General features: G+C 63.2%; 54 protein-coding genes and 5 tRNA genes (2 of these 59 running past the window's edge). 34 read left to right on the top strand and 25 right to left on the bottom strand.

Annotated elements, in window-relative coordinates; genetic code table 11:
- A protein-coding gene (tyrS, locus tag I6L45_RS09355) for a tyrosine--tRNA ligase (RefSeq protein WP_216984044.1) crosses the window boundary here: on the bottom strand, positions 1–462 show its 5' end (the start). Its footprint begins 804 nt before the window's first position; only the first 462 of its 1,266 coding nucleotides appear in the window; it begins with the start codon at positions 460–462; its stop codon lies off the left edge, out of view.
- 158 nt (positions 463–620) lie between these two features.
- Between tyrS and I6L45_RS09350 the strand changes: the two genes are divergently transcribed.
- Positions 621–1,436: a helix-turn-helix transcriptional regulator gene (locus tag I6L45_RS09350; protein ID WP_216984043.1), complete on the top strand. Its 816-nt coding sequence runs from the start codon at positions 621–623 to the stop codon at positions 1,434–1,436.
- Between the two features lie 60 nt (positions 1,437–1,496).
- On the opposite strand, the gene exeN is transcribed toward I6L45_RS09350, so the two are convergent.
- The 12 genes from exeN to exeC form a co-directional block, all read right to left on the bottom strand.
- The gene (gene exeN / locus I6L45_RS09345) at positions 1,497–2,255 is read right to left on the bottom strand and encodes a GspN family type II secretion system protein ExeN (protein ID WP_216984042.1); all 759 of its coding nucleotides are present in this window, start codon (positions 2,253–2,255) and stop codon (positions 1,497–1,499) included.
- 88 nt (positions 2,256–2,343) lie between these two features.
- Positions 2,344–2,835, bottom strand: coding sequence for a GspM family type II secretion system protein ExeM (gene exeM / locus I6L45_RS09340; RefSeq protein ID WP_043763051.1), 492 nt, complete (start codon positions 2,833–2,835; stop codon positions 2,344–2,346).
- The gene (gene exeL, locus I6L45_RS09335; RefSeq protein WP_216984041.1) at positions 2,832–4,016 is read right to left on the bottom strand and encodes a GspL family type II secretion system protein ExeL; all 1,185 of its coding nucleotides are present in this window, start codon (positions 4,014–4,016) and stop codon (positions 2,832–2,834) included. Before exeL ends, exeM begins: the two co-directional genes overlap by 4 nt.
- A 115-nt stretch (positions 4,017–4,131) precedes the next feature.
- Positions 4,132–5,157: a GspK family T2SS minor pseudopilin variant ExeK gene (gene exeK, locus I6L45_RS09330; RefSeq protein WP_216984040.1), complete on the bottom strand. Its 1,026-nt coding sequence runs from the start codon at positions 5,155–5,157 to the stop codon at positions 4,132–4,134.
- On the bottom strand, positions 5,147–5,821 hold the full coding sequence (gene exeJ, locus I6L45_RS09325) for a GspJ family T2SS minor pseudopilin variant ExeJ (protein ID WP_216984193.1): 675 nt from the start codon (positions 5,819–5,821) through the stop codon (positions 5,147–5,149). Before exeJ ends, exeK begins: the two co-directional genes overlap by 11 nt.
- Positions 5,822–5,841: 20 nt before the next feature.
- Entirely contained in the window at positions 5,842–6,186 is a 345-nt protein-coding gene (gene exeI / locus I6L45_RS09320) for a GspI family T2SS minor pseudopilin variant ExeI (RefSeq protein ID WP_216984039.1), read from the bottom strand.
- A 74-nt stretch (positions 6,187–6,260) separates the two neighbouring features.
- A complete protein-coding gene (exeH, locus tag I6L45_RS09315) occupies positions 6,261–6,812 on the bottom strand; it encodes a GspH family T2SS minor pseudopilin variant ExeH (RefSeq protein ID WP_043763045.1) in 552 nt (183 codons plus the stop codon).
- Positions 6,813–6,897: 85 nt separating this feature from the next.
- Entirely contained in the window at positions 6,898–7,329 is a 432-nt protein-coding gene (exeG, locus tag I6L45_RS09310; RefSeq protein WP_043763043.1) for a GspG family T2SS major pseudopilin variant ExeG, read from the bottom strand.
- Positions 7,330–7,425: 96 nt separating this feature from the next.
- The gene (gene exeF / locus I6L45_RS09305) at positions 7,426–8,646 is read right to left on the bottom strand and encodes a GspF family T2SS innner membrane protein variant ExeF (protein ID WP_043763040.1); all 1,221 of its coding nucleotides are present in this window, start codon (positions 8,644–8,646) and stop codon (positions 7,426–7,428) included.
- A 1-nt stretch (position 8,647) separates the two neighbouring features.
- Positions 8,648–10,153, bottom strand: a complete 1,506-nt coding sequence (exeE, locus tag I6L45_RS09300; protein ID WP_216984038.1) for a GspE family T2SS ATPase variant ExeE — start codon at positions 10,151–10,153, stop codon at positions 8,648–8,650.
- Positions 10,153–12,201, bottom strand: coding sequence for a GspD family T2SS secretin variant ExeD (gene exeD / locus I6L45_RS09295; protein ID WP_216984037.1), 2,049 nt, complete (start codon positions 12,199–12,201; stop codon positions 10,153–10,155). Before exeD ends, exeE begins: the two co-directional genes overlap by 1 nt.
- Before the next feature lie 21 nt (positions 12,202–12,222).
- On the bottom strand, positions 12,223–13,077 hold the full coding sequence (gene exeC / locus I6L45_RS09290; RefSeq protein WP_289711742.1) for a GspC family type II secretion system variant ExeC: 855 nt from the start codon (positions 13,075–13,077) through the stop codon (positions 12,223–12,225).
- Between the two features lie 209 nt (positions 13,078–13,286).
- Here exeC and hslR point away from each other — a divergent pair, with 209 nt between their 5' ends.
- From hslR to I6L45_RS09255, 7 genes are all read left to right on the top strand, one after another.
- Positions 13,287–13,685, top strand: coding sequence for a ribosome-associated heat shock protein Hsp15 (gene hslR / locus I6L45_RS09285; protein ID WP_043763034.1), 399 nt, complete (start codon positions 13,287–13,289; stop codon positions 13,683–13,685).
- Between the two features lie 102 nt (positions 13,686–13,787).
- Entirely contained in the window at positions 13,788–14,672 is an 885-nt protein-coding gene (gene hslO, locus I6L45_RS09280) for an Hsp33 family molecular chaperone HslO (protein WP_216984035.1), read from the top strand.
- 149 nt (positions 14,673–14,821) lie between these two features.
- The gene (gene pckA / locus I6L45_RS09275) at positions 14,822–16,447 is read left to right on the top strand and encodes a phosphoenolpyruvate carboxykinase (ATP) (protein ID WP_216984034.1); all 1,626 of its coding nucleotides are present in this window, start codon (positions 14,822–14,824) and stop codon (positions 16,445–16,447) included.
- Positions 16,448–16,619: 172 nt separating this feature from the next.
- Positions 16,620–17,285 (top strand): GntR family transcriptional regulator, encoded by a 666-nt coding sequence (locus tag I6L45_RS09270; protein WP_043763026.1) that lies wholly within the window; start codon positions 16,620–16,622, stop codon positions 17,283–17,285.
- A gap of 33 nt (positions 17,286–17,318) precedes the next feature.
- On the top strand, positions 17,319–19,121 hold the full coding sequence (locus tag I6L45_RS09265; protein WP_216984033.1) for an aminopeptidase P family protein: 1,803 nt from the start codon (positions 17,319–17,321) through the stop codon (positions 19,119–19,121).
- 156 nt (positions 19,122–19,277) lie between these two features.
- The gene (locus I6L45_RS09260) at positions 19,278–19,730 is read left to right on the top strand and encodes an N-acetyltransferase (RefSeq protein ID WP_216984032.1); all 453 of its coding nucleotides are present in this window, start codon (positions 19,278–19,280) and stop codon (positions 19,728–19,730) included.
- A 131-nt stretch (positions 19,731–19,861) separates the two neighbouring features.
- The gene (locus I6L45_RS09255; protein ID WP_043807879.1) at positions 19,862–20,332 is read left to right on the top strand and encodes a glycine zipper 2TM domain-containing protein; all 471 of its coding nucleotides are present in this window, start codon (positions 19,862–19,864) and stop codon (positions 20,330–20,332) included.
- A 103-nt stretch (positions 20,333–20,435) separates the two neighbouring features.
- Here the strand turns inward: I6L45_RS09255 and I6L45_RS09250 are convergent, their stop codons facing one another.
- Positions 20,436–21,380: an inorganic triphosphatase gene (locus tag I6L45_RS09250; RefSeq protein ID WP_216984031.1), complete on the bottom strand. Its 945-nt coding sequence runs from the start codon at positions 21,378–21,380 to the stop codon at positions 20,436–20,438.
- A 169-nt stretch (positions 21,381–21,549) separates the two neighbouring features.
- Between I6L45_RS09250 and I6L45_RS09245 the strand changes: the two genes are divergently transcribed.
- Both I6L45_RS09245 and I6L45_RS09240 read left to right on the top strand, forming a co-directional pair.
- A complete protein-coding gene (locus I6L45_RS09245) occupies positions 21,550–22,230 on the top strand; it encodes a TIGR00153 family protein (RefSeq protein WP_216984030.1) in 681 nt (226 codons plus the stop codon).
- Between the two features lie 25 nt (positions 22,231–22,255).
- The gene (locus tag I6L45_RS09240) at positions 22,256–23,521 is read left to right on the top strand and encodes an inorganic phosphate transporter (protein ID WP_043763010.1); all 1,266 of its coding nucleotides are present in this window, start codon (positions 22,256–22,258) and stop codon (positions 23,519–23,521) included.
- A 112-nt stretch (positions 23,522–23,633) separates the two neighbouring features.
- Here I6L45_RS09240 and I6L45_RS09235 read toward each other — a convergent pair whose 3' ends face one another.
- A complete protein-coding gene (locus tag I6L45_RS09235; RefSeq protein ID WP_216984029.1) occupies positions 23,634–24,872 on the bottom strand; it encodes a multifunctional CCA addition/repair protein in 1,239 nt (412 codons plus the stop codon).
- A 220-nt stretch (positions 24,873–25,092) separates the two neighbouring features.
- Between I6L45_RS09235 and I6L45_RS09230 the strand changes: the two genes are divergently transcribed.
- The 5 genes from I6L45_RS09230 (at position 25,093) to mltC (ending at position 30,041) form a co-directional block, all read left to right on the top strand.
- On the top strand, positions 25,093–26,736 hold the full coding sequence (locus I6L45_RS09230; protein ID WP_216984028.1) for an ExeA family protein: 1,644 nt from the start codon (positions 25,093–25,095) through the stop codon (positions 26,734–26,736).
- Positions 26,736–27,410, top strand: a complete 675-nt coding sequence (exeB, locus tag I6L45_RS09225) for a GspB family T2SS assembly factor variant ExeB (protein WP_043763000.1) — start codon at positions 26,736–26,738, stop codon at positions 27,408–27,410. Before I6L45_RS09230 ends, exeB begins: the two co-directional genes overlap by 1 nt.
- A gap of 86 nt (positions 27,411–27,496) precedes the next feature.
- Positions 27,497–28,558 carry an A/G-specific adenine glycosylase gene (gene mutY, locus I6L45_RS09220; protein ID WP_216984027.1) on the top strand — a complete coding sequence of 354 codons (1,062 nt, stop codon included), beginning with the start codon at positions 27,497–27,499 and terminating at the stop codon, positions 28,556–28,558.
- Between the two features lie 21 nt (positions 28,559–28,579).
- Positions 28,580–28,852, top strand: a complete 273-nt coding sequence (locus I6L45_RS09215; protein ID WP_043762993.1) for an oxidative damage protection protein — start codon at positions 28,580–28,582, stop codon at positions 28,850–28,852.
- A gap of 85 nt (positions 28,853–28,937) precedes the next feature.
- A complete protein-coding gene (gene mltC, locus I6L45_RS09210) occupies positions 28,938–30,041 on the top strand; it encodes a membrane-bound lytic murein transglycosylase MltC (RefSeq protein ID WP_216984026.1) in 1,104 nt (367 codons plus the stop codon).
- Between the two features lie 53 nt (positions 30,042–30,094).
- Here mltC and I6L45_RS09205 read toward each other — a convergent pair whose 3' ends face one another.
- The gene (locus I6L45_RS09205) at positions 30,095–30,475 is read right to left on the bottom strand and encodes a YgiW/YdeI family stress tolerance OB fold protein (RefSeq protein WP_216984025.1); all 381 of its coding nucleotides are present in this window, start codon (positions 30,473–30,475) and stop codon (positions 30,095–30,097) included.
- Between the two features lie 235 nt (positions 30,476–30,710).
- On the opposite strand from I6L45_RS09205, the gene I6L45_RS09200 reads away from it, so the two are divergent.
- Both I6L45_RS09200 and ompA read left to right on the top strand, forming a co-directional pair.
- Positions 30,711–31,715, top strand: coding sequence for an SGNH/GDSL hydrolase family protein (locus I6L45_RS09200; protein ID WP_216984024.1), 1,005 nt, complete (start codon positions 30,711–30,713; stop codon positions 31,713–31,715).
- Between the two features lie 283 nt (positions 31,716–31,998).
- Complete coding sequence (gene ompA / locus I6L45_RS09195) at positions 31,999–33,030, top strand: porin OmpA (RefSeq protein WP_210547928.1); 1,032 nt, start codon at positions 31,999–32,001, stop codon at positions 33,028–33,030.
- A gap of 70 nt (positions 33,031–33,100) precedes the next feature.
- Here ompA and I6L45_RS09190 read toward each other — a convergent pair whose 3' ends face one another.
- The 3 genes from I6L45_RS09190 to I6L45_RS09180 are packed head-to-tail and all read right to left on the bottom strand — an operon-like array spanning position 33,101 to position 36,580.
- Positions 33,101–33,670: a membrane integrity-associated transporter subunit PqiC gene (locus tag I6L45_RS09190; protein ID WP_216984023.1), complete on the bottom strand. Its 570-nt coding sequence runs from the start codon at positions 33,668–33,670 to the stop codon at positions 33,101–33,103.
- Positions 33,667–35,316 (bottom strand): intermembrane transport protein PqiB, encoded by a 1,650-nt coding sequence (pqiB, locus tag I6L45_RS09185; RefSeq protein WP_043762975.1) that lies wholly within the window; start codon positions 35,314–35,316, stop codon positions 33,667–33,669. The genes I6L45_RS09190 and pqiB overlap by 4 nt, the downstream gene beginning before the upstream one ends.
- Entirely contained in the window at positions 35,309–36,580 is a 1,272-nt protein-coding gene (locus tag I6L45_RS09180) for a paraquat-inducible protein A (RefSeq protein WP_216984022.1), read from the bottom strand. The genes pqiB and I6L45_RS09180 overlap by 8 nt, the downstream gene beginning before the upstream one ends.
- A gap of 177 nt (positions 36,581–36,757) precedes the next feature.
- Here I6L45_RS09180 and hfq point away from each other — a divergent pair, with 177 nt between their 5' ends.
- Complete coding sequence (hfq, locus tag I6L45_RS09175) at positions 36,758–37,117, top strand: RNA chaperone Hfq (protein WP_010675750.1); 360 nt, start codon at positions 36,758–36,760, stop codon at positions 37,115–37,117.
- Positions 37,118–37,253: 136 nt separating this feature from the next.
- Here hfq and I6L45_RS09170 read toward each other — a convergent pair whose 3' ends face one another.
- The 3 genes from I6L45_RS09170 to dapA all read right to left on the bottom strand — a co-directional run bounded on the left by I6L45_RS09170 (position 37,254) and on the right by dapA (position 40,593).
- Entirely contained in the window at positions 37,254–37,844 is a 591-nt protein-coding gene (locus I6L45_RS09170; protein WP_043762971.1) for an HAD family phosphatase, read from the bottom strand.
- A gap of 134 nt (positions 37,845–37,978) precedes the next feature.
- Positions 37,979–39,625 carry a GGDEF domain-containing protein gene (locus I6L45_RS09165; protein ID WP_216984021.1) on the bottom strand — a complete coding sequence of 549 codons (1,647 nt, stop codon included), beginning with the start codon at positions 39,623–39,625 and terminating at the stop codon, positions 37,979–37,981.
- 95 nt (positions 39,626–39,720) lie between these two features.
- Positions 39,721–40,593: a 4-hydroxy-tetrahydrodipicolinate synthase gene (dapA, locus tag I6L45_RS09160; protein ID WP_043762966.1), complete on the bottom strand. Its 873-nt coding sequence runs from the start codon at positions 40,591–40,593 to the stop codon at positions 39,721–39,723.
- Between the two features lie 278 nt (positions 40,594–40,871).
- Here dapA and rsmC point away from each other — a divergent pair, with 278 nt between their 5' ends.
- The 9 genes from rsmC to I6L45_RS09115 all read left to right on the top strand — a co-directional run bounded on the left by rsmC (position 40,872) and on the right by I6L45_RS09115 (position 45,855).
- Positions 40,872–41,900, top strand: a complete 1,029-nt coding sequence (gene rsmC, locus I6L45_RS09155; RefSeq protein WP_216984020.1) for a 16S rRNA (guanine(1207)-N(2))-methyltransferase RsmC — start codon at positions 40,872–40,874, stop codon at positions 41,898–41,900.
- A gap of 149 nt (positions 41,901–42,049) precedes the next feature.
- Entirely contained in the window at positions 42,050–43,267 is a 1,218-nt protein-coding gene (gene glgC, locus I6L45_RS09150; protein WP_043762961.1) for a glucose-1-phosphate adenylyltransferase, read from the top strand.
- Complete coding sequence (gene glgA / locus I6L45_RS09145; RefSeq protein ID WP_134694518.1) at positions 43,257–44,717, top strand: glycogen synthase GlgA; 1,461 nt, start codon at positions 43,257–43,259, stop codon at positions 44,715–44,717. Before glgC ends, glgA begins: the two co-directional genes overlap by 11 nt.
- A gap of 116 nt (positions 44,718–44,833) precedes the next feature.
- Positions 44,834–44,919 (top strand) — tRNA-Leu (locus I6L45_RS09140).
- A gap of 55 nt (positions 44,920–44,974) precedes the next feature.
- Positions 44,975–45,060 (top strand) — tRNA-Leu (locus I6L45_RS09135).
- A gap of 45 nt (positions 45,061–45,105) precedes the next feature.
- Positions 45,106–45,191 (top strand) — tRNA-Leu (locus I6L45_RS09130).
- 45 nt (positions 45,192–45,236) lie between these two features.
- Positions 45,237–45,322, top strand: a tRNA-Leu gene (locus I6L45_RS09125).
- Positions 45,323–45,393: 71 nt separating this feature from the next.
- A tRNA-Leu gene (locus tag I6L45_RS09120) sits at positions 45,394–45,479 on the top strand.
- A 109-nt stretch (positions 45,480–45,588) separates the two neighbouring features.
- The gene (locus I6L45_RS09115) at positions 45,589–45,855 is read left to right on the top strand and encodes a late competence development ComFB family protein (RefSeq protein WP_043762951.1); all 267 of its coding nucleotides are present in this window, start codon (positions 45,589–45,591) and stop codon (positions 45,853–45,855) included.
- Here I6L45_RS09115 and I6L45_RS09110 read toward each other — a convergent pair whose 3' ends face one another.
- Positions 45,856–46,065, bottom strand: coding sequence for a hypothetical protein (locus tag I6L45_RS09110; protein ID WP_043763164.1), 210 nt, complete (start codon positions 46,063–46,065; stop codon positions 45,856–45,858).
- Positions 46,066–46,367: 302 nt separating this feature from the next.
- Here I6L45_RS09110 and nhaC point away from each other — a divergent pair, with 302 nt between their 5' ends.
- The 7 genes from nhaC (at position 46,368) to I6L45_RS09075 (ending at position 54,438) form a co-directional block, all read left to right on the top strand.
- The gene (nhaC, locus tag I6L45_RS09105; protein WP_216984019.1) at positions 46,368–47,777 is read left to right on the top strand and encodes a Na+/H+ antiporter NhaC; all 1,410 of its coding nucleotides are present in this window, start codon (positions 46,368–46,370) and stop codon (positions 47,775–47,777) included.
- Between the two features lie 105 nt (positions 47,778–47,882).
- Entirely contained in the window at positions 47,883–48,806 is a 924-nt protein-coding gene (locus tag I6L45_RS09100; RefSeq protein WP_043762946.1) for a LysR family transcriptional regulator, read from the top strand.
- Between the two features lie 201 nt (positions 48,807–49,007).
- Positions 49,008–50,153, top strand: coding sequence for an ABC transporter substrate-binding protein (locus I6L45_RS09095; RefSeq protein WP_216984018.1), 1,146 nt, complete (start codon positions 49,008–49,010; stop codon positions 50,151–50,153).
- Positions 50,154–50,221: 68 nt separating this feature from the next.
- A complete protein-coding gene (locus tag I6L45_RS09090) occupies positions 50,222–51,235 on the top strand; it encodes an ABC transporter ATP-binding protein (RefSeq protein WP_216984017.1) in 1,014 nt (337 codons plus the stop codon).
- Complete coding sequence (locus I6L45_RS09085; protein WP_216984016.1) at positions 51,232–52,170, top strand: ABC transporter permease; 939 nt, start codon at positions 51,232–51,234, stop codon at positions 52,168–52,170. The genes I6L45_RS09090 and I6L45_RS09085 overlap by 4 nt, the downstream gene beginning before the upstream one ends.
- A complete protein-coding gene (locus I6L45_RS09080; protein WP_017779087.1) occupies positions 52,160–52,978 on the top strand; it encodes an ABC transporter permease in 819 nt (272 codons plus the stop codon). Before I6L45_RS09085 ends, I6L45_RS09080 begins: the two co-directional genes overlap by 11 nt.
- Positions 52,979–53,007: 29 nt before the next feature.
- The gene (locus I6L45_RS09075) at positions 53,008–54,438 is read left to right on the top strand and encodes a gamma-aminobutyraldehyde dehydrogenase (protein ID WP_005305495.1); all 1,431 of its coding nucleotides are present in this window, start codon (positions 53,008–53,010) and stop codon (positions 54,436–54,438) included.
- 112 nt (positions 54,439–54,550) lie between these two features.
- On the opposite strand, the gene cyoE is transcribed toward I6L45_RS09075, so the two are convergent.
- A complete protein-coding gene (gene cyoE, locus I6L45_RS09070) occupies positions 54,551–55,456 on the bottom strand; it encodes a heme o synthase (protein WP_216984015.1) in 906 nt (301 codons plus the stop codon).
- Positions 55,453–56,124: the 3' portion of a heme A synthase gene (locus tag I6L45_RS09065; protein WP_254204384.1), read on the bottom strand. Its footprint extends 330 nt past the window's final position; the window shows 672 of its 1,002 coding nt (coding positions 331–1,002); its start codon lies beyond the right edge, outside the window — the gene reads right to left on this strand; it ends in the stop codon at positions 55,453–55,455. The genes cyoE and I6L45_RS09065 overlap by 4 nt, the downstream gene beginning before the upstream one ends.

Below are 56,124 nucleotides of genomic sequence, written 5' to 3'. Positions count from 1 at the left end.
TTCGCGGGCCAGCATGGCGTTGACCGAGAAGTGCTTGCCGATATCCCGCAGGAAGTCGAGGGCCGACATCTGCCCCATCCAGTCGGCGTTGTTGACCAGCAGCGGCGCCGCCAGCCCGTCGCTCGCCGGCAGCAGGGCGCTTATCTGGGCCGACAGGCTGGCCACCCAGCCCTGCACCGTCTCGGCGCTGTTGAGGCTGCGCTCGCTTGCCTTGAAGCTGGGATCGCCGATAAGGCCGGTGGCACCGCCCACCAGGGCCACCGGGGTGTGGCCCGCCAGCTGGAAGCGGCGCAGCATCAAGAGCGGCACCAGATGGCCGATGTGCAGGCTGCCGGCGGTGGGATCGAAGCCGCAGTAGACGGTGCGCGGGGTGGCAAGATGGTTGGCCAGCGCCGCCGGGTCGGAATTCTGGGCCACCAGGCCGCGTCGGGTCAGCTCATCGAGCAGGTGGGGGTTGATCATGGGTGCTCCAACAGCAGGGGAAAAGCCCACATCCTCGCCGCTCCGGTTCGCGCCGAATATGTCCCCCAGGGGACAGTTTTGCCATTCCCGTGCTAGCATCCTGCCATAGTGGGTAGCCAGCCCAGCCACCCGGAACTTATCGCCATGACCCAACGCCCATGATCCAGCCCCTTGCCACAGACGCTCTGACCCGCAGCATGACCGAGGTAATCGATGCCCTGCATGGCAGCGGCTTCCCGGCAGCCCTGGTGCGCCTTATCCAGCAGCAGGTGGCGTTCGACTGCGCCCTGCTGCTCGGGGTGGGGCAGCGCCCCGTCTACCTCTACGACAACCTGCACCACCAGCGGGCCCTGTTGTTCGACCACTACCTCACCCGCCACTTCAGCCAGGATCCCTTTATGCAGGCGCTGGAACAGGGGCTGGGGGCCGGGGTCTGGACCCTGGCGCAGGTGTCGCACGGGCGACTCGACCCCGAGTATCGCCACCACTTCTATCAGGCCACCGGCTGGCAGGAGGAGGTGGGGCTGATCCTGCCGGTGCGGGGCGGCCTCACCCTGATGCTGTTTCTGGGGCGGCTCGACAAACGCAGCTCCCTCAGTCGTGACGAGCTGGCCCGGCTGGAGGCCCTGTTCCCGCTGGTACACGCCCTGTGCCGCCAACACTGGCGGGAGGGAGCCGCGCTGCTGGCCCAGAGCCCGGCGCTGCCGGGTGGCGCCGATCTCAAGGCGACCGTGGAGCAGGCCATCGCCAGCGTGGGGGGGGCAAGCCTCACCCGCCGCGAACGCCAGGTGGCGGGATTGCTGCTGCAAGGGCTGGATACCGAGGCCATTGCCGGAGCGCTCGGCATCGGCAGCGGCACGGTGAAGAATCATCGCAAACACCTCTACGCCAAGCTGCACCTGCGCTCCCGGGCCGAGCTGTTCCGCTTCTTCCTCAATCACCTCATCACGGCACCATTCGGCACACCCTCATAACGACACCACCCCGCCGGGGCGGGGTGGTGTACATAGTTGCCAAATCAGACAGCAAGGCCGTCAGATGCGGCCCTGGTAGCGCAGCGGGAAGCGCCCCTGACCGTCGGGCTGTCCGAGGAAGGGCAGCCCCTGCTTCATCTGCTCCGGCAGCTCGGGCCCGGGTTTCAGGGTCCCCTGGAACAGGTACTGGCGATTGGCTTGCAGCTCCAGCTTGCCCAGCACCTGCACCGCCTCCGAGCCCTGCTTGATCTCGGCCACCAGCCGGGAGTCGAGGCAGGTCAGCTTGATCTCGGGATCCCCCAGCGCCAGCTTGCCCGCCGGGGTATCCGCCTCGGCGTCATACCAGTGGAGGTCGCCATAGAGGTTGTCACACCAGGGAGTGCCCTGGGCAAACTGATCGATCTTGAGCAGCAGCTGGCCCGCCGCCATCAGGGGGAAGGGAGGTCTCATCGGCACCCGCTCCAGCACCCAGGGGGCCGGCGCATTCAGGGTGATGTCGCGACCGAAGGCCGCGCCGTTCCAGCCGACTACCCCCTGGCCATTGAGGCCGCCGCGCTCGCCAAAGCGCAGGGAGACTTCAGGGGCAAAGCGCAGCAGGGACCAGCCGTTGAGCTCCCAGCGCAGCTGGGTCAGCGACTCGCTGGCGTATTGCAGGCGGGCCACCTGGCCGCTCCAGAGGGTACCGCTCACTCCCTCCATCCTCACCAGGTTGGGGGGCAGCGGCAGGTGGCGCACCACCAGGCTGGCCGGCAGCTGGGCCAGCAGGAAAACCAGATAGGCCGCCAGAAACAGCACGGCAATCAGCACTCTTTGCTTCATAGAAAACGACTCGACTGCAAGCGCCCGATCAGGTGCGAGGCGAAGGCCGGATGACCGGCGGCCAAGGCCCTGATCGGGGCGGGTTGTTTCATTGGGGGCGACTCAGCTGCAAACGTCTGACCTTGACCAGGCCCGGTGCCAGCCCCTCGCGGGCCACCTCGATGATCTGCACCTGCACCCCGTACTGATCGGAGAGGGTCGCCAGCCAGATCAAGAGGTCATCGAACGGCACAGTGTCTATCCAGACCTGCAGCTCCTGGCCCTGGGGCTGCAGCCGGGCAATCTTGATCTTCTGGTTGAAGGCGGTGCGGTTCACCACCCCGTCCAGGGTGCCGCTGGTATCGATCTGGCGACCCTGACCACCCTGCATCGCCAGCACCTCCTGCCCCTTCTCCTTGAGCCAGGCCAGGGTCTGCTGCTGATTGACCACCTGGCGCTCGCGCTCGGCGATGCGATTGCTGATGGGCTGCCAGATGGCCCAGTAACAGATCCCGATCAGCAGGACGCTGCCCCCGACCGCGACCAGACGCTGCTCGCGAGCACTGATGCTCCGCCACCAGCCTTGCAGTTTGTCCATCATGACGACCTCCCCTTGAGCACCAGCGCCCCTTCGACCTTGCCCTCGGTGCTGCGCACCTCACCCTGCTGCACCTCGAAGCGCTTGCCCGCCAGCTCGCGAAAACGCTCTATCTCGGTGAACCCGGGGGCGGTCACCTGCAACCTGAGCTCGCCCCGGGCCGCGTCGAACCGCATCACCTCGGGCTTGAGGCCGGGCACTTCGGCAAACACGGGGGCCAGCTCGGTCAGCAGCAGCAGGACCCCATCCTGCGGGGCCTGTCCCAGGTTCTTGAGGTGCTGGGTCATCTGGCTGCGCACGTTGACGATGCGCGTCTCCCCCGGGAAGATCCGCGTGTAGACCTGCCGGATCTCTGCCTTGAGGGCCTTGTCCTGTTCCGCCAGCTGGTGCAGATGCACGCCGCGCTGGACCAGGGTCACCAGCAGCAGAATGCCCGCCAGCACGGCCACCTTGCGCCACAGCAACCAGTAGCGGGCGTATTCCGTCTGGGGACGATAGGGCCCCTGCAGCAGGTTGGCCTGGCTGGTGAGCGCGCCCTTGGCGAGCAGCAGCATGGGGAGCTCGGGATCCGCCCCCCGCCAGTTGCCCGCCGCCATGGCGGGGATGGGGGTATGGCTGTTGAGGATGACGGGCTCGGGCTGGGCCGCCAGCAGCATGGCCAGCAGGGACTCCTCCGCCACTATGCCCTGATGGGGCCCCTGGCGGACCAGCCACTCCTCCCCCAGTTGCAGGGCGGACCATCCCTCGGCGGCCAGCGGCAGCGCCAGCACGTCCGGGAGCAGTTGCAGGGTCTTGAGCCCCGCCTGCTGCAACCAGCCGAGCCAGGTCTGCATCTTCTCCTTGTCCACCGCCATCAGATCCACGTCGCGCCCCTGATGAGCGAGCACCACCAGGTGCAGCTCGTCCACGTCGGAGGCGATCTGCTCCTCCAGCAGATAGGGCAGCGCGGCCGCACTCTGGCGGCTGTATTTGCCCGGCAGGCTCACCCGCCGGAAGATCAGATCGCTGCCCGGCACCAGGGTCACCACGGGGCGACCGCCTGCACGCGCCTGCAGCTCGCCGAGGGCATCGGCCGAGGCCAGGATGCCGGAGGCGATGATCTCCTGCTCCTGCGCCGACCACACCAGCCAGTGCACCGGCTGCTGCGCATGGGTCCCCAGACGGATGACCAGACTCTCGCTCACAAATAATTCTCCTGCCATGCCCGCCAGCATATCGTCGATGGGCGGGGTCGCAGCCCTCGGCTGCAATCCGGATGAGGGGCGGGGCGGGCTGAACCCGGCCCCCGCCTTCTCCCTGTCATTCGGCACCGCCATTGAGGCGGCGCAACATCACCAGCTTGTTGTCCTTGCCACGCTGGAAGAAGGTCTCCAGTCTGGCCCGGGTATCCCCTACCTCCGCCAGCAGATGGGCCTCGAAGAAGCTGCTCTTGATATCCAGAGCGCCGTCGAGCCCGCTGACGGCTCCCGGCTGGACCGGCATCTGCTCCGTCATCTCCTGTTTGTTCTTCCACCCCTTGTTGGGGCGACTGGTCAGCACCTGCCTGGCGTCGTCCAGCCCAATCTTGCCAAGATAGAGGCCGACCAGCAGGGCCGCCTGTTCCGGCTTGATGGTGTTGATGTTCACCACCAGCTTGTCGTTGGGCAAAGCGCACACATAGGGGGCGAGCCGGGCGTAGAGCTCGCCGCTCATCCCGCGCACCGCCCTGAGCTCGTCCGTGCCCAGCAGCCACTGGTTGCCCACCAGGTAGGGGGGAGTGAGGCCCTCGTAGTAGGCATCCTCCGCGCCGTTGCTGGAAACCAGCTGGGTATCCTTGTCGGTCCAGTCGCGGATGGCGTCGGTGAGCTGCACCGCCTCGTAGTCGTCCACCTCGAGCTCGGCGAGCAGAGCCCGGAACACCTTGAACTGGTAGGGCTGGGCTTCGAGATCGTCGCCGCTCTCCCCCTCCTTGAGCGCCACACTCAGGCTGTTGAGGTTGAAACAGGACTGCAGATCCCGCACCCGGCCGGACAGGGTGCCATCCTCCACCGGGAAGACGCCATCCTCCCGCGCCCAGTTCTGCCCCAGGCTCACCCGGTCGGGATCATCCTTGAAGTCCTGGTTCAGTACCTTGATCACCAGGGCCTCCGCCGACATGGCGTACCACCAGGCCTGTTTACCCAAGGTGAGGTTGGCGGTGCGGCGCAATTCCAGTTGCAACCTGCCGCTCATGTTGCTGGCGATGATCACCATGACCGACAGGATGAGCAGCACCACCAGCAGGGCCATGCCACCCTGGCGGCCCGATCCGGTGAGAGGTCGGCCCCGGCTGTGCTTAATTGCCATTTGCCGCCCTCTGGCCACCGGCTCCAATCAGGAACTGGCGACGTATGGTCCCGTAATCCTCCAGATCCAGCTCCACCGCCAGCCCGCTCGGCAACAGGTCGCGCTGGGTCCACTCCTCCTTCCACTGCTTGTCGTAGAAATAGAGTCGCAGGGCCGTCACTCCGGTCAGCACCGGCTGAATGCGCGGCTCGGTGCCGATCGCGGGATCCGGGTAGAGATAGCTCAACCGCTCCAGTGTCTGCCCCTTGAGCCGCCACCCCACCCGCTGCAAGCCGGAGCGCGGCAGCATGCCGTCCGGGTTGAGCCAGCCGCCACGCATGAAGGCCATGCCCCAGTCGTCGCTCTGCTGGCCAAAGCGGGACGCCGCCAGCAGCACCTTGTTGTTTTCGCCGTCGATGCGGCCGCTGCGCGGCACCATCTGGGTGACATCCCGCTCCAGCAGGCTGAAGGCGAGCTGCAGTTCGGAGAGGCGTACCTCCTTCTTCTTGGCCACCTCGTCGCTGTTGAGCACCCCCTGAAGCACCTGATAGGCCCCCAGGCTGAGCGTGGCGAAGATGGCGATGGCCACCAGCATCTCCAGCAGGGTAAACCCCGCCTGATGCTGGTTGCGGTGCGTGGGCAAAAGCGGATTCAGCGTCCTCGGCTGATGCCGGCTCCGGATCATGGAGACACGTGGATGCAGGTTCATCGGCTGAGATAGGTCCGGATCATGGCCACCGGGCTCTCGGCCTTGGGGGCGGTGCGCACCTCCATGTCCATCGCCCTGAAGTTGCTGTCGGCGGTGGCGACACCGCGATAGCGCCAGTACCAGGTCTGCCCGGCCATCTCTTCATCCCCTTCCACCCAGCTGTCTCCCGGCCACTTGGCCTCGAGCTTCTGCTGCACCAGCTGGTTTTCCACCACCCAGGTCGCCAGCGTCTTCTGCTCCAGATAGTTGAGGCCGGAGAGGTGCTCGCTGGCGGTCTTCATCACCGCCAGGCCCGCGATGGCGAACACCGCCAGGGCCACCATGACCTCCAGCAGCGTCATGCCCCGCGCCCTGGCAGGCCCGCCGGCCAAGCGGGTGACACTTCCCTCCCCGGCCCCTGCTCCCCTGGTGCCCGTCACTCTTCTTCCTCTTCGTCTTCTTGCAGGGATAGGCGACCGAATTCATCCCCCCTGACGGTACGCAGATACTGCTGATCCTCGTCCTGCTGGCGCAGGGTCAACACGAAGGGGGACTGCTCGCCCCCCGGGAAGATGAGGATCTGGGGCGTGCGCTCCTCCTCGTCCCGGGTCTGCTCACGCCGCTCGTCCGACTCCATATTCCAGCCAAAGCCCTCCAGCTCCACGGCCAGAGTCATGGCCTCCGGCAGGGTCACCGGCCCCAGCAGCTTGTCGCCGGTCAGGGCCTGCCATTTTCTGTCCTTGGCCGAGCGGGACATAAACTGCCAGCCGTTGTCCTCGATCCTGAGCCCCAGCAGCCGGCCATCCATCACCGAATACTCCTGGGCCTGTTGCAGGGTCGCCATGAAGCGGCGCGCCTGCTTGTCGAGTTCCCTGTCTCCCCTGGCCCCCCCCATGCTGAGGGTGACGGCGGTGGCCACCAGCCCCATCAGCATGGCGACCAGCAACACCTCCAGCAGGGTAAAGCCCGACTGGCGACAACGGCTCACAGCTCGGGCCCCATCGGCACGGCAGGGATCAACAGCGCCGCCCTCATGCAGGCAGCATCCTCGGGGCGAGACGGCCAGAGATCACTTATTGAAAGTCCTTCAGGTTCCAGTTGCCGATGTCGTCATCGGTCCCGGCTTCGCCGTCCATCCCCGAGCTGAAGATGTCGATCTTGCCAAACTGGCCCGGGCTCAGCAGCTGATAGGGGTTGCCCCAGGGATCCTGCGGCAGACGCTTGATGTAGCCCCCTTCACGGTAGCTGCGCGGCTCCGGGGATGCGGTCGGCTTGTTGACCAGGGCGTCCAGACCCTGCTCCGTGGTTGGATAGCGGTTGTTGTCCAGCTTGTACATGTCCAGGGCATTTTCCAGCGCCACTATGTCGGAGACGGCCTTCTGCTGATCCGCTTTCTCCTTGTTGCCCATCAGGTTGGGCACCACCAGACTGGCCAGGATCCCGAGGATCACGATGACCACCATGACTTCCAGCAGGGTGAAACCGGCTTGACGACGCTTCTGCATTACTATGACTCCCTAACGAAATGAGATGGCGCAGGCCATCAGAAAGTGATCTGTGGGTCGACGGGCCGCCGGGCGGCACCATCGAACACCGGAAACTTACAAATTCACCATGTTGTTGAGCTCCAGGATCGGCTGCAGGATCGACATCACGATAAACAGCACGACCCCGGCCATGGAGACCACCAGCATGGGTTCAAACACCCCGAGGGCGATGTTGACCTGGGTCTCGAACTCCCTGTCCTGGTTGTCCGCCGCCCGCTCCAGCATGCTGTCGAGCTCGCCGCTCTGCTCGCCGGAGGCGATCATGTGCAGCATCATGGGCGGGAAAATTTTGGTTTCGTCCAGCGCCTTGCGCAGACTGGTTCCCTCGCGCACCCGCTCGGTGGCCTCGCCGATGCGCAGGCGAGCGAAGTCGTTGGAGAGCACCTCCCCCGAGATCCGCATCCCCTCCAGCAGGGGTACGGCGCTGGCGTTGAGGATGCTCAGGGTGCGGGCGAAGCGGGCGGTGTTGAGGCCCCGGCTGACCCGGCCGATGACCGGCAGACGCAAGATGACCTGATGCCAGTGACGGCGACGCTTGTCGTCGGTCAGCCACCAGCGCCACACCAGGCCACCGATGGCGAGCAGCAGCAGGAACCAGAGGCCGTAGTGCTGCAGCAGCTCGCTCGTCCCGATGAGGAAGCGGGTGGTCCCCGGCAGCTGCTGCCCCATGTGTTCGAACTGGGCCACCACCTTGGGCACCACAGCAGTCAGCAGTATAGAGATGACGCCGACGGCCACCAGGGTGAGGACGATGGGATAGATCATCGCCTGCAGCAACTTGGTGCGCATGTGCTGGCGCTGTTCGGTGTAGTCGGCCAGGCGGTTCAGCACCTTCTCCAGGTGGCCCGACTTCTCGCCGGCCGCCACCATGGAGCGAAACAGCTGGTCGAACACGTGGGGGAAAGCCCCGAGCGAATCGGCCAATGAATAACCCTCCACCACCTTGCTGCGCACCGTGGCCACCAGGCTGCGCAGGTGAGCCTTCTCGCACTGCTCGGCGACGGCCTTGAGCGCCTCTTCGATGGTGAGACCGGCCCCCACCAGGGTTGCCAGCTGACGGGTGATGAGGGCCAGCTCCGCCGTGCTGGCGCCGCGACGAAACAGCACGAAGCGGTTCGCCTCCCGCTTCGCCTTCTCGGTGGTCTCGTTCACCTCGAGAGGAGTGAGCCCCTGCTCGCGCAGCAGCTGGCGTACCTGGCGGGCGGAATCGCCCTCCATCACCCCGGATTTCTGTCTGCCCCTGGGATCGAGCGCCTTGTATTCGAACGCCGCCATCTCAATCTTCCCGGGTCACGCGCAGCACCTCTTCGAGGCTGGTCTGCCCCTGGAGGACCTTGTCGATGCCGTCACGGCGGATGCTGGGGGTATGGCCCCGGATCAACCGCTCGATGACGAGCTCGCCGCTGGCACTGTGGATCGCCTCGCGCACCGCCTCGTCCACCACCACCAGTTCGTGGATGCCGGTCCGGCCGCGGTAGCCGGTGTAGTTGCACTGCTCGCATCCCACAGGACGCCAGATCTGCTGATCCGGTGCGAGCTCTATGCCCATGGCGAGGCGCTCCTGCTCGGTGACGGGGTGCGAGGTGCGGCAATCCGGACAGAGGGTGCGCACCAGCCGCTGGGCCAGCACCGCCAGGAGCGACGAGGAGAGCAGGAAGGGCTCTATCCCCATGTCCCGCATCCGGGTGATGGCGCCGATGGCGGTGTTGGTGTGCAGGGTCGACATCACCAGGTGGCCGGTGAGGGACGCCTGCACCGCGATCTGGGCGGTCTCGAGGTCGCGGATCTCCCCCACCATCACCACGTCCGGATCCTGACGCAGGATGGCGCGCAGACCGCGGGCGAAGGTCATGTCCACCTTGCTGTTGACCTGGGTCTGGCCCACCCCTTCGAGGTCATATTCGATAGGGTCTTCCACCGTGAGGATGTTGCGATCCCGCGAGTTGATCTCGGAGAGCGCCGCATACAGGGTGGTGGACTTGCCCGAACCAGTCGGGCCGGTCACCAGAATGATGCCATGGGGCTTGCGGATGAGATCGCTGATGATGTTGCGATTAGCGAGCGTCATGCCGAGCTGCTTGAGCTCGAGGCGCACGTTGTTCTTGTCCAAGAGACGCAGCACCACCCGCTCGCCGTAGCTGGAAGGCATGGTGGAGACGCGCACGTCGACGGCGCGGCCGCCGATGCGCAATGAGATGCGGCCATCCTGGGGCACCCGCTTCTCGGCGATGTCCATGCGCGACATCACCTTGATGCGCGACACCAGGAGCGACGCCAGCTTGCGATGGGGGCGCAGGATCTCCCGCAGCACACCGTCGATGCGAAAACGAATGACCAGGGCCCGCTCGAAGGTCTCGATGTGGATGTCGGACGCCTCCTCCTTGATCGCCTCGCTCAGCATGGCGTTGATGAGGCGGATGATGGGGGCGTCGTCGTCGGCGTCCAGCAGATCCTCGCTCTGGGGCAGCTCCTCGGCCAGGGCGAAGAAGTCCATCTCGTTGCCGAGATCCTCCATCAGCTGGCGCGCCTCGGAGGAGTCGCGCTGGTAGTGGGCCATCAGCAGTGTCTCGAACTCGTCGTTGCCAAACTGTTCCACCGCGAAGGCGCAGCCCGCCACCCGCCGCACTTCCAGCAGGGTCTGCGGGGTCACCCCCTGGCGACAGAGCAGCACGGGGGCTCCCTGGCGCTCGGTCAGGATGGCCCCGAAGTTGCGGGCGAAGGCGAACGGCAGCTCCGGCAAGGAGGCCGGCAGCTCGCTGCCATCGAGCTGATACGCGGCCATCAGGGCTTGCTCTGCACGAAGGGTTGCTGCACCTGGGTGCGAACACCGGTGGCGGTGGCCTGCTGCTGCGCCTTCATCCGCTCGATCTGCTGCTGCACCTCGGGGGACATCATCACGTCCTGGCCGTAGGCGGGCAGCACCTGGCGGGGGGGCGAGGTGGCATAACCCTCATCCGCGGCCCGGTTCAGCTGTTCGGCCCTGAACAGGGTGTACTTGTTGCTGGAGACCCCGGTGTAGACGTTGGCGTCACGCAAGATGGTCGGCCGGATGAACACCATGAGGTTGCGCTTGGAGGTGGTGTTGGACGTCGAGCGGAACAGATAGCCCAGCACAGGGATGTCGCCGAGCAGGGGCACCTTGGAGACCTGCTCCTTGGTCTGCTCGTCCATCAGGCCGCCCAGCACCACGGTCTCGCCGCTCTTCACCAGCACGGCGTTCTTCACGGTGCGGGTGTCGAAGGTCGGGCCCAGGTTCGCGGTCCCGGTCGCCTGGGTCTGCGCCACGCTGGAGACCTCCTGCTCGATGTTGAGCAGCACCGAGTCTCCCTCGTTGATCTGGGGCGTCACCACCAGCTTGGTGCCCACCGTCTTGCGCTCTATGGTGTTGAACACCTGATCGCTGGTGGTGGAACTCTGAGAGCCGCTCTGCACCGGCACTTCCTGGCCGACGTTGAAGGAGGCTTCCTTGTTGTCCATGGTGACGATGCTCGGGGTCGAGAGGATATCGTTCTTGGTGTTGGTGGAGAGCGCCGTCACCAGGGCGGCCCAGTCTCCCTTGTAGAAGCCCGCCGCCATGCCGCTGAAATCGCTGAGCAGGCTCTCCAGCCCGTCGGTGTTGCCGTTGTCGTCGTAATCCTTGCCCGCGATGATGGCGGGACCGATGGGCAGGCCGGTGTTGGTGAACTGGGTGCCACCGCCGTTGGCGTTGGCCCACTGCACCCCGAGGTTCAGGCCGTCACCGTCCGACACCTCGACGATGATCGCCTCCACCAGCACCTGGGCGCGGCGAATGTCGAGCTTGGCGATGACCTGCTCCAGTTCGGCCATGACGTCCGGCTGGGCGGTGATGACCAGGGCATTGGTGGTCTCGTCCGCGGAGATGGCGAGCTGGCCACCACCTATGCTGGCACCGGCGGCCGTGGCGGCTGCGCCACCCTTCTTGTCGGCCGCGATGCTGGAGCTCACGCCCTTGAGCACGTCCACCAGATCCTTGGCCTTGCCATATTTCAGGTAGAAGACCCGGGTGTTGCCCTGGCTCTGCAGGTCACGGTCGAGCTGGCGCACCATCTGGATGATGCGGGCACGGGCCTTGGGCTCGCCGCTGATCACCACGGAGTTGGTGCGCTCGTCCGCCACCACCTTGGGAGAGAGCAGCAGGGAAGCGTTGGCCCCCTGGTTGCTGCCATCCTTGTTGAGGTTGGTCACCAGCCGCACCATCTCACCGGCGGAGGCGTACTTCAGCTTGATGACGTCCATCTCCTGATCGCCCGCCTTGTCCACCCGGCGCACCACTTCCACCAGACGATTCACCACGGCGGCACGGCCGGTGATGAGCAGCACGTTGGAGGGCTCGTAATGGACCACGTTGCCGCCGCCGGCGTTGTCGTTGAGCTGGCGCAACAGGGGGGCCAGCTCGCGCACGGAGACGTTGCGCACCGGGACTACCCGGGTCACCATCTCGTCACCCACGCCGGGGTTGCGATCGTCCACCACGGGAATGGCCGAGGTCTTGGCATCCTTGGAACGCACCACCTTGAGCACGCCATTGTTCATGGGCACCACGGCGAAGCCGTAGACGTCGAGCACGCTCAGGAAGAACTGGTAGTACTGCTCCTCGTTGAGCAGGTCGTAGCTGCGCACGTTGATCTTGCCGCGCACCGAGGGCTCGATGATGATGGTCTTGTTGAGGTTCTTGCCGACAGTGTTGATGAACTCTTCGATGTCGGCATTCTTGAAGCTCGCGGAATACTCGGTGGCCCAGGCAGAACCGGCCATCATCAAGGCCGCCGCCATAGTGGCAAGACCCCACCCCTTCCCTTTATTTATCATTCTTGGTGTTACTCCGATTCATTATTCTGACAAGCCGACATACACGTCGTAGAGCTGTCCTTGCCGCTCGACGGTGACGGTCATTTCCGTGGCGCCCGCTACCTGCTGCATCGCCTGCATGGCCTGTGCGTTATCCCGCAGATCCAGGCCATTGATGCTGACCGCCAGATCGTTGGCGACCAGTCCGAGTTGATTGAACAGTTCCGGATTGCGGCCCGGGTTGAGGCGATAGCCGACCATGCGGCCGTCCACCCGGACCGGGGAGATATTAAGATAATCGGTGATCTTGCCAGGATTGCTCAGCAGCTCGCTGCGCACCGCGGTGAGCCCCTCCCCCTGGCGGGCCGCCTTGGGCAGGGGTTTGCCGTACTCTTCCCCGTCCAGCATCAGGGTCTCGTCACGGCCGTCGCGGGCAATGATGACCCGGTCGGCGAACACCTGGCGGATCTTCGCCTGGGTGCCGTCGATGTAATCTCCGATGCCGTAAGAATTCTGTACCCCGTTATGGGAGATGATGGCGATGGATTTGGCCGGATCCGAGCTGGCCAGCACGCCGTTGAGCTGGGCGTTGAGCTGGGTCTTGGGGGCATCGGCTGCGACAGCCTCCGCCATTTTGTCGGCCTGAGGCTGCTGCGCCTTGCCAAACAGCGAGAGGCGGCTGAGGTTGGCAAGATCGAGGCGATCGCCGCCGCGGCCCTGAGCCGAGGTGACGGATGGCTGCCAGGGTGCGCTGCCGGATGGCTGGGCCAGCTCGAACAGGCGCCAGGTGAGCACGGCGCACTGCTGCGCCAGCAACAAGAGCAGCAGCCAGAACAGGGGTTGGCTGAAACGGGAGAGTGGCACTGCCTTGCAGCGAGCCAGAAGGGAGTTCAACAAATCATCCCTGAACGGTAGCGTCATCTTTATCAAAATTGTCTGGCATCCTAGTCGGTTAGCTATTGTGTACGGCAATGGACCCAGAGACAACCGACCGGATGGGACCAAGGGGAGAAAATTCAGATTCCGTCACACCCGCCCCCAGTTTCTATCCCGGGGGTTGCCTCTGGTATAATCATGCACCTTTTCAGTCATCCCGGAGCCGAACCATGCCAAATACAGCACAGAGCAGCCCTCAGGTCCGTCTCGACAAGTGGCTGTGGGCCGCCCGCTTCTACAAGACCCGCAGTCTGGCACGGGATCAGATCGATGGCGGCAAGGTGCATTACAACGGCCAGCGCAGCAAACCGGGCAAGACCGTCGAGGTCGGCGCCCTCGTCCGTTTCTGGCAGGGCCAGGATGAGCGGGAGGTTCGGGTGCTCGAGGTGAGCGAACAGCGCAAGTCCGCCCCCCTGGCCCAGCAGCTCTATGAAGAGACCGAGGCCAGCCTGAAGAGGCGGGCAGAAAACAGCGAGGCCAGACGCTTCAACAGCCAGTTTGCCCCGAGTCCCGAACGCCGCCCCGACAAGCAGGAGCGACGCCAGCTGATCAAGGTCAAGCAATCCTAATCTGCCTGCGTGACCCCTTTATGACGGCAGGTGGAGGAAATAGTTCCTAACCACCTGTTTAACAATGTAATTATTCCCCCAAGCACATCCTAGGAAAACATGATGAGTAACCAAGACCTCCTGTATCGCTATCTGTTCGAAGAGTACGAAGTGCGGGGTGAGCTGGTCCAGCTGGATCATACCTATCGCCACATCATCGACGCCCAGAACTACCCGGTACAGGTGCAGCAACTGCTGGGTGAACTGCTGGTCGCCACCAGCCTGCTGACCGCCACCCTCAAGTTCGAAGGCTCCATCACGGTGCAGCTGCAGGGGGACGGCCCGGTGCGCCTGGCGGTGATCAACGGCGACAACAACCAGCAACTGCGCGGCGTGGCCCGCTACGAGGGTGAGCTGCCGAGCGATGGCAAGCTGCAGAGCCTGATCGGCAACGGCCAGCTGGTGATCACCATCACCCCGGAGCAGGGCGAGCGCTATCAGGGCATCATCGCCCTGGAGGCCGACACCCTGGCGGCCTGCCTCGAGCAGTATTTCGCCCAGTCCGAGCAGCTCGCCACCCGCCTCTGGATCCGCACCGGCCATCACGAGGGCCAGCCCCGCGCCGCCGGCATCCTGCTGCAGGAACTGCCAGCCCAGAGCGAGGATCACAGCGAGGACTTCGATCACCTGGTCCAGCTCACTACCACCATCAAGGATGAGGAGCTGTTCGGTCTGGAAGCGGAAGAGATCCTCTACCGCCTCTACCACCAGGACAAGGTGCGGGTGTTCGATCCCCAGGCCATCGAGTTCCGCTGCACCTGTTCCCGCGCCCGCTGCGAAGGGGCTCTGCTGCAGATAGAGAAGCAGGAGGCGGTGGCCATGGTGCAGGAGCTCGGCAAGATCGACATGCACTGCGATTACTGCGGCGCTCACTATGAATTTGATGGGATCGACATCGAAACCCTGTTCAGCAGGGCTCCCGGTAATGATGCAAACAAGTTACACTAATCAAAGGCGGGCAAAACCCGCCTTTAACTTAAATAACAAAAAAATACCCTATTTTATAAAGTTTGATGGCGATCGCTAAAAACTACCACCTAGGTGGTAGCATGAACGTCAGATAGAACCCTACACACCTCTGAACCCAGGAGAATACAATGACAATCGTGGTAGAACCCACCCTGGCCCAACAACTGAAGCTGGACCAGTACGGTATCAAAAATAGCCAGGAAATCGTTCGCAACCCCTCCTATGAGCAGCTTTTTGCAGAAGAGACTCGCCCTGACCTGGAAGGTTTCGAACGGGGCGTCGTCACCGAGCTCGGCGCCGTCAATGTCAACACCGGCATCTTCACCGGCCGCTCCCCGAAAGATAAATATATCGTCAAAGACGCCACCACCCAGGATACCGTGTGGTGGTCTGACCAGGGCAAGAACGATAACAAGGCGATCACACCCGAAGTGTGGTCACATCTGAAATCCCTGGTGACCAAACAGCTCTCCGGCAAGCGCCTGTTCGTGGTGGACGGCTTCTGCGGCGCCAACCCTGACACCCGCCTGGCCGTACGTATCATCACCGAGGTGGCCTGGCAGGCGCACTTCGTGAAGAACATGTTCATCCGCCCGAGCGAGGAAGAGCTCAAGACCTTCACACCGGACTTCGTGGTGATGAACGGCGCCAAGTGCACCAACCCGAACTGGAAGGAGCAGGGTCTCAACTCCGAGAACTTCGTCGCCTTCAACATGACCGAGAAGATGCAGCTCATCGGCGGCACCTGGTACGGTGGCGAGATGAAGAAGGGCATGTTCTCCATGATGAACTACTTCCTGCCCCTGCGCGGCATCGCCTCCATGCACTGCTCCGCCAACGTGGGCAAGGATGGGGACGTGGCCATCTTCTTCGGCCTCTCCGGCACCGGCAAGACCACCCTCTCCACCGATCCCAAGCGTCAGCTGATCGGTGACGACGAGCACGGCTGGGACGACCACGGCGTGTTCAACTTCGAAGGGGGCTGCTACGCCAAGACCATCAAGCTCTCCGAAGAGGCCGAGCCGGACATCTACCACGCCATCCGTCGCGATGCGCTGCTGGAGAACGTGACCGTGGCGGCCGACGGTACCATCGACTTCGACGATGGCTCCCGCACCGAGAACACCCGGGTCTCCTACCCCATCTACCACATCGACAACATCGTCAAGCCGGTCTCCAAGGCGGGTCACGCCACCAAGGTGATCTTCCTGACTGCCGATGCCTTCGGTGTGCTGCCCCCGGTCGCCAAGCTGACCAAGGAGCAGACCAAGTACCACTTCCTGTCCGGTTTCACCGCCAAGCTGGCCGGCACCGAGCGCGGCATCACCGAGCCGACCCCGACCTTCTCCTCCTGCTTCGGCGCGGCCTTCCTCAGCCTGCACCCGACCAAGTACGGCCAGGAGCTGGTGAAACGGATGGAAGCGGCAGGGGCGGAAGCCTATCTGGTCAACACCGGCTGGAACGGCACCGGCAAGCGCATCTCCATCAAGGACACCCGCGCCATCATCGACGCCATTCTGGATGGTTCCATCGAGCAGGCGCCGACCAAGATCCTGCCGGTGTTCAACCTGGAAGTGCCGACCGAGCTGCCGGGCGTCAATCCCGCCATCCTCGATCCGCGCGACACCTACGCCGACAAGGCCGAGTGGGATGCCAAGGCGGCCGACCTGGCCGGGCGCTTCATCAAGAACTTCGAGCGCTTCACCGACAACGACGAGGGCAAACGCCTGGTCGCGGCGGGTCCGCAGCTGTAATCACGGCCCCAACCTGCATCAATCCCATACCGGTCAGCCCTGCTGGCCGGTATTTTTTTGGCCGATACGCGGCATATGACTCCCGCCAAGCCTTGCCTTGCGCGCCCTCGCGCGTTAGATTCAGCCAAACTTTATACAATATACAATTTTGCAACCTGCCCGTGACGCCAGCATGACCCCACCCTACAAGACCCGCACCCAGATGGTGATGGAGAACCTCCGTGGCCGGATACTGCGCGGGGAATTTCCCGCCGGGGCCCCCCTGCGCCAGGACGCCATCGCCAAGGAGCTGGCGGTGAGCCGCATCCCGGTGCGCGAGGCCCTGATGCAGCTGGAAGCCCAGGGGCTGGTGAAGTTCGAGGCCCATCGCGGCGCCGTCGTCACCATGCTGGACGCCTCCGCCGTCGAAGAGCTCTTTTATTTGCGGGCGCTGCTGGAAGCCGATACCCTGTTTCACGCCGTCGACAAGATGACGGAAGCCACCTTCGCCGAGGCGGAGGCCATCCTCGCCCAGTTTGATCTGGCGCTGGAGTCCGGCACCCAGATCGAACACTGGGCCGAATTGAACCACCGTTTTCACGCCACCCTCTATCAGGTTGCCAATCGCCCCCAGGCACTGGAGCTGATCGCCCAGATCAATCTGAGCTGCGACCGCTATGTGCGTTTCGAACTGCTGTTTGCCCAGGGCGGCGTAGACAAGGCCGAGCGCGAGCACGCCCGGCTGCTGGAGCTGTGCCGCGCCCGGCGCAAGCACGAGGCCGTGGTACTGCTCAAGCAACACATCGAGGCGGCAGGCCAGTCGGTCAGGCAGATCCTGGCGAACAGCCACCACCCATGAACACTCACATCATCACAATCTGGCAATAACGACATGAATCATTTCGAGATTATTGAAACCCGCGTCGCCCAGGTCAGGACCACTCTGGCCACGCTGGAACTGGACGCCTTCATCGTTCCCCACGACGACGAGCACCTGGGGGAATACATTCCCGCCTACGCAGAGCGGCTGGACTGGATCACGGGTTTCAACGGCTCCGCCGGCCTTGCCATCATACTGGCGCAGCGGGCGGCCCTGTTCATCGACGGTCGTTATACAGTACAGGCCCGCATGCAGGCACCGGCCGAGCTGTTCGAGTTCCTTCATCTGGTGGAAAATCCCCACGTGCAGTGGCTGGCCGAACAGCTGCCGTCCGGTTCCCGGGTCGGCTTTGACCCCCGCCTCCACAGCCTGGCCTGGTACCAGAACGCCAGGGCCGTGCTGGCCGATCGCGGTATCGAGCTGATCCGGGTCGACGACAACCCCATCGATCTGCACTGGGTCGATCGCCCCGCCCCGACCAAGAGCCCTGTCATCCTCTACAGCGAGGAGCTGGCGGGCCAGTCCAGCCAGGCCAAGCGCGAGCTGCTGGCCAGCGATCTGCGCAAGCGCGGCCTGGATGCGGTGCTGCTGACCCAGGCCGAGCCCATCAACTGGCTGCTGAACCTGCGCGGTCGCGACGTGGAGCGTCTGCCCGTGGTGCTGGGCTTCGCGGTGCTCTACGCCAACACCACGGTGGACTTCTTCGTCGACACCGACAAGATCGACTGCTTCGCCTTCAGCCAGCACGTGGGCCAGGATGTCTCCGTCTACCCCATCGACAAGCTGGGTGACGTGCTCAAGCGCATCGGCGAGGATCACCAGAAGGTGCTGGCCGACCCCAACACCGCCAACGCCTGGACCCAGCTGGTCATGGAAGAGGCAGGCGCCATCCTGGTGGCAGGTCAGGACCCGACCATGCTGCCCAAGGCGTGCAAGAACGCCGTGGAGCTGGCCGGCATGCAGCGCGCACACCTGCGCGATGGCGTCGCCGTCACCCGCTTCCTCGCCTGGCTGGATCGCCTGATCGCCAGCGGCGAGTTCGACGGTGTGGATGAAGGCACCCTGGCCGATCGGCTCGAGGCCTTCCGCCGCGAGCAGGATCACTATGTGGAGCCGAGCTTCGACACCATCTCCGCACTCGGTCCCAACGCCGCCATGTGCCACTACCGCCACACCAACGGCACCCCGCGCGCCTTCGGCCAGGACAGCATCTATCTGGTGGACTCCGGTGCCCAGTATCTGGACGGCACCACCGACATCACCCGAACCGTCAAGGTGGGTGAGGTGACCGACGAGCACAAGGCGATGTTCACCCGGGTGCTGCAGGGCCACATCGCCCTGGATCAGGCCCGCTTCCCGCGCGGCACCGCCGGCATCCAGCTCGACGTGCTGGCCCGCATGCCCCTGTGGCAGGCCGGCTACAACTACGACCACGGCACCGGCCACGGCGTTGGCCACTTCCTCAGCGTGCATGAAGGCCCGCAGCGCATCGCCCCCAAGGGCAGCCTGGTGGCCCTGCAGCCGGGCATGGTGCTCTCCAACGAGCCGGGCTACTACCGGGAGGATGGGTTCGGTATCCGCTGTGAAAACCTGGTGGTGGTGACCGAGCAGGAAGCCCGCGGCGAACTCGCCATGCTGGGCTTCGAACGGCTAACCTATGTACCGTTCGACACCCGCCTCATCGATCGCAGCCTGCTGAGCCCGGCCGAGTTCCGCTGGATCAACGAATACCACGCCGAAGTCTATCGCCGCCTGAGCCCGCTGCTGGCCGGCGAGGATCTCGCATGGCTGGAGCGGGCGACCAGCCTCCTCTGATGACACAGGGCCTGCGGGCCCTGTTTTTTTGCCTGCGGATTGACCGCCCCTTTCCCCGACCAGGACAGACCCGCTTGCATCGCCCCGCCCGGCCTTCTACCCTGTGCCTCCTTTTTCGCTGCCCGCCGGCAGCAGAGACCCGTGACAGGAGCCCGGATGCACCCGCCCCCCGTTTTACGCATTGCCACCCACGCCGACATGCACGCCATAGGGCGGCTCGACGCCGACATCTTTGGTGAGGATGTCTATCCTCCCTTCTTCTTCCGTCAGGCCATGGATTTGTGGCCCGATCTGCTGATCGTGGCGGAGCGGGAAGGCAGACTGCTGGGCTATGCCCTGGGAGGGCTCGGTCAGGATCGGTCGCAGGGCTGGCTGCTTTCCCTGGCGGTGCGCCCCGAGGCGCGCGGCTTCGGCCTGGCCGAACGCATGATGCTGCAAGTGGAGCAGGGCCTGACGGCGCTGCAGGTTGCAAGGGTCAGACTGACCGTGGATCCGGCCAATCCCGCCCGGCGCCTCTACCTGCGCCTCGGCTATGCCTTGCTGTCCGAAGAGGCGGGCTATTTCGGTGCGGATGAGGATCGCCTGTTGCTGGAAAAGTCCCTGATCTGACGGTCATCAGGGGTGCCGGACGGCGTCCACGCACATACCTGGTTACATTTTGCAGGTTTCATGAGCAACCTGGTTGGCGTAAAGTTGAATCCATCACCAGATTAATCCGATGCCCGCCCAGGAGGCACATCATGTTGAAACGTATTGCCCTCGTCACCCTGCTGGCCGCCACCACCGCCATCACGGGCTGTGCCAACAGCGACGTCTACTCCGGCGATGTCTACACCAAGGATCGCGCCAAGCAGGTGCAGACCGTCAGTTACGGCACCATCATCTCGACCCGCCCGGTCAAGATCCAGGCAGACGAAAACTCCCTGATCGGCACCATAGGCGGCGCCGTGGTGGGTGGCCTGCTCGGCAGCACCATAGGGGGCGGTCGCGGCAGTGACATCGCCGCCGCCGGGGGGGCCATCGCCGGTGCCGCCGCCGGCAAAGCCGCCGGTGACAAGCTCAATCAGGTGGATGGCGTGGAGCTCGAGATCAAGAAGGAGAGCGGTGAATCCATTGTGGTGGTGCAAAAAGCCAGCCCGACCTTCGTGCCGGGTGCCCGGGTCCGCATGACACAGGGCAACGGCACCATCAACGTGGCCGTGGTGAACTGATCCCGCCTGAGTACCTGAAACAACGAGTGTCCAATAAAAAAGGTGAGCCCAGGCTCACCTTTTTGTTGTCTGTCGGGTTTGCTAGCCTGGCCCCCTGCTCGCCTCAGGCATTCAGATGCAGCCAGGCGGCGATGGCCAACTGCAGGCCGACCAGGCTGGCATCGTGGAGCCGGGCCTGGAGTGATGCCGCCTCCCCGGCCGCCTCGGCCAGCAGGCGCTGCTGCACCAGAAGCTCGGGCAGCCAGGCCGGCGCAGGGCTCAGGGCCGCTGCGGCACCGGCCACCAGGGCGCAGCCCTGCAGCATGCCTTGCAACGCCGGTGCCCGCACGGCATCGTCCCCCTCCAGCCAGAGCTGCTCGTGGTGTTGCCAATGCTGCAGGCCTGCCGTGATCCCGGCCTTGCCCTCCGACACCTCGGGCAAGGGCTGCACGGCCAGGGGCTTGCCGAGCCCGGCCAGCCGGTAGCCACGCTGCGCCTTGGACTGGGCCCCCAGCCGCAATCCTCCCAGCGCCGCCAGCTGCTCCGCCAGCCCGAACAGGGCGGCGGGCTCGCCGGATTTGATCTCCAGCTCCAGCTCGTCGATCCCGGAGCGCCCCAGGGCACCGACAATCTCCCCCCGATCCCAGGCCAGCTCGATCAGGGCGCCTTCGAAGGCAACCAGCCAGTGCCGACGCAGGAAGTCGGTGCTGAACTGCGCCACCAGACGGGACTGGATCTCGTCGCGCACCACCGGGCTCGGCCAGATCTCTGCCGGAAAGGCCGACAAGGTGGGCAGGGAACCGTCGATGGGAGCGTTGTACTCGGGTCTGGCATGCAGCCCCCCCACCACCTGACCCCGACACTTGATGGTCTGTTCAGAAAAATGATCGCTGCGGCGGATGCGCAAACCCATGTCGAGCCGGCGCAGATCCAGGGCGGGCGTGTCGAAGTAGACGTTGCCGAGCCTCGCCTGATCGGAGGAGATAATCTCGAGTGAATTCAGAAAGTTGGATAGGGAATCTTGAATATCGCTGGTGACGAAAAACTTTATCTCGATCTCAGTTTGCATAGTCATTCCGGGCGGGCAGGCAACTTTGGGGGGCATGATCTGGGTCGCGAGGATATAATGCCAGCGACAGCTCAGGATTAATTCACGGTTTTATTGATGGCACAGTTCGGTTACCATGCGCCCCTCATAAAATCGTATCGAGTGTTTTTTCACCGACACAGGTTTGGCCATGCCAGTAAATACTATTTTGGGTCTTTTTGCCAAGTCCCCCATCAAGCCGCTGCAGAAGCATATCGTCAAGGTTCACGTGTGCTGCGAGCAGCTCATTCCCTTCTTTGATGCCGTTGCCGAAGACCGCTGGGAAGATGCCGAGAAAATCCGGCAACATATCGCCCAACTGGAAAAAGAAGCGGACATCCTCAAGCGCGAAATTCGCCTGAAACTCCCCCGCGGCCTGTTCCTGCCGGTCGCCCGTACCGATCTGCTGGAGCTCTTGACCCAGCAGGACAAGATAGCCAACCGTGCCAAGGATATTTCCGGCCGCATGCTTGGACGCAAGATGGAATTTCCCACCGAGATGCGTGCCGATTTCATGGCCTATCTCAAACGCTGTATCGATGCGACCGCCCAGGCCGAAAAAGCCATCGAAGAACTCGATGAGCTGCTCGAAACCGGCTTTAAAGGACGTGAAGTTGAAATGGTTGCCGAGATGATCCACCAGCTGGATCTCATCGAGGACGATACTGACACCATGCAGATCGGGCTGCGCCAACAGCTGCAAGCCGTTGAGCACAAATACAATCCGATCGACGTTATGTTCCTCTACAAGATCCTCGAATGGGTAGGTGACCTGGCTGATCAGGCAGAGCGCGTTGGCGCCCGTCTGGAATTGATGCTGGCTCGTTCGTAATCGACTGACTGGGTAAACACTACTAATGGACATTATCGCAAATTACGGCACCACCCTGGTGCTCGTGGCGGCCTTGTTCGGCTTTTTGATGGCCTGGGGCATTGGTGCGAATGACGTCGCCAACGCCATGGGGACATCGGTCGGCACCAAATCCCTGACCATCCGTCAGGCGATCATCATCGCCATGATCTTCGAGTTCGCCGGTGCCTATCTGGCCGGTGGCGAGGTGACGGCCACCATCCGCAGCGGCATCATCGACAGCAACGCCTTCGCCGACACGCCGGATCTGCTGGTGCTCGGCATGATCGCCTCCCTGCTGGCGGCGGGTCTGTGGCTGATCCTGGCCTCCTATTTCGGCTGGCCCGTCTCCACCACCCACTCCATCATCGGCGCCATCGTCGGCTTTGCCGTGGTGAGCGTGGGCCCGGAAGCGGTACAGTGGAGCAAGTTTGGCGGCATCGTCGGATCCTGGGTGGTCACTCCGGCCATCTCGGGCATCATCGCCTACTTCATGTTCATCAGCGTGCAGAAGCTCATCTTCAACACGGACAACCCCCTGGACAACGCCAAGCGTTATGTCCCCTTCTACATGTTCCTGACCGCGCTGGTCATCTGCCTGGTCACCATCAAGAAGGGGTTGACCCACGTCGGTCTGCACCTGAGCAATGGCGAAGGCGTCCTGCTCTCCGTTGCCCTCTCCATCGCGGTGGCATTCGCGGGCTGGCTCTATATCCGCGGCCAGAAGTACAACCCGAAAGATGATAGCAAGATGCACTTCGCCAACGTGGAGAAGGTGTTCGGCATCCTGATGATCATCACCGCCTGTGCCATGGCCTTCGCCCACGGCTCCAATGACGTGGCCAACGCCATTGGCCCGCTCTCCGCAGTCGCCTCCATCGTGGCGGCCGGCGGCGAGATCGGCGGCAGCTCCCACATCGCCTGGTGGATCCTGCCCCTCGGCGGCATCGGCATCGTCATCGGTCTGGCCACCATGGGCGAGAAGGTGATGGCGACCGTCGGCACCGGTATCACCCACCTGACCCCGAGCCGTGGCTTCGCCGCCCAGCTGGCGACCGCCGCCACCGTGGTGATCGCCTCCGGTACCGGCCTGCCCATCTCCACCACCCAGACCCTGGTGGGTGCGGTCATGGGCGTGGGTCTGGCCCGCGGCATCGCGGCGCTGAATCTGGGCGTGCTGCGCAACATCGTGGTCTCCTGGGTCATCACCCTGCCCGCAGGCGCCATCCTGGCCATCGCCATCTTCTATGTGCTGCAGGCCTGCTTCTCCTAAGCAGTCCAGGCCGCACGAAAAAAAGCCCGGGTCACAGACCCGGGCTTTTTTTATGTTTCTCTGTTGTCTCAAACGGTCGATGATGCGCCGCCAATCGGCCCCGCAGCGGCAACTACTCCTCGATAAAGGTCCACTCGTCGCGCACCCGGCTGATGGCGTCGAGCCGGCGCTTGGCGAGTTGCTCGCGGATCGCCTCCCCCTTGAAGCCCGCCGCCACTATCTCCTTGACCGGCACCGCCAGGGCCGCGTCCAGGGCCTGGGCGACGTAGTCCGGCTGGCTGTAGACCTTCTCTTCGAAGCCGGTGCGACCGTGGAAATCGGCGCGGCAGGCATCCAGCAACTGGGCAAAACGCTCCGGCTTGCGCCAGGCATCCGCCTTGTCGAACACCTTCAGCAAGGTCGCCGGCTTGAGCTCGAAGGCAATGTGAATGTGGGTATGCAGATCGCTCACCAGCAGCGCGAGATCGCGGCACTCGTTCGGTACCCGGAAACGCTCGCAGAAGTCGCGAATGAGGGGCAGCCCCTTCTGGCCATGACCGTGGTGACTGGGCCAGAACGCCGGCGGCGTCACCCCCTTGCCAAAGTCGTGGCACAGGGCGGCGAAACGCACCGCCAGTTCGGGGGAGAGGCGGCACGCCTGCCCCAGCACCATCATGGTGTGGATGCCGGTGTCGATCTCCGGGTGCCACCTGGCAGGGGCCGGCACGCCGAACAGGGCATCCAGTTCGGGGAAGAGCGCCTTGAGGGCGCCGCATTCCCGCAACACCTCGAAGAAGACCTGGGGCGTCGGACCAAGCAGCACCTTCTCGAGCTCCTTCCAGACCCGCTCCGGGGTCAGGTGGGCAAGTTCCCCAGCGGCCGTCATCTCACGCATCAGCCCCAGCGTCTCGGGGGCCACCACGAAGCCCTGTGCATGGAAGCGAGCGGCGAAGCGGGCCACCCGCAGGATGCGCAGGGGATCCTCTGCAAACGCCGGGGAGACGTGGCGCAGCACCCGCCGCTCCAGATCCTGGATGCCGCCGTAGGGGTCGTGCAGCTGTCCCTCTTCATCTTCGGCGATGGCATTGATGGTGAGATCCCGGCGCAGCAGGTCCTGCTCCAGCGTCACCTCGGGGGCAGCATGGCAGACGAAGCCGGTATAGCCCTGCCCCTGCTTGCGCTCGGTGCGGGCCAGGGCGTACTCCTGCTGGGTCTTGGGGTGCAGAAACACGGGGAAGTCGCGGCCGACCTGGGTAAAGCCCAGCGCCAGCATCTGCGCCACAGTGGCACCGACCACCAGGTGATCCCTGTCACCCTGCGGCAACCCCAACAGGCGATCCCGAACCGCCCCTCCGACCAGATAAATCTGCACGCACACTCTCCCTCGATAAACCTGTCACCATGATACCGCTTTTGTCCGCCAGAGACGATGAGAGGCCGCCACGGCGTCGCCCGCCAACCCTGTGCCGTTGTTCTATGCTCCGGGTGCCATCCACCCGGAGTTCGAGCCGGCCCCTCTTATGGACCCCGGGTCTTTGACATCCCTCTGGGGAGGCTTTAACCTCCCGCCCATAACAATGGAATGGATCCTTATGTACACACAGTTCTTCGGTCTGTCGGAGCCCCCGTTCTCCATCTCGCCCAACCCCAAATACCTCTACATGAGCGAGCGTCACGGGGAGGCCCTCGCCCACCTCAGCTACGGGTTGCAGGACGGTGGCGGCTTCGTGCTGCTGACCGGGGAAGTGGGTACGGGCAAAACCACCGTCTCCCGCTGCCTGCTCCAGCAGCTGCCCCCCGAGACCGAGATCGCCTACATCCTCAATCCTTCCCTGACCGAGCGGGATCTGCTGGCCGCCATCTGCGACGAGTACCAGCTGCCCTACGCCGACGAGGCCAGCCTCAAGCAGCTGTTCGACCTCATTCGCGATCACCTGCTGGCCAACCTGGCGGCGGGCAAACGCAGCGTGGTCCTGGTGGATGAAGCACAGCACCTGCTGCCCGGCGTGCTGGAGCAGTTGCGCCTGCTCACCAACCTGGAAACCGACGACAAGAAGCTGCTGCAGGTGGTGCTCATCGGCCAGCCCGAGCTGCAACAGATGCTGCGCCAGCCCCTGCTGCGCCAGCTGGCCCAGCGCATCACGGCCCGCTACCACCTGCTGCCGCTCTCCCGCCAGGACGTGGATGCCTACGTGCGCTTCCGGCTGCAGGTGGCAGGTTGCATCCAGCCCCTCTTCACCCCGAGGGCCATCCAGACCCTGCACCGTCTCTCCGGCGGCATCCCGCGCCTCATCAACCTCATCTGCGATCGCGCCCTGATCGCCGCCTTCGCCCGCGGCAGTCACAAGATAGTGCACGGCGACATCAGCCAGTCCGCGTATGAGGTAAGCGGCATTCGTGACGAAGGAAGCTGGCAGTCTGGCCTTGCCGTCACCCTGGGCGGAGCCCTGCTGGTGGCCGCCGGTTGGTGGGGCTGGCAATTCGTTGGCATCTTCCCGGAGCGCCCCCTGATCAAGGTGGAAGTGCCGGTGAAGATAGACGACACCCTGGAGCAGCAGGAACAGCTGACCCGCGCCATCAATCAGGCGCTGGAGCCGGACGTCGCCATGCAGAATCTCTACAAGGTGTGGGGCTACCAGACCGAACTGGAAGAGGCGTCCTGTGACAATGCCCCCCGTGCAGGGCTGCGCTGTCAGGAAGGAGAAGCGACCCTGGCCCAGTTGCAGGCCCTGCAGTACCCGGCCCTCATCAGCCTCACCGACGAGACCGGCGGCATCTATTATGCCACCCTGGTGAGCCTGGGGGCGGACAAGGCCAGCCTGCTCATCGGCAACCAGAGCTGGCAGGTGGACAGACAGTGGCTCTCCGATGCCTGGGGCGGCAGCTATACCCTGCTCTGGCGCATGCCCAAGGGCAACGTGACCCTGATCGGCAACAACGCCGGCGCCACCCAGGTGCAGTGGCTGGACAACGCGCTCAACCGCGCGATGCAGCAACCGGATCGCAAGGTGAGCCGCTTCGACGCAACCCTCAGAAACAAGCTGCTGCAGTTCCAGCGTGATCAGGGGCTGACCCCGGACGGCATCGCCGGCAGCAATACCCTGCTGCGCCTGAACGCGCTGTCGGGTGAACCCATGCCCAGGCTGGAGGATGAATCCCTGCGTGCCAGCACCCCGGTCGATCTCGACACCGTGGCGGATGACGCCATGGATCCCCAGGTAGAGGAGGCCTCCTGATGTCCACCTTGCTCAAGGCCCTGCGCCGGGCCGATCAACCCCAGTACACCGCCCACACGCCACTCATGGGCCTGCCCGTGACCCAGGAGGAAGAAGCCAACCGCAGCTGGATCTGGTGGGCCCTGGCCCCCCTGGCGCTGGCGATGGGCGCCGCCGCCAACTATGGCTGGCACCTCTATCACCTCAAACCCATCGAGCAGCAGGTCGAGATCAAGGAGGTGGTGACGCCACCCTTCGTGCGGGTCGAGCCCAGGCCGATGATCACCCGTCCGCTGCCACCGCCTCTGCCCGAACCCGTGGTCGCCCCCAGGCCCGCGGCCGCGCCGGCCACGGCCACCGCCAGCCAGGGCGAGAGCCTGGCCGAGCGCCTCATGGCCGCCCTCAACAACACCCCGCTGGTGGAAGAGACGGCGCCGCAAACCCAGGTTAGCGCCATGCCCCTCAGCGCCCTGGCCCCCGCCCTGAAGCAGCAGATTCCCCCGCTGGCCTACGGTGCCCACAACTACTCCTCCGATCCGGCCAAGCGGGCCGTGGTGCTCAACGGGCGGGAGTGGCACGAGGGGAGCGAGATAGCCCCGGGCGTGCTGCTGGCGGCCATCGCCCAGGACTACATCATCCTGCAGGTCGGCGGCCAGCATGCCAGCCTCAAGGCGCTGCAGGACTGGCGCGGCTGACCCCTGGGCCGAGGGGCCGGACTGACCGCCATCCATTCAGAGGGAGCCTAAGAGCTCCCCTTTTTAATCAATAACATGAGTGCAACGTGAGCAATTCGAACGACACCACCTTCGCCACCCGCATCCTGGACTGGTACCAGGTCCACGGGCGCAAGACCCTGCCCTGGCAGCAGGACAAGACCCCCTACCGGGTCTGGATCTCCGAGATCATGCTGCAACAGACCCAGGTCGCCACCGTCATCCCCTACTACGAGCGGTTCATGGCTCGCTTCCCCGACGTGCTGGCACTGGCGAATGCCCCCATCGACGAGGTGCTTCACCACTGGACCGGGCTCGGCTACTACGCCCGTGCCCGCAACCTGCACAAGGCTGCCCAGCAGGTGCGCGATCTGCACGGCGGCCTCTTCCCGGAACGGCTGGAGGAGGTGATGGCCCTGCCCGGCATCGGCCGCTCCACCGCCGGCGCGGTGCTCTCCCTGTCCCTGGGCCAGCCCCACGCCATCCTGGACGGCAACGTGAAGCGGGTACTCACCCGCTGGCTGGCGCTACCCGGCTGGCCCGGCCAGAAACAGGTGGAGAACGATCTCTGGGAGCTGGCAACCCGCCTCACCCCGAGAGTCGGCGTCGCCCAGTACAACCAGGCCATGATGGACATGGGGGCCACTGTCTGCACCCGCAGCAAGCCCGCCTGCGAGCGCTGCCCGGTGCGGGACGATTGCCAGGGGCTGTCGCAGGGCAAGCCCACCGACTACCCCCACGGCAAACCGAAGAAGAGCATCCCGGCCCGCAGCGGCATCATGCTGATCATCCGCCAGGGGGAGCAACTGCTGTTGGAGAAACGCCCGCCGCAGGGGATCTGGGGCGGGCTCTACTGCTTCCCGCAGGTGGAGTCCCTCGCCGAGGTGGCAGACCGCCTGCAAGATCTGGGGCTGGATGGCTCCGAGTATCGGGAACTCGCTGGATTCCGCCACACTTTCAGTCACTTCCACCTCGACATCCGTCCCTTGCTGATCGAAATGGCTGCGCCGCCGCCCCCCATGCTCATGGAAGCGGATACCCGACTCTGGTATAACTTACGCCATCCTGCCGAGGTGGGGTTGGCGGCCGCGACAGCCCGCCTGCTCGCCTATCCGGACTTACAACCCTGACTTGCAACCACAGAGGTCAACATGAGCCGTACCGTATTTTGCCAGCGTCTGAAGAAAGAGGCGCCGGGTCTCGATTTCCAACTCTACCCCGGTGAACTCGGCAAGCGGATCTTCGACAACATCAGCAAGGAAGCCTGGGCCGATTGGCAAAAGAAGCAGGTGATGCTGATCAACGAGAAGAAGCTGAACATGATGAACCTCGAGCACCGCCAGTTGCTGGAAAAAGAGATGATCAGCTATCTGTTTGATGCGGGTGAAGTCCAGATCGACGGTTATACCCCTCCCAGCCAGTGAATGGAGAGGGTGCCAGACGATGGCACTTCTCCTGGTTCAAGCCAATCAGTGACGGGTGGCCCGGCCGCCCGGTTTGAGGATCCCTATGGGCCGACTTTTCTGGCTGCTGTGCGCCTTGCTGTTTCTCTCTGCCTGCTCATCCTCTCCCCAGCCCAGCGGGAACGACGATGATGATCTGGTCAACGGCAAGGACGTGCGCGGCTTCGAGCACATGATCAGTGCACTCTCCCACAACGTGAACGAGATCTGGGGGCGGGAGGCGCTGTTCGCAGGCAAGTTTGACTACGTCAAATACACGGATCAGTACAAGAGCCGTGCCCACATCGACTTCTCCAGTGGTCACATCATGGTGGAGACGGTCTCCGGCATCGAGCCCCGTGCCCACCTGCGCCGCGCCATCATCGAAACCCTGCTGACCCCGGACGATCCGGCGGAAGTGGATCTCTATTCGGACAGGGAGATCATGACAGGTGGCGAACCCTTCCTCTATGGCCAGGTGCTGGACAACCAGGGGCAACCCATCCGTTCCGGCTGGCGAGCGGAGCGCTATGCCGACTATCTGCTCGACACGGCGATGAAGAAGCGCACCCTGGGGATCCGCAACATCTTCTTCATCGACATCCCCATGGTGGCAAACCACGAGGACAGGCGGGGCTACAAGTACGCCAGCATCATCCGCGACGCCTCCCGCAAGTACGGGGTCGCCGAGAGTCTGATCTATGCGGTGATCAAGACGGAGAGCAGCTTCAACCCCTATGCGGTCAGCCATGCCAACGCCTATGGCCTGATGCAGGTGATCCCGGCCACCGCCGGGCGGGATGTCTATGTGCGGGTCAAGGGCAAGAACGGTCAACCCACCCGCGAGGATCTGTTCAACCCGGCCTACAACATCGACGTGGGGACCGCCTATCTGCACCTGCTGCAGACCGTCTATCTGGCGGATATCCAGGATCCCCAGTCCCGTCGCTATGCGGTCATCTCCGCCTACAACGGCGGCGCCGGCGGGGTGCTCAACACCTTCTCCAGCAACCGCAAGGTGGCCCCCGACATGATCAACCGCCTCTCCCCCGAGGCGGTCTATCAGGTACTGACCGAGCAGCACCCCAAGGCGGAGGCGCGCCGCTACCTCTACAAGGTCAATCAGGCCGAGAAGGGGTTCAAGCGTACCGTCGCCAGCCGGGCCGGCTGACGGCATCCAAAGAAAGAGGGGCGCTGATAGCGCCCCTCTTTCTGTTGACTCTCTCACTTGGCGATAAAGCCGCCCTTGCTCCGGGGTGCCTCTCCCACCTTCTCCAGGTGCTCCACCTCGACTTCTGTCTTGTTCCAGCTGTGATCCACCTCGCCACGCACGCGGATCAGATCGTCCGGACCCACTTCGGTGCCGCGCCACACATCCTCGTCCACTTCCACTTCCACCTCTCCGCTGCCATCGCGGAAGAGATAGTTTTCACCGCCGAGATGCTTGACCAGCTTGCCTTCCAGGGTCACCCACTGGTCATCGGCCACGTCTTTCAACTGGGCGACCGACACCTTGTTCTGCTCCTTGGGGCCTGTGTAGGCCGCCATGGCGAAGGAAGAGACGGACATCAGTGCCACCAGGGCGATTGCCTTTGCTTTGTTCATTTCATGCTCCTGTCATTGGGGAATGCAGGCATCTTGCCCGGCTGTGCGTGAAACAAACGTGAAGCCTCCCCATCCAGGGGGGCTGATGTGACCGCAATCGCTTTAATGGTCCGGAACGGCTGCAAACATGTATTCGGGTGAATACCTTCCTGCCTGGTCAAGCGGGTTCCCAGCCCGCTGCCATCGAGGAACCGCCCGCAGGCCTCGCCTGCCTTCAACCCATGAGAACACCCAGATGAAAAAATGGCTTCTGTGTTTATTGGGGCTCGTCGCGCTGACGGCCCAGGCCACCGAGACGCGCCCCCCCTTCTCCCGCATCGTGATGTTTGGCGACAGCCTCTCCGACACCGGCAAGATGTACAGCAAGATGCGGGGTTATCTCCCTTCCAGCCCACCCTACTATCAGGGGCGTTTCTCCAACGGCCCGGTCTGGCTGGAGCAACTGGCCCAGCAGTTTCCAGGGCTGACCATCGCCAACGAGGCGGAGGGAGGGGCCACCGCCGTGGCCTACAACAAGATCTCCTGGAATCCCAAGTATCAGGTCATCAACAACCTGGATTACGAAGTCACCCAGTTTCTGGAGAAGGACAGCTTCAAGCCGGATGATCTGGTGATCCTCTGGGTTGGGGCCAATGACTATCTGGCCTATGGCTGGAACACCGAACTGGATGCCAAGCGAGTGCGCGATGCCATCAGTGACGCGGCGAACCGCATGGTGATGCACGGGGCCAAGCAAATCCTGCTGTTCAACCTGCCTGATCTCGGCCAGAACCCCTCGGCCCGCAGCCAGCAGGTGGTCGAGGCAGCCAGCCATGTCTCCGCCTACCACAACCAGCTGCTGCTGAACCTGGCTCGCCAGCTCGCGCCCACCGGCATGGTGAAGCTGTTCGAGATCGACAAGCAGTTTGCCGAGATGCTGCGCGAGCCGCAGAATTTCGGCCTGAGCGACACAGAAAACGCCTGTTACGGTGGCGGCTACGTGTGGAAGCCATTCTCTTCCCGCAGCACCACCGACAGTCAGCTCGCCCCCTTCAATCCCCAGGAGCGCCTCGCTATCGCCGGCAACCCCTTGCTGGCCCAGGCCGTCGCCACGCCGCTGGCCCGCCGCAGCGCCGCACCCCTCGATTGCGAAGGCAAGATGTTCTGGGATCAGGTCCATCCGACCACGGTCGTGCACGCCGCCCTGAGCGAGCGGGCCGGCGCCTTCATCGACAAGGAGTACGAATTCCTCCCCCGGTGAGGCACAACCCGGTGCGACAGGCCGACCCAGCGTCGGCCTTTCCACCCGGAGCAGACAACAACACTCATATGACCCCCATCACAGATTTGTGCCACGCTCCCCCAGCCATGCCCCCGATTCCACTATGATGCAAATGGATACCACAATATGTTTTATATCAGTTGCTTGTGGATGCAGAAAAACGAGCTACGTTTAAACATGTTGTGGCCGAACACAAGGCCCAACCCATGAGGCGAGGCGACCCGGATTCGCGCTCCCTACAAACAAAATTGCAGAGGCATCTATGAACAAAACACTGATTACCTTGCTGGTTTCAGGCCTGCTTGCGGCCAACGCCCAGGCAGCCGGACAAGACAACACCTGGTATGGCGGTGCCAAACTGGGTTGGTCCAACTTCTACGGTGTCGATGAAAGCAACTCCATCACCATCGATGACAAAGACGACGATGAATTCGGTGCCGGTGCCTTCGCCGGCTACCAGATCAACCAGAATCTGGGGATCGAGCTCGGCTACGACTATCTGGGCAAGCTCAAGTACAGCGGCACCCACAACGGGGGCGCCTTCAATGATTCCGTCGAGGCCCAACTCGCACAGCTGACCCTGAAACTCGGCTTCCCGGTCGCGGACAACCTGGACCTCTATGGTCGCCTCGGTGGCGGCTACGGCTGGACAGACAGCGACAACATGGGCAGCGACGACCGCGCTGTCTTCGTCGGTGCGCTGGGCGCCGAGTACGCCTTCAATCTGGACTGGGCAGCCCGCCTCGAGTACCAATACAGCACCCCTTATGGCAGCAGGGATGACACCGGCCTGCGCATGGACAACGGCCTGCTCTCCCTGGCCGCCGTCTATCGCTTCGGCCAGGTCGCGCCCGTCGTAGCGGCCCCCGCACCAGCCCCGGCCCCCGAACCCGTGATGGTCGACAAACAGTTCACCCTGAGTTCGGATGTGCTGTTTGACTTCAACAAGGCCACCCTCAAGCCGGAAGCCGGGCAGGCTCTGGATACCCTCTACAGCCAGATCGAAGAGGCCAGACCCAAGGATGGCTCTGCCACTGTCATCGGCTATACCGACCGCCTCGGCTCCGAAGCCTATAACCAGAAGCTGTCCGAGCAACGTGCCCAGACTGTTGCAGACTATCTGATCGGCAAGGGGCTGCCTGCTGGCAAGGTCAATGTGGAAGGACAGGGTGAAAACTCCCCCGCCACGGGCGACAGCTGCACCAGCAAGTCCAAGCGTGAGCTGATCGTCTGCCTGGCCCCGGATCGCCGAGTCGAGGTCAGGGTACAGGGTGTGTCGGAAGTGCAGCAATAAGTTGCTGGCACCGTAAACCTCATAAAAAAACGGGAGGCCAATGTCTCCCGTTTTTTATTGTTCCTGCCACTCAACCTCGCGTGCGCACGTCCGCCGCGATCTGATCCAGCAACAGCTGCCAGCCCTGGCCCAGCTCGTCCACCAGGGTGCCGTAGCCATCCGCTGGCAGGACACGCTCCTGCTGGAAGGGCACATCCCGCAATACGACCCCCTCCTCCGTCAGCAGACGCCAGCGACCGCTCAACAGGGCCCGGCCATCTTGCCGCCCCTGGAAGCGCTCGACAGTGATGCTCAGGACGGGCCCCTTGCGGGCACCGTCCTGACGCACCACCCAGCCCGGCAGTCTGCTGGAGAGACCATTGAGGGTCAGCTGGTTCAGCTGGGCATCGAGTGAGCCCGCCCAGCGATGGTACTCGGCAAAGTGCAACTCATTACCTTCCAGCTGATACACCAGGCTCATCCGGTCCAGCTGGCCGGAGAGCACAACGGGCCTCAACACCAGCTGGTGCTGAGGCTGCGCCATGACGCCCTGGGGATGCGGGCTCTGTGCATCAAGGGAGTAGTAGTGCAGCGTCTCCGGGGCGGTGCTGCAACCCGCCAGCAGGCCCAGCAAGGCCAGGGTCATCATCCGTTTTTTCATTGTGTTCCTCGCTTTGGCTCAGGATCCCGGGGGCGGGAGCGATCGAAGATCAGCGAACTCGGCTGTTCGTTCAACGAATGCACCAAGGGCTGCAACTCGCTCATCAGCTGGTTGAGGGACTGCACCGACTGGCGCAACTCCTGATTGGTCTGGGAGCTGGCATCATAGGCCTGCAGCGTCTCCTGCAACTGCTTGAGACTCTGGTTGAGGGAAGCCGGCAGCTGCTGGGTCGCCTCCTTGCTGGTCAACTTGTCCAGATTGGCGCTGACCGCGCTGATGTTCTTCAGAGTCCCATCCAGAGTGGAAAGGGAGGTGTTGACCTTGCCCAGGGTGGTCGCCATGTCCATGTCGACAAACTTGTCGAGGATGAGGTTCACCTTGCGTTCGATCTGATCCAGCCCCGCCTGCACGGTCGGGAATACCTGATAACCGGACAGTTTGGCCTGCTCGAAGCGGGGCGCATCCGGGTAGAAGTTGAGATCGATGAGCTTGCCACCGGTCAGCAGGCTGGAAGTCTTGAGACTGGCTCTGAGCCCCTCCTTGAACTGCTTGCTGAACAGGGCCCGCCACTGCTCCTTCTCCGCCTTGGCATAGCGGTGGGAGAGGCGCTGCACTTCGATGCGGGCCAGGACCGGGATCTGGCGATCCTGGAACAGGCGCACTCCCTTCTCTTCGATGAGATAGGGAGCCGAGATGACGGTACCGACACGGATGCCACGATACTGCACTGCCGCCCCCGGATGCAGGCCGGCCACGTTGTCATCGAACAGGAAGACATAGTCGATGAACTGATCCAGGCTACCGGCCAGTACGCTCGCCTCATCCTGGAACAGGGTGAACTCGTCGCGCTGCTTGACCTGCTCGCCAGGGGACCAGCCAGGCGGCAGCCCCATGGTGATGCCGCCGTCTATCAAACTCTCGAGCGAGTCCATTTTGACCTTCATCCCCTCGCTGTTGACGGACAGCTCGAAGCCCGGGGTCAGCCAGAAGCGTGAGTTGCTGCTCACCAGGATGTCATAGGGGGCGTTGATGAAGATCTGGTACTGCATCTCGCTCTTTTCGGGCAGGAAGGTGGCTTCCTCCACCTGGCCTATGGTGAAGCCCTGGTAGTTGATGGGGGAGCCTTCCCCCAGCGCCCGCGTGTCGTGGCTCGAGAGGAACAGCCGCAACCCCTTGGCGTTCTGTGAAGCGAGCGGCGGCTTGTCGAGCATGGCGTACTCGTCACGCGCCTTGCCCTTCTTGCCGGGCATGAGTTCGATGTAGGCACCTGAGAGCAGGGTACCGAGGCCGGAGACTCCCTCCCGCCCGACCCTGGGCTTGACGACCCAGAACTGGCTGTCTCCCTTGAGCATGCCGGAGGCGGCATTGGTGAGACGGCCACGCAGCACGGCATGGCTGTAGTCATCGCTCAGCTCGACCGCCTCGATACGGCCGACATCGACCTCCCGGGAGCGGATCACCGTCTTGCCTGCCACTATGCCTTCGGCGGTAGCGACCGTCAGGGTGAAGCCGGGGCCTTGTGAATACCAGTGCTGGAACAGCATCCAGGCGCCGATGAACAGCGCCAGCAGCGGCACCATCCAGATAGCGGCAGCCGAACTCATGAAATCAGAGCCCGGTTTCCACCTTGTCTTACGCTCACTCACGTTCGCGTTCTCCTTGTTGTAAATCCCAGATCAGGCGGGAATCGAAACTCATGGCGGCCACCATGGTGATCAGCACGACCCCGGCAAAGGCAATGGCCGCGGGGCCGGGGTAGATGCTCATCAGATTGTCCAGGCGGATGAGGCCGGCCAGGATGGCCACCACGAAGACGTCGATCATCGACCAGCGCCCCACAAATTCGGTCATGCGATAGAGCTTGAGCTTGCGCAGCGGCGAGGCCGACTGGCCACTTTGCACCGCAAAGCAGAGCCACAACAGCGCCAGGATCTTCACCAGGGGCACCACCACGCTGGCGAAGAAGATGACGGCGGCGATGGGGTAGGACCCCATGGCCCACAGCAGTACCACCCCCCCCATGATGGTCGAGGGACTGTCATCCCCCAGAAAGACGGTATCCATGATGGGGTAAAGGTTGGCGGGAATATAGAGGATGATCGAGGTGACGAGCAGAGCCCAGGTGCGGTTCAGGCCACCCGGTTTGCGCTGGTGCAGGTGATCGCCGCAACGCACGCAGGTATGGGCATCCCCCTCGTTCAGGGCGCCGCAGATGTGGCACCCCACCAGCCCGGACGCCAGGGCGCTCGCCTCGGGATCCACCTCTCGGGCGGCGGTCGGCCCGAACAGCCGCTGCCACAGCCACATCCTGTCCAGGGACGAGATCATCTTGATGAGCAACAGGGTATAGCCGACGAAGGCCCAGAACGACAGCCCCATCTTGATGTCGGCCATGCCCATCAGCTTGACCAAAGAGATGAGCACCCCGATGAGGAAGACATCGACCATCAGCCAGGGCTTGATCCGGCACAGCAGGCGGCCGAGGGATCTCAGGGCATGGCTGTGCAGATCCTTGTCGAGGCGCCACAGCACCAGCATGATGGAACCGATGTAGACCAGCGGCAGGCCGATCAGGGTCAGGCTCAGCACCACTCCCAGGAACAGGTAGCCCTGATCCACCAGGGTGGTGATGCACTGCAGGAAGGTCATCTCCTGCCCCACCCCCTTGGCCGAGAACGACATGAAGGTGAAGGCGTTGGAGAGCACGAACATGATAAGGGCGGCAAAGCCGTAGGCCAGCGGCCTGCGCTTCTGCTCCGGCAGATGGCGGCTCAGGGTATGGCCGCAGCGTGGGCAGCCACTCGCCTCTCCCACGGCCAACGTCGTGGCCGGCACCAGCAGATCACACTCTTCGCACGCCGTTGCGTCATGGGTATAGGTGGTTGGATGTTGGTGTGAAACCGGATGCAAATTGAGACCCCAGCGTGAGGCCCGCCACGGGGCCAGAACCGCCAATTATTGCAGCTGTTGCCCACGCCCACCAGCCCTGTCGTTTTACCATCCGCGGCGAGGGTGAGAATGACTTTGACAAGGGAGTGAGCATTTAGCACAATCAAACGCCACTTTTTTTCCGCGGGACAATAATTTATGACAACCGAATCCCCAAGCTACTCCACCATTGAGCAGGCCTTCTCCCTCGGGAACGGGCAAGATTCCGCCCTCAACTGGTTGCGCAAGAACCGCAGCCAGGTCGCCATCTTCCTGGTAAGCGGCATCAAGCTGGAGGGGACCATCAGCGGTTTCGATCAGTACAGCGTGCTGCTGACCGATGCACACGGCAACCAGCAACTGGTCTACAAGGCCAAGATTTCCACCATCGCCATGCACTCCGGCCGCCCTGCGGTCAGCATCCAGCGCGCCCGCAAACCGCGCGTCTCCATGGCGCCGCGCCCCCACGGTGCGCCGAGCCGTTATGATGACAATCAGGGTGGCAGCAGCGAGCAGTAATGCTCGTCTTACTCCCCCACCGGGCGTGTCGCTGCGTCAACCAGTGACCACCAGGAACCCACTCTCATGTTTTGCCTGTCCCGTATGAGAGTGGGTCTTCTCCTCCGCTTCGGCGCTCATGGCCGTCACGCCATGATCAGTAGGTCAGCCCGACCGGCATTCCCTCTCTGACCATGCAGACCTGCATGCCCGCGGCTTCACCGGCCTGCGCACCTATGCCCGTATCCTCGAACACCAGACATTGACCCGGCTCCACACCCAGGCGGCGTGCAACCAGCAGGAAGGTATCCGGATGGGGTTTGTGCAGATCCACGTCGTCGGCGGTGACCACCACGGGGAAATAGCGATCGAGCCCGGTATTGCGCAGTACTGCCTCGGCATTGATGCGGGGGGAGCCGGTCCCGATCCCCATGGGAATGCGACCGTGATAGCGCTCGACCAGATCCAGCATGGCCGGGAAAGGGGTCGCCTTGTGCAGGTTGGCCACGTAGTGCTCCGTCTTGCAGCGGGTCACCACCAGCGGATCCAGCGCCACTTGCTGCACCTCGGCCACCAGCAGGGCTATCTTGCGGCTGGGCATGCCCCCCAGTTCATAGAACCAGTCGGCATCGAACTGAAAACCAAACTCGCGGGCGGTGTGCTCCCAGGCGGCCAGGTGCAACGGCATGGAATCCACCAGGGTACCGTCGAGGTCGAAAACCAGGCCTTGAAATCCGGATAGGGTCATGGTGCAGGATCTGTCTGTCGAAAATGGGCCTTCATTCTAGCCAGAGCCGGGGGGCATCGCCATGTGCCAGATGGCGATAAACGCTTGCCACCGCATTAATCTCGTCCCCCAGAGGGAGGGCCTTCGACATCGGGTCAGCCCGACAGATAGGCAAGGGTACGGGCCCGCCCCTGGGACTTGGCATGATAGAGCGCCTGATCCGCCTGCTCGGTGAGGGTCTGCCACCCCTTGTCCGATGACGGGACCAGATAGCTGAAGCCGATGCTGACCGTGAGCTGAGGAGCCACCCGGGATGCGGGATGCGGGATCTGCAGCGCAGACAAGCCCCGATGGATTTGCTCCGCCAGCCGCTCCGCCTCCCCCGGTTGCGGGGTACACAGCAGGATCACGAACTCCTCCCCGCCATAGCGGGCCACCAGGTTGGTGCGCCGCCGCTCCGTCTCCTGCAGCAGAGCAGCAACCCGTTGCAGGCACTGGTCCCCCTTGCCGTGGCCGAAGTGATCGTTGTAGGACTTGAACTCGTCCACGTCGATCATCAGCACCGCCAGGATCCCCTGGTGGCGGCGTGCCCGCTCCCACTCCCGCTCCATGGTGATGTCCCACTGGCGGCGGTTGGCGATCCCGGTCAGGGGATCCTCCAGGGACAAGAGGGAGAGGCGCCGGTTCGCCTCTTCCAGCGCCCGGTTCGTGTCGGCCAGCTGCCGGGTCCGCTCTTGCACCCGCAACTCCAGATCCCGGTTGAAACGCTCCAGCTTGGCCTGGGTGCGCTGGCGGATCAGCAGTTGGGAGAGCACGGCGGCATACTGCTTGAAGATCTCGCTCTGGTACGTTTTGAGGGGACGCCGCCAGAGCAGGTTGTCGGCGGCGATCCAGCCGATGGGGGTACTCCCGTCCCAGAGCGACACCATGGCGTTCCAGCCGCGACCCACCTCCTGTTTCTCGTAATAGAGAGGCGTGTCCTCCAGCACCAGGACATAGTCTTTTCGTCGCAGCGCCTCCTGCACCGTGGGGTGATCCGGAATGGGGCTGATGAAATGGCGCTCGTCGATGAGCTCACCCGCCTCGTTGGTGCCCCAGGTGCCGTGCATGGTCTTGAATTCGCTGTCCGTCAGGAAGATGGCGATGCGGTCGAACTGCAACTCCTGGCGGGCAAGTGCCACTGCATCGTGCAGCAGACGATCCTCGCTTTCGCAGCGAGAGAGCTTGACCCCCACCTGATGCAATGCCTGCAGCATGCTGAGGAAGGAGTCCTGCAGGGCCTGGCTGCGCACGAGATCGGCCTGGGTGTGGAGCCGCTGATCCCGCTCCTGATCGACCTGCCCCGCGAGTCGCCGGCTCTCCAGCTCGGCGGCGAGATAGTGCATCAGCAACTGGATGCTCTGCTGCTGGCGCCGGGGCAGGCGATCGAGACGGCGCCGGGTCTCCAGATAGACCACGGCCTCCAATCCCTTGTGGCGTTTGAGGGGGAAACAGGCTCGCAGGCGCGGGAACTCCGGCTCCACGCTCTCCCAGATGGCATGAGTCGGCGCGAGCGGCTCCACCAGCAGCTGGCCGAGTTCGAGGGACTGTTCGATGAAGAGGATGGGCAGTTCGAGGGAGGCCAGGTTGTCGGCGCTCAGGCAGAGCAACCCCTGTTCTGGGCGATAGTGATAGAGCTGGGCCGTCGGAGCCCGCAGCCACAGATAGATCTGTTCGGCCTCGGTCTTTTCTCTGACCGCAGACAGCGTCACTTCACAGAGATGTTCAAAACTGGTGAAGTGCTCCGGATCCCATTCTTTCATGCCAAATCATCCTTGGTTGTATCCAAGCGAGTATATCGGCAAAGCCCGGCCATTAATTGACCGGACAATCAAAAGCGAGATCCAGAGCTCAGTTTTTACAGCAGATTCAAGGCCTGCATGGCGCTGCGGATCCGCTCGCGGGTGGCATCCGACAGCGGCATCACCGGCAGGCGGCACTCCTCGCTGCACAGCCCCAGCAGGGAGACCGCATACTTGGCGCCCGCCGGGCTCGGCTCGGCAAACATGGCCTGGTGCAGCGGAATGAGCTTGTCCTGCAGCTCGCGGGCGGCCTGCCACTCGCCGGCCAGGGCCAGGTTCTGGACTTCGGCCACCAGCTTGGGGGCCACGTTGGCAGTGACCGAGATGCAACCCTGACCGCCGCCGATGTTGTAGGCCACGGCGGTGGCATCTTCACCGGAGAGCCAGGCAAAGGGCTTCTTGATGAGCTGACGCTCCACCCAGGGGCGGGCCAGATCGCCGGTGGCGTCCTTCACGCCGGCGATGCGCGGCAGCTCGGCCAGACGGGCCAGGGTTGCCGGTTGCACGTCGACGATGGCACGGGGCGGAATGTTGTAAACGATGATGGGCTTGGTGGTGGCGTCATGCACCGCCTTGAAGTGGTGATAGAGCCCCTCCTGGTTGGGACGGTTGTAGTACCCCGCCACATGCAGGGTCGCATCCGCGCCCGCCTGTTCGGCGTAACGGGTATATTCAATGGCTTCGACCGGGTTGTTGGACCCGGCACCGGCGATGACGGGAATGCGCCCCGCCACCTGCTTGACCACCAGCTCGACCACGCGGCAATGCTCGTCGTGGGTCAGGGTCGGGCTCTCCCCCGTCGTGCCGACCGGCACTATGCCATGGGTCCCCTGCTCTATGTGCCACTCCACCAGGCGAGTCAGTGCGGCCTCGTCCAGCTGGCCCTGTCGAAATGGGGTGATCAGGGCGACTATCGAACCTTGAAACATGGGATTTCCTTCTCCTAAACAAATGAATTGGCCAATAAAAAGCCCCGGTACGGGGGTCGCTACCGGGGCTTGAATCGTCTCAGGGATGAGAGGTTACGCGCGCACGCCAGCAGGCCCGAATGTCAGGCTGTGTTTATGCTTTCGTTTCGATACGCATGACCGCATTGCATCATCTCTGGGTAAATAAGGTGTCTTGGCATATTTCGGGAACACGGCATAAATGTCAAGGCGAAAGCAGCCATGTATAATAGCCGCCCCAAAATGCGTGGAGAGTCCCAATGAGCCGTCCTGTCAGTGCCGTCAGCCAGATGCTGGAACGTAACCAAGCCCTCTTTGTCGGCAAGCGGCTGTTGGTCTGCGGCGCCCTGGAGGACGACTACCCCCGGCAACTGGCTGAACTGGCCGATTCCCTGACCGTCTTCACCACGGATTATTGCTACTACCGAAGCCAGCATAGCGTGCTGGGAGAGGCCATCCAGTTCGGCCACCAGATCGGCGGCGCCCCGCGCTTCGACGCCCTGCTGCTGCTGATGCCCAAGGCAAAGGCAGAGGCGCAGTACCTGCTAGCCATGATGACACCGCTGCTGGAGAGCGGTGCCGACCTGTTCCTGGCTGGAGAAAACCGGGGCGGCATCAACGGCGCCGACAAGCTGCTGGCCCCCTACGGGGAAAAACCGGTCAAACGAGACTCGGCACGCCGTTGCTCCCTTTTCCACGGCGTGCTCGACAAGCCGGTCGCCCCGTTCGAGCTGGATGCCTGGTTTAGCCGCTACGAGTGCCAGGCGGGCGACACCGCCCTGACCGTCATGGCCCTACCAGGTGTCTTCAGCGCCGACGGCCTGGACCTCGGCACCCAGATGCTGCTGGCCAGCCTGCCCCCCATGGCGGGCAAGCTGCTCGACTTTGGCTGCGGCGCTGGCGTCATCGGCTCAGTCCTGGCCAGGCGCAATCCTGACCTGGCCGTCACCATGGTGGATATCAACGCCCTGGCGCTGGAGTCCAGTCGCCGCACCCTGGCGGTCAACGGCCTGACCGGGCGCGTCCATGCTTCCGACGTGTACTCCGATATTGACGAAAGATTCCAACACATCGTCTCGAATCCCCCCTTCCATGCCGGACTCAAGACCTTCTATGCCGCCACCGAAACCTTCCTGGCCAAGGCCCCCGACTATCTGACCCGCGACGGTGCACTGACCATAGTCGCCAACGCCTTCCTGAGATACCAGCCTATACTGGAAGCGCATTTCAGACAGACCGGGGTGATCGCGGGCGATGCCAAATTCAAGGTGTATCTGAGCAAAGCTTAAATAAGTGCAACGGTTGTAATAAAACAAGTAGAGAGTGCCAGAAGGGATCTGTTAAGGTACCAAGAAAACGTTTACCACCCCTTTAGGGGTGTTTTTTTCGCAGCAACATGAAAACCTTTTCAAGGCATGAATTCAGGGAGAGAAAGACGATGGCAGGCATACTCACCATGATACTGGCTGGCGGTGAAGGCACCCGGCTGCAGCCACTGACCACCACCCGCAGCAAACCCTCGGTCCCCTTCGGCGGCAGTTACCGCCTGATCGACTTCGTCCTCAACAACTTCGTCAACGCCGACTTCCTGCGCATCTACGTGCTGACCCAGTTCAAGTCCCAGTCTCTCTACCTGCATATGAAGAAAGGCTGGAACATCGTCGGCATCACCGACCGCTTCATCGACCCCATTCCGGCCCAGATGCGGATGGGCAAGCGCTGGTATGACGGCACCGCGGACGCCATCTACCAGAACCTGCGCTTCATCGAGATCTCCGATCCCGAGCACGTCTGCATCTTCGGCTCCGATCATATCTACAAGATGGACGTGAGCCAGATGGTGAGCTTCCACAAGCAGAAGGCCGCCGCCCTGACCGTCGCGGCACTGCGCATGCCCATCGAGGAAGCGAGCGCCTTCGGGGTGATCGAGGTGGATCAGGAAGGGCGCATGATCGGCTTCGAGGAGAAGCCGAAGCACCCGAAACACATCCCCGGCGATCCCACCCAGGCGCTGGTATCGATGGGCAACTACATCTTCGAGACCGAGGCTCTCTATCGCGAGCTCAAGCGGGATGCCGCCGAGGAGCACTCCAGCCACGATTTCGGCAAGGACATCATCCCCAGTCTGTTCCCCCGTGCCCCTGTCTATGTCTACGACTACAGCACCAACGTGATCCCGGGGGAGAAGCCCAACGTCTACTGGCGCGATGTGGGGACGCTCGACTCCTATTGGCAGGCGCACATGGACCTGGTGGCAGACGATGCCCCCTTCTCCCTCTACAACCGCAAATGGCCGCTGCACACCCACTATCCGCCTCTGCCCCCCGCCACCTTCATCGACACCGATGACTGCAAGGTCAAGATCGCCAACTCCCTGATCTCTGGCGGCTGTTTCATTCAGGGCAGCCAGATCCAGCGATCCATTCTGGGATTCCGCTGCAATATAGGCCCCTGCAGCCACATCAGCGAATCCGTGCTGCTCGGGGATGTGAAAATCGGTGAGGGCTGCTCAATTCGGCGCGCTATCATCGACAAAAACGTTGAAATTGCACCCGGCACCGTGATCGGTGAGAATCTGGACCATGACAGAGAGAGGTTTACCGTGTCCGAAGGCGGTATCGTCGTGGTACCTAAGGGAGCAAGAGTTGGCTATTAACCCACTGAAAATCCTGTTTGTGGCCTCGGAGGTCGAGGGGCTGGTGAAGACCGGGGGCCTGGCGGATGTCGCCAAGGCCCTACCGCTGCATCTCGCCCGGGAGGGCCACGATGTGCGCATCATTCTACCCTTCTACAAGACCATCAAACGCCGGGACGAAGCCACCCTGCTCGCCTCGCGATGGCTGCCCACTCCGCAGGACAGCAGCGACATCGATTATCGTATCCATCAGCTGGATCTGGACGGAATCTGTGTCTATCTGATCGATTGCCCGCAGTATTTCGACCGCCCTCAGCTCTACGCCGAGAACAATCAGGCCTATCCCGATAACGGCGAGCGTTTTGCCTTCCTGGCTGCAGCGGCCCTCCATGCCTGTGAACAGCTGGGTTTTGCCCCCGACATCGTCCACTGCAACGACTGGCATACCGGCCTGCTGCCGCTGTTGCTCAAGACGCGCCATGCCCATAACCCCTTCTTCCAGCGCACCCGATCGGTCATCAGCATCCACAACGCCGCCTTTCAGGGGGTGTTCGACCGCCAGCAATTCTGGGCCGTGCCGGAGATCAGCGACTACGAGCGGCGGATCAACTACGACTACGGTCACATCAACCTGCTCAAGTGCGGGGTGCTCTATGCAGACAAGATCAATGCGGTCAGCCCCAACTACGCCAGCGAGCTGCTGACCCACCTCGGGGCCCACGGGATGGCCAGCGTCTTCCAGCAGCGCGCAGCCGACCTGAGAGGCATCCTCAACGGGTGTGACTATCACGACTGGGATCCCTCAAGCGATCCCTTGCTGCCCGCTACCTATGACGCCGACAACCTGGCCGGAAAACACGTTTGCAAGCGCGTCTTGCAACAGGAGACCGGTCTGCCCGTCGACGACCTGCCCATCTATGGCATGGTATGCCGGCTGACCGAACAGAAAGGGGTGCATCTGCTGATCCCGACCCTGGACAAGTTCCTGCAACACCGGGTTCAGGTAGTGATAGTAGGCTCTGGCGATCCCTCTCTCGCCGCCCAGTTGCTGGCCATTGCCCAGCAGCATCCAGACAAGTTTGCTTTTATCAACGCCTATGACGACCGCCTGGCCCACCTGGTGGAGGCTGGCGCCGACTTCTTCCTGATGCCCTCGTTGTTCGAGCCGTGCGGGCTCAACCAGATGTACAGTCTGGCCTATGGCACCCTGCCGCTGGTGCGGGCCGTCGGCGGTTTGAAAGATACTGTGGTGGATTGGGATGCCAACCCCGAACACGCGACCGGGTTCTGCTTCAACGATCCCACCGCCAGCACCCTGCTCGATGCCATGCGCCGCAGCCTGCTCCACTACCTGCAAGAGCCCGAGCATTTCGCCAGGATCCAGCACAACGCCATGAACACCCGCTTCGACTGGGCGGACTCCGTTCCCCTGTACGAGCAGATGTATCGCGATGCACTGGCCACGAACTGATCCCTATTGCTGAAGTTTTGTGCCCTTGATGCAGCTTTATCCGTCAACAGCGAAAAAAGTCCCTTTTGGCTGTTGACGCCCCCCCAAAACTCTATAGAATCCCCCACCGCAGTGATGCGAAGGTGGCGGAATTGGTAGACGCGCTAGCTTCAGGTGTTAGTGTCCCACGGATGTGAGGGTTCGAGTCCCTCTCTTCGCACCATACTGCAATATGCTCTTATCAGACGGCATATAAATCCAGACTGATAACCCGATGTGCGAAGGTGGCGGAATTGGTAGACGCGCTAGCTTCAGGTGTTAGTGCCCCCCGGGTGTGAGGGTTCGAGTCCCTCTCTTCGCACCATGCTTTTATCAGACAGCATGTAAATCCAGACTGATAACCCGATGTGCGAAGGTGGCGGAATTGGTAGACGCGCTAGCTTCAGGTGTTAGTGCCCCCCGGGTGTGAGGGTTCGAGTCCCTCTCTTCGCACCATGCTTTTATCAGACAGCATGTAAATCCAGACTGATAACCCGATGTGCGAAGGTGGCGGAATTGGTAGACGCGCTAGCTTCAGGTGTTAGTGCCCCCCGGGTGTGAGGGTTCGAGTCCCTCTCTTCGCACCATGATTCTGACATGTAAACACAGAGCAATGCGCTCCAACCGCATTTAAAAACCAGCTGGAAAAAATCAGTGTGCGAAGGTGGCGGAATTGGTAGACGCGCTAGCTTCAGGTGTTAGTGTCCCACGGATGTGAGGGTTCGAGTCCCTCTCTTCGCACCATTCCTTATGCAAAAGGCCCGTCACGGAAGTGACGGGCCTTTTGTTTTTACCCCTTGTTATGACTATGCTTTTGACGACTCACCGCCCATCGTCATGCCAAGGAATGCATATGATCCTGGATACCGACATTCACAACTTCTACGAACATCTGGTGCTCAAGGAAATAGAGAAACAGGGGCTGGATCGCACGCTGCCCGCACACCAGCTTGCCGACCTCTGCTGTCTGGCCCTCAATCAGCTTCCCTCCCACTACATCCGTCACGAGGTAGACATGCTCTACTTCACCACCGAGGCCGAGCGCACCGAGATGGAGCAGAAGGTCATTGCCTCGCTGCGCCGGGCCTATGACCAGATCCAGGCCGTCCCCGCACGCTGACTACATCCAGCTCTGCTGCCAGAGCAGGGTGACGACCCCCGTCATACCTGCCACCGGTAGCAGGATCAGCGCCGGCCTCAGCCTGGGTTCCACCATGACCCAGGCTGCCAGCAAGAAGCCCAGGCTCCACAGACCGTATGCCCTCTCCTGAGCCCAGGCCAAGGTCAGCAGCAAACCCGCCAATAGAAGACAGCGCACTATCCAGATCATGGTCATGATACCCACAGCACAAAGATGATAATGATTATCACTTTCTATCGACAGGGGTGCAATCGGACTTTCCTATGGGTTTTCCTCAATTGAGCGACGGTACCCAGAGATGAAAGAAACCTCGTTCAGATCAACAATTTTGTAGATTTATCAAACAAAAATACATTTTTGATAAATAAGTTGGAATTTCACGCCTTCTGTTTATGGTAGATTGCGCCCTCTTTTGGGTGGGCCCCTCGGGATACGTGTATCCACAGGACGAGAGGGACCGACCTTGGCGAGCAAGAGTTTAGGACGTATCTATGCAAAACCAACACAACCACATCCGATTGCCGAGCATGCTGCAGGTGTTTGCCTGCCTGGCCATTTTCCTGGCCCTGGCCTTCTCCTTCACCAGCGTGCTCGATCTGCCGATCCAGTTGGCACTGTTCATCGCCTGGTTCGTCATCATGGGGCTCGGCATCAGGCTCGGTCACGATTACAAATCCCTGGAGCAGGCTGCCGTCGACGGTGTCGCCAAGGGGATGGGGGCCATCCTGATCCTGGTCTCCGTCGGCGCCCTGGTCGGCACCTGGATTGCCGGCGGCATAGTCCCCAGCATCATCTATTTCGGCCTCAAGGTGATACACCCCTCCATCTTCCTGCTGGCGACCCTGATCATCTGCTCCCTCACTTCGCTGGCCACCGGCACCTCCTGGGGCTCGGCCGCCACCGCCGGCATCGCCATGATGGGCATAGGCCACAGCCTGGGTGTTCCGGCACCGCTGGTCGCCGGTGCCGTGCTCTCCGGCGTCTACTTCGGTGACAAGCTCTCTCCGCTCTCCGACTCCGTGGTGCTGGCCTCCACCATGTCCAACGTTGACGTGATGGAGCACATCAAGGGGATGCTGCCCATCAGCCTGTTCTCCTACGTCATCACCGCCGCCCTGTTCACCGTGGTCGGCATGCAGTACTCCGGCAACGTCAGCCTGGAGCAGGTCAACCTGGTGATGGAGGCCCTCGACAAGCAGTTCAACATCACCCCGCTGGCTATAGTGCCCGTGGTGCTGGTGCTGGGCCTTTTGGCCAACCGCAAGCCCGCCTTCCCGGTGATCAGCTTCGGCGCCCTGCTGGGCCTGGTCTGGGCCATCCTGTTCCAGGACATGGATCCGGTGAAAGCGATGCACTCCGCCTACAGCCCGTTCGCCATCACCTCCGGTGTCGACTTCATCGACAACATACTGGGCCGTGGTGGCATGGAATCCATGCTGGGATCCGTGGCCGTCATCATCTTCGGCCTGGGCTTTGGCGGCCTGCTGGAGAAGGTAGGCATTCTCTCCGTCATCGCCAGCGCCTTCGAGAAGCGCATCAAGGGTGCCGGCAGCCTGACCAGCCACACCATAGGCACCGCCTTCCTGGCCAACGTGTTCGGTTCAGCCATGTATGTGTCCCTGATCCTGACCCCCAAGATCATGGCCAAGAACTACGACCGGCTGGGACTGGCGCGCAAGAACCTCTCCCGCAACGCCGAGTTTGGCGGCACTCTCACCTGCGGCATGGTGCCCTGGAGCGACAACGGCATCTTCATGGCCGGCGTGCTGGGGGTTGCCACCCTCGACTATCTGCCCTACATGTGGCTCAGCTTCACCTGCATCATCGTGACCATCACCCTCGCCTATCTGGGTAAGGGGGTGACCCGGGTGCCGGTGATCGAGGCAGCCAGTTCCCGCTAACCGCCGGAAAAATCACGACAAAGGCGCCAGCACGGCGCCTTTTGTCTGGGCGCGATTCGAGGTTAAGCTGGCAATCACCCAGGTCACACGTGGCAGGATGCCCAGATGAATTTCACTTTTCGCCAGATCCGCTATTTCGTGGCGGTGGCCGACAGCTTCTCCGTCAGTCGGGCCGCCGCCGAGCTGCACATCTCCCAGTCGGCGGTCACCAGCGCCATCCGCGAACTGGAGACCGAACTCGGCGCCCCCCTGTTCGAGCGCAATCCGCGCGGGGTCAGTCTCACCACCCAGGGCCACCAGTTTCTGCTCCACGCCCGCCGCATCCTCGGCGCCATGACAGAGGCCAGCCAGTCTCTCAAGGCGGTAGCCCAGCAGGATCAGGGAAAGCTCACCATAGGGGTGACGACGCTGGTAGCCGGCTACTACCTGTCGGAGGCCCTCGGCCGCTTTCGCCGTGCCTTTCCCGCGGTGCAGATCGAGGTGAAGGAGGACGAGCAGCCCTACCTCGAGCATCAGATCGTCAACGGCGAGGTGGACGTGGGGATCCTGATGACCAACCGCACCATCCGCCAGGAGGCATTCGATACCGAACTGCTGACCCGCTCGCCATTGCGGGTCTGGCTCGCCGCCAACCACCCCCTCTGCGCCGAGTCGACCCTCTCCCTCAAGGCGCTCGGTGAAGAGCCCATGATCTCCCTGACCGCCGACCAGCTGGACCAGATCATCGGTGGCGGCCTGCGGCGCTATGGCATAGCGCCGCGCATCGTGCTGCGCACCGCCTCGGTGGAAGCGGTGCGCAGCCTGGTAGCGAGCCAGCTCGGGCTCGCCCTGCTGCCGGATTTTGCCTATCGTCCCTGGTCCCTGGAGCAGGAGCGGGTCGAGGCCCGCACCATCAAGGAGCCCATCCCCGCCATCGACATCGGCCTGGTGTGGCGGCGGGGTTCACGACTGGAGTGGACCGCCCGCGAGTTCATCGACATTGCGCGAGACCAGAGCCGGCTGCGGTCACGCCAGCCCCTCCCCCGCTGACTCAGACCCCGTGCGACTGACCAGGGGGCTGCAACCAAAAATCAGATTCATATGCACTCGATATTGATTTTTCAGATACCTAAGCCGTTAAAAATTGAAATTCTCATTACTGTCGGCTTCTCCTACGCTCATGGCTGGTTAACATGATGTTAATTGTCAGTGAGGCACCACAACCGTGCCCGCCCATGCAAGGAGAGCAAGATGAAACTGACCCCCCTGACCCTGGCTCTGATCCCCGTCCTGATGGCCGGCCAGACCCAGGCCGCCCCGACCACCCTCGGCAAGGGTGAAGGCCAGCTCAACATCGTGGCCTGGGCTGGCTACGTGGAGCGTGGCGAGACCGACAAGAACTACGACTGGGTCACCGGCTTCGAGAAAGAGACCGGCTGCAAGGTCAATGTCAAAACGGCCGCCACCTCGGACGAAATGGTGGCGCTGATGAACGAGGGGGGCTTCGACCTGGTGACCGCCTCCGGCGACGCCAGCCTGCGCCTTATCGCCGGCGGCAAGGTGCAGCCACTCAATCTGGCGCTCATTCCGAGCTACAGCAAAATTGATCCCCGGCTGCAGAATGCCCCCTGGCACACGGTGGACGGCAAACATTACGGTGTGCCCTACCAGTGGGGCGGCAACATTTTGATGTACAACACCAAGGTGTTCCCCAAGGCGCCGGACTCCTGGAACGTGGTGTTCGAAGAGCAAACCCTGGCAGATGGCAAGTCCAACAAGGGGCGGGTGCAGGCGTTTGACGGCCCCATCCACATCGCCGATGCCGCCCTCTATCTGATGACCCACCAGCCGGCGCTCGGCATCAAGGATCCCTACGAGCTGAACGAGGAGCAGTACAAGGCCTCCCTCGACCTGCTGCGCAAGCAACGCCAGCTGGTGGGACGCTACTGGCATGACGCCTTCGTCCAGATCGACGACTTCAAGAACGAAGGGGTGGTGGCCTCCGGCTCCTGGCCGTTCCAGGCCAATACCCTGATCGCCGACAAGCAGCCCGTCGCTACCACAGTGCCCAAGGAAGGCGTCACCGGCTGGGCCGACACCAGCATGGTGCACAGCGAGGCCAAGAACCTCACTTGTGCCTATAAGTGGCTGGAGCACTCCCTCAACAACAAGTTGCAGGGGGATCTCGCCTCCTGGTTCGGCTCCGTGCCCGTGGTGCCGGCCGCCTGCGAGGGCAACGCCCTGCTGGGCCCGGAGGGATGCAAGACCAACGGCATCGACAACTTCGATCGCGTGCACTTCTGGCGCACCCCCGTCTCCCAGTGCAAGAGCCAGGGAACCTGCGTGCCGTATTACCGCTGGGTCTCGGACTATATCGCCATCCTGGGTGGCCGCTGATCCAGGCAATGCTGTAACCACTGGGCCGGACAGGAGTCCGGCCCGCTTCCCACAGACAAGGACGTACCATGACAGCCGTACAATTTGACCGGGTCAGTCGCCACTATGGCGAGGTGGCCGCGGTTGACGACATCTCCTTCCAGATCCCCGCCGGCGAGTTCTTCACCCTGCTGGGGCCGAGCGGTTCCGGCAAGACCACCTGCCTGCGGATGATCGCGGGCTTCGAGTACCCGAGCGAGGGGGAGATCCGGCTGTTCGGTGAACCCTGCTCCACCGTGCCCCCCTACGATCGCAACCTCAATACCGTGTTTCAGGACTACGCCCTGTTCCCCAACATGGATGTGCGCGACAACATAGGCTACGGCCTGATGCTCAAGGGGGTGGCCAAGGCGGAGCGCTATCGCAAGGTGGACGAGATGCTGGAGCTGGTGCGCCTGCCCGGCGTCGGCAACCGCAAGCCCGGCCAGCTCTCCGGCGGCCAGCGCCAGCGCATCGCCATCGCCCGGGCGCTGATCAACCAGCCGCGCATCCTGCTGCTGGACGAGCCGCTGGGTGCGCTCGACCTCAAGCTGCGCGAGCAGATGCAGCTCGAGCTCAAGGCCTTGCAGCGCCAGCTCGGCATCACCTTCATCTTCGTCACCCACGACCAGCAGGAGGCGCTCTCCATGAGCGACCGCATCTGCATCTTCAATCAGGGCAAGATCGAGCAGATCGCCGCGCCGGATACCATCTACGATGCCCCCGCCACCCCCTTCGTCGCCCGCTTCGTCGGCACCGTCAACCTGTTCGAGGGGGAGCAGGCCCGCCGCCTGTGTGGCGATGAGCGCCAGATAATGGTGCGCCCGGAGCGGATCCGCCTCGCCGAGGCCGGTACACCGGGCTGGTCAGGGGAGGTGCGCGAGGTGGAGTACCTCGGCCCATTCGTGCGCTACCGGGTCGATCTCGGCGAACAGCTCGAGCTTATCGTCAACCATCCCAACGAGGGCCAGGCCCGCCTGCCCCGTGGCACCCGGGTCAGCCTCAGCTGGCCGGAGCAGGCGATCCATCGCCTGCACACCGCCCACCAGGGAGCTCAACCATGAGCCACGCTACCGACTCCGTTCGCGTCAGGCCGCTGCGGCGCCTCTCCACCCTGCTCTATGGCCGCTCCGGCCTGCTGCTGGCCATCCTCCTGGGGCCGCCCCTGCTCTGGCTCGGCATCATCTACGTGGGCTCTCTGCTGATGCTGCTCTCCAACGCCTTCTTCGGGCTGGACGAGTTCAGCGGCCAGATCCGCCACGAGCTGGGCCTGCAGAACTTCATCGCCCTGCTGCGGGCGGAGAACCTGGACGTGATCCTGCGCACCGTCGGCATGTCGCTGCTGGTGACCCTGGCCTGCGCCCTGCTCGGCTTTCCGGTGGCCTACTACATGGCGCGCTACACCAGCGGCAAGACCCGGGCCCTGTTCTACGTCGGCATCATGTTGCCGCTCTGGTCCAGCTATCTGGTGCGGGTCTACGCCTGGAAGCTGATCCTGGCCAAGGAGGGGGTCATCAGCTGGCTGGCCGACACTCTGGGACTGGACTGGCTGCTGGACGCCATCCTCTCGCTGCCGGTGATCGGGGGACCGTCGCTGTCGTTCTCGCGCATCGGCACCTTCATCGTGTTCGTCTACGTCTGGTTGCCCTTCATGATCCTGCCCATCCAGGCGGCGGTGGAGCGGATCCCGCGCTCTTTGCTGGAGGCGAGCGGTGATCTCGGCGCCACCCCTACCCAGACCTTTCGCACCCTGATCCTGCCGCTGGCCCTGCCCGGCGTGGTGGCGGGCTCCATCTTCACCTTCTCCCTGACGCTGGGGGACTACATCATCCCCGGCATCATAGGCAACTCCACCATGTACATAGGTCAGGTGGTCTACATGCAGCAGGGCACGGCGGGCAACCTGCCCTTCGCCGCCGCCTTCTCGCTGGTGCCCATCCTCATCATTGCCATCTATCTGGCGATAGCAAAACGTCTGGGGGCCTTCGATGCGCTCTAATCCCTCTACGAACCAGCCCTCCGGCCTGCTCAAGTACGCGGCCATCGGCGGCCTCCTGTTCCTGCACTTCCCGATCCTGTTCATCTTCCTCTACGCCTTCACCAGCGAGAGCAAGAGCTACCAGTTCCCGCCCCCCGGGCTCACCCTCAAGTGGTTCGAGGTGACCCTGAACCGCCCCGACGTGTGGCGCGCCATCCAGCTGTCGCTGGAGGTGGCCGGGCTCGCCACCCTGGTGGCCATGGTGCTCGGCACCCTGGCGGCGGGGGCCATCGCCCGCAGCCGCTTCTTCGGCCAGGAGGTGGTGTCGCTCTTGCTGGTGCTGCCCATCGCCCTGCCCGGCATCGTCACCGGCATCGCGCTGCGCTCCGCCTATGGGGTGATGGAGATCCCCTTCAGCTTCTGGACCATCGTCATCGGTCACGCCACCTTCTGCGTGGTGGTGGTCTACAACAATGCCCTGGCGCGCTTTCGCCGCACCAACCAGAGCCTCATCGAGGCGTCGATGGATCTCGGCGCCGACGGCTTCCAGACCCTGCGCTACGTGATCCTGCCCAACCTCGCCACCGCGCTGCTGGCGGGGGGCATGCTGGCGTTCGCGCTGAGCTTTGACGAGGTGATCGTCACCACCTTCACCGCCGGCCAGCAGACCACGCTGCCGATCTGGATGTATCAGGAGCTGATCCGGCCACGGGACAGGCCGGTCACCAACGTGGTGGCGCTCATCATAGTGGCCTTCACCACCATTCCCATTCTGCTTGCCTACTACCTCACCCGCGACGGCCAGGACGTCGCCGGCAGTGGCAAATAACGACTCAACGCGTGCGCAAGGATGCAACCATGAAACTCTCTACCCAACTCTTGATCGACGGTCAGTTCGTCACCGGTGACGGCCAGGCCGAGCCCATCCTCAACCCGGCCACCGGCGAGCTGCTCGCCTCGGTGCCCGAAGCCTCGTTCGAGCAGGTGAACCGGGCGGTGAACGGTGCCCAGCGCGCCTTCGCCCAGTGGAGCCGCACCACTCCAGCCCAGCGCAGTACCCTGCTGCTGCGCCTGGCCGATGCCATCGAACGCCACGCCGAGGAGTTTGCGGCCCTCGAATCCCTCAACTGCGGCAAGCCCTATCTGGCGGTGCTGAATGACGAACTGCCGGCGGTGGTGGACTGCTTCCGCTTCTTCGCCGGGGCCGCCCGCTGCCTGCAGGGGCCGCTCGCCGGGGAGTATATCGAGGGACACACCAGCATGATCCGCCGCGACCCCATCGGGGTGGTGGGCAGCATTGCCCCCTGGAACTATCCGTTGATGATGGCGGCCTGGAAGATGGCCCCGGTGCTCGCCGCCGGCAATACGGTGGTGCTCAAGCCCTCCGAGCAGACCCCACTCACCGCCCTGCGCCTGGCGGAGCTCGCCAGCGAGCTCTTCCCGCGTGGCGTCATCAACATCGTCTGCGGCCGGGGCGAGAGCGTCGGGGCGCCGCTGGTGGAACACCCGCTGGTGCGTATGGTGTCGCTCACCGGTGACATCGCCACCGGCCAGAAGATCCTGCAGAGCGCCGCCCGCACCATGAAGCGCACCCACCTTGAGCTGGGGGGCAAGGCGCCGGTCATCATCTTCGACGATGCGGATCTGGAAGCCGTGGTGGCTGGCATTCGCACCTTCGGCTTCTACAACGCCGGCCAGGACTGCACCGCCGCCTGCCGCATCTATGCCCAGGGCAAGATCTACGACAAGTTCGTCGCCGCCATGACGGATGCGGTGGCCTCCATCAAGGTCGGTGGTCCGCGCGAGGAGGGGGTGGAGATGGGGCCGCTTATCTCGGACCGGCAGCGCAACCGGGTGGCGAGCTTCGTGGAGCGGGCCCAGAGCAGCGGTCACGTGGAGGTGACGGCGGGGGGCAAGATCCGCCCCGGCAACGGCTTCTTCTTCGAGCCGACCCTGATCGCCCATGCCCGTCAGGAGGATGAAATCGTGCGCCGGGAGGTGTTCGGCCCCGTGGTGTCGGTGACCCGCTTCAGCGACGCCGAGCAGGTGGTGCAGTGGGCCAACGACTCGGACTACGGCCTCGCCAGCTCGGTCTGGACCCGGGATCTGGGCCTTGCCAGCAAGGTGGCCAGCCACCTGCAGTACGGCTGCACCTGGATCAACACCCACTTCATGCTCACCTCCGAGATGCCCCACGGCGGCATGAAGATGTCCGGCTACGGCAAGGATCTCTCCCTCTACGCGCTGGAGGACTACACGGTGCCGCGCCACATCATGGTCAAGCTCTAGGCTCCTGCCTCCCTGAAAACAAGATGGCCCTGAGGGGCCATCTTGTTTTATGTCGTCAAGGCAGTACGCAGATACTGAGCCGCCATTCACCTTGTCCTGGCTCCCATCGGCGTCACGACAATCGCCACAGCCAGTGGTGATCCAGGATCAGCAGACCAAACAGCAACATCAGGTGATAGATGGAGAAGCGGAAGGTGCGCATCGCCTGACCGGGCCGATCCCTGTACTTCAACAGCCAACCATGCCAGCAGAACCCCAGGTTCAACCCCAGGCTGCCGACCAGGTAGATGAGCCCCGACATGCCAATCAGGTAGGGTAGCAGGCAGACCAGGGTCAGGATCAGCAGATAGAGCAGGATGGCCGTCTTGGTGAATCCGATGCCATGGGTGACCGGCAGCATGGGAATATCGGCGCCGGCATAGTCATCACGCCGGTGGATGGCCAGGGACCAGAAGTGGGGAGGCGTCCAGGTAAAGATGATCATCACCAGCAGCCAGGGCTCGGCCGAGAGCTGCCCAGTGATGCTGGTCCAGCCCAGCAGCGGTGGCATGGCCCCCGCCAGCCCGCCGATGACGATGTTCTGCGGGGTCGCCCGCTTCAGCAGCAGGGTATAGACGACTGCATAACCGAGGAGGCTGGCCAGGGTCAGCCAGGCGGTCAGAGGATTCACCCCCCAATAGAGCAGCACAAACCCCAGCAGGGCCAGCGAGGCGGCGAAGGTCATCGCCTGTCCCGACCCTATCCTCCCCCTGGCCACCGGGCGCCAGCGCGTCCTGCGCATCCGGGCATCGATGCCGTGGTCAAGGGAGTGATTCATGGCCGCCGCCCCGGCGGCGAGCAGCCCTATCCCCCCCAACCCCAGCACCATCTCGTCCAGAGAGGCCTGCGTCGGCTCGGCCAGCAGCATGCCCACCCAGGCCGTCAGCAGCAGCAACGCCACCACCTTGGGCTTGGTCAACTGGTAATAGTCCCGCCACAGCCGGGGAGCGACACGTTGTGCCAGCGGTTTGCCATTCATATCCGGCTCCTGGCCACCACGGGCGACAGCACGGGAGGACCATGGGGGCGAGATAGGCGCCCACGGGCCAGGACACAGCACACCAGCAGATGGGCCGCCACTAGGTTGTGCGCGAGGGCATTGGCAAGCGGCAAGGCCAGATAAACGTTCGCCAGCCCCAACGCAATCTGCACTAGCAGCAGGACCAGCAAGAGCCCGCCGAGCCACTGCAGAGAAGCCCTCTGGCGGATCAGGGCGAGGGCAAAACCACCCACCAGCAGGGCGGTAGCCAGGGCGCCCAGACGATGGGCGATGTGAATGGTCTGACGCGCCTCCTTGCTCAACACTCCGAATTCATAGCTGGTGTGCCCCAGCGGCAGGTGGAAAGCCTCTTCCCAACGCAGCTGATCCTGCCAATCCCCCTGACAGAATGGCAACTCGACGCAAGCCATGGCGGCGTAGTTCGCCGACGTCCAGCCTCCCAGTGCAATCTGCAGCAACAACACGCCACAGGCGGCGCTCCCCAGCCAGGGCAATCCCTGGCCATGATGGCTGCGGGGGGGCGCCGACGGGCGCGCCAGTGCGAGGCGATAGAGCCACAGCAGAGTCAGTATGGTGAACCCACCCAGCAGATGGGTGGTGACGACCAGGGGATGCAGTGCCAGGGTCACCGTCCACATGCCCAGCGT

Source organism: Aeromonas sp. FDAARGOS 1415 (genome assembly GCF_019048365.1).
Lineage (GTDB): Bacteria > Pseudomonadota > Gammaproteobacteria > Enterobacterales > Aeromonadaceae > Aeromonas > Aeromonas taiwanensis.
This window is presented reverse-complemented; position numbering and strand designations above follow the sequence as displayed.

Coding starts and splice junctions, on each gene's coding strand:
- I6L45_RS09350 (WP_216984043.1), top strand. CDS start 621: ATGATCCAGCCCCTTGCCACAGACGCTCTGACCCGCAGCATGACCGAG.
- exeN (WP_216984042.1), bottom strand. CDS start 2,255: ATGAAGCAAAGAGTGCTGATTGCCGTGCTGTTTCTGGCGGCCTATCTG.
- exeM (WP_043763051.1), bottom strand. CDS start 2,835: ATGATGGACAAACTGCAAGGCTGGTGGCGGAGCATCAGTGCTCGCGAG.
- exeK (WP_216984040.1), bottom strand. CDS start 5,157: ATGGCAATTAAGCACAGCCGGGGCCGACCTCTCACCGGATCGGGCCGC.
- exeJ (WP_216984193.1), bottom strand. CDS start 5,821: ATGATCCGGAGCCGGCATCAGCCGAGGACGCTGAATCCGCTTTTGCCC.
- exeI (WP_216984039.1), bottom strand. CDS start 6,186: ATGACGCTGCTGGAGGTCATGGTGGCCCTGGCGGTGTTCGCCATCGCG.
- exeG (WP_043763043.1), bottom strand. CDS start 7,329: ATGCAGAAGCGTCGTCAAGCCGGTTTCACCCTGCTGGAAGTCATGGTG.
- exeF (WP_043763040.1), bottom strand. CDS start 8,646: ATGGCGGCGTTCGAATACAAGGCGCTCGATCCCAGGGGCAGACAGAAA.
- exeE (WP_216984038.1), bottom strand. CDS start 10,153: ATGGCCGCGTATCAGCTCGATGGCAGCGAGCTGCCGGCCTCCTTGCCG.
- exeD (WP_216984037.1), bottom strand. CDS start 12,201: ATGATAAATAAAGGGAAGGGGTGGGGTCTTGCCACTATGGCGGCGGCC.
- hslR (WP_043763034.1), top strand. CDS start 13,287: ATGCCAAATACAGCACAGAGCAGCCCTCAGGTCCGTCTCGACAAGTGG.
- hslO (WP_216984035.1), top strand. CDS start 13,788: ATGAGTAACCAAGACCTCCTGTATCGCTATCTGTTCGAAGAGTACGAA.
- pckA (WP_216984034.1), top strand. CDS start 14,822: ATGACAATCGTGGTAGAACCCACCCTGGCCCAACAACTGAAGCTGGAC.
- I6L45_RS09270 (WP_043763026.1), top strand. CDS start 16,620: ATGACCCCACCCTACAAGACCCGCACCCAGATGGTGATGGAGAACCTC.
- I6L45_RS09265 (WP_216984033.1), top strand. CDS start 17,319: ATGAATCATTTCGAGATTATTGAAACCCGCGTCGCCCAGGTCAGGACC.
- I6L45_RS09260 (WP_216984032.1), top strand. CDS start 19,278: ATGCACCCGCCCCCCGTTTTACGCATTGCCACCCACGCCGACATGCAC.
- I6L45_RS09255 (WP_043807879.1), top strand. CDS start 19,862: ATGTTGAAACGTATTGCCCTCGTCACCCTGCTGGCCGCCACCACCGCC.
- I6L45_RS09250 (WP_216984031.1), bottom strand. CDS start 21,380: ATGCAAACTGAGATCGAGATAAAGTTTTTCGTCACCAGCGATATTCAA.
- I6L45_RS09245 (WP_216984030.1), top strand. CDS start 21,550: ATGCCAGTAAATACTATTTTGGGTCTTTTTGCCAAGTCCCCCATCAAG.
- I6L45_RS09240 (WP_043763010.1), top strand. CDS start 22,256: ATGGACATTATCGCAAATTACGGCACCACCCTGGTGCTCGTGGCGGCC.
- I6L45_RS09230 (WP_216984028.1), top strand. CDS start 25,093: ATGTACACACAGTTCTTCGGTCTGTCGGAGCCCCCGTTCTCCATCTCG.
- exeB (WP_043763000.1), top strand. CDS start 26,736: ATGTCCACCTTGCTCAAGGCCCTGCGCCGGGCCGATCAACCCCAGTAC.
- I6L45_RS09215 (WP_043762993.1), top strand. CDS start 28,580: ATGAGCCGTACCGTATTTTGCCAGCGTCTGAAGAAAGAGGCGCCGGGT.
- mltC (WP_216984026.1), top strand. CDS start 28,938: ATGGGCCGACTTTTCTGGCTGCTGTGCGCCTTGCTGTTTCTCTCTGCC.
- I6L45_RS09205 (WP_216984025.1), bottom strand. CDS start 30,475: ATGAACAAAGCAAAGGCAATCGCCCTGGTGGCACTGATGTCCGTCTCT.
- I6L45_RS09200 (WP_216984024.1), top strand. CDS start 30,711: ATGAAAAAATGGCTTCTGTGTTTATTGGGGCTCGTCGCGCTGACGGCC.
- ompA (WP_210547928.1), top strand. CDS start 31,999: ATGAACAAAACACTGATTACCTTGCTGGTTTCAGGCCTGCTTGCGGCC.
- I6L45_RS09190 (WP_216984023.1), bottom strand. CDS start 33,670: ATGAAAAAACGGATGATGACCCTGGCCTTGCTGGGCCTGCTGGCGGGT.
- hfq (WP_010675750.1), top strand. CDS start 36,758: ATGACAACCGAATCCCCAAGCTACTCCACCATTGAGCAGGCCTTCTCC.
- I6L45_RS09170 (WP_043762971.1), bottom strand. CDS start 37,844: ATGACCCTATCCGGATTTCAAGGCCTGGTTTTCGACCTCGACGGTACC.
- I6L45_RS09165 (WP_216984021.1), bottom strand. CDS start 39,625: ATGAAAGAATGGGATCCGGAGCACTTCACCAGTTTTGAACATCTCTGT.
- dapA (WP_043762966.1), bottom strand. CDS start 40,593: ATGTTTCAAGGTTCGATAGTCGCCCTGATCACCCCATTTCGACAGGGC.
- rsmC (WP_216984020.1), top strand. CDS start 40,872: ATGAGCCGTCCTGTCAGTGCCGTCAGCCAGATGCTGGAACGTAACCAA.
- glgC (WP_043762961.1), top strand. CDS start 42,050: ATGGCAGGCATACTCACCATGATACTGGCTGGCGGTGAAGGCACCCGG.
- I6L45_RS09115 (WP_043762951.1), top strand. CDS start 45,589: ATGATCCTGGATACCGACATTCACAACTTCTACGAACATCTGGTGCTC.
- I6L45_RS09110 (WP_043763164.1), bottom strand. CDS start 46,065: ATGATCTGGATAGTGCGCTGTCTTCTATTGGCGGGTTTGCTGCTGACC.
- nhaC (WP_216984019.1), top strand. CDS start 46,368: ATGCAAAACCAACACAACCACATCCGATTGCCGAGCATGCTGCAGGTG.
- I6L45_RS09100 (WP_043762946.1), top strand. CDS start 47,883: ATGAATTTCACTTTTCGCCAGATCCGCTATTTCGTGGCGGTGGCCGAC.
- I6L45_RS09095 (WP_216984018.1), top strand. CDS start 49,008: ATGAAACTGACCCCCCTGACCCTGGCTCTGATCCCCGTCCTGATGGCC.
- I6L45_RS09090 (WP_216984017.1), top strand. CDS start 50,222: ATGACAGCCGTACAATTTGACCGGGTCAGTCGCCACTATGGCGAGGTG.
- I6L45_RS09085 (WP_216984016.1), top strand. CDS start 51,232: ATGAGCCACGCTACCGACTCCGTTCGCGTCAGGCCGCTGCGGCGCCTC.
- I6L45_RS09080 (WP_017779087.1), top strand. CDS start 52,160: ATGCGCTCTAATCCCTCTACGAACCAGCCCTCCGGCCTGCTCAAGTAC.
- I6L45_RS09075 (WP_005305495.1), top strand. CDS start 53,008: ATGAAACTCTCTACCCAACTCTTGATCGACGGTCAGTTCGTCACCGGT.
- cyoE (WP_216984015.1), bottom strand. CDS start 55,456: ATGAATGGCAAACCGCTGGCACAACGTGTCGCTCCCCGGCTGTGGCGG.